The sequence below is a fragment of the Paraburkholderia ultramafica genome (assembly GCF_902859915.1).
In the GTDB taxonomy this organism is placed as follows: domain Bacteria; phylum Pseudomonadota; class Gammaproteobacteria; order Burkholderiales; family Burkholderiaceae; genus Paraburkholderia; species Paraburkholderia ultramafica.
This window is the reverse complement of the sequence record NZ_CADIKK010000024.1, coordinates 1-57,671: the sequence shown is the minus strand read 5'-3', so window position 1 is coordinate 57,671 and position 57,671 is coordinate 1. Positions and strand designations below refer to the sequence as shown.

At 61.8% G+C, this 57,671-nt stretch carries 48 protein-coding genes and 5 pseudogenes (1 of these 53 running past the window's edge); 24 read left to right on the top strand and 29 right to left on the bottom strand.

What is annotated here, in order from left to right; all coding sequences use genetic code 11:
* The 3 genes and pseudogenes from benD to adh form a co-directional block, all read left to right on the top strand.
* Positions 1-593: the 3' portion of a benzoate diol dehydrogenase BenD gene (gene benD / locus HV744_RS23770; RefSeq protein WP_175151840.1), read on the top strand. Its footprint begins 184 nt before the window's first position; only the last 593 of its 777 coding nucleotides appear in the window; the start codon falls outside the window, past its left edge; it ends in the stop codon at positions 591-593.
* 331 nt (positions 594-924) lie between these two features.
* On the top strand, positions 925-1,665 hold the full coding sequence (locus tag HV744_RS23765; protein ID WP_175151839.1) for a hypothetical protein: 741 nt from the start codon (positions 925-927) through the stop codon (positions 1,663-1,665).
* A gap of 34 nt (positions 1,666-1,699) precedes the next feature.
* Positions 1,700-3,076, top strand: a pseudogene (adh, locus tag HV744_RS23760) (aldehyde dehydrogenase); the annotation flags it as partial.
* A 114-nt stretch (positions 3,077-3,190) separates the two neighbouring features.
* On the opposite strand, the gene HV744_RS23755 reads toward adh, so the two are convergent.
* From HV744_RS23755 to HV744_RS23745, 3 genes are all read right to left on the bottom strand, one after another.
* Positions 3,191-3,997, bottom strand: a complete 807-nt coding sequence (locus tag HV744_RS23755) for a sulfite exporter TauE/SafE family protein (protein WP_175151838.1) — start codon at positions 3,995-3,997, stop codon at positions 3,191-3,193.
* 85 nt (positions 3,998-4,082) lie between these two features.
* A complete protein-coding gene (locus HV744_RS23750; protein ID WP_175151837.1) occupies positions 4,083-5,750 on the bottom strand; it encodes a bifunctional protein tyrosine phosphatase family protein/NAD(P)/FAD-dependent oxidoreductase in 1,668 nt (555 codons plus the stop codon).
* 40 nt (positions 5,751-5,790) lie between these two features.
* A complete protein-coding gene (locus tag HV744_RS23745) occupies positions 5,791-6,681 on the bottom strand; it encodes an MBL fold metallo-hydrolase (RefSeq protein ID WP_175151836.1) in 891 nt (296 codons plus the stop codon).
* A gap of 366 nt (positions 6,682-7,047) precedes the next feature.
* Here HV744_RS23745 and HV744_RS23740 point away from each other — a divergent pair, with 366 nt between their 5' ends.
* Positions 7,048-8,337 carry a sigma-54 interaction domain-containing protein gene (locus tag HV744_RS23740; RefSeq protein ID WP_425497817.1) on the top strand — a complete coding sequence of 430 codons (1,290 nt, stop codon included), beginning with the start codon at positions 7,048-7,050 and terminating at the stop codon, positions 8,335-8,337.
* Between the two features lie 83 nt (positions 8,338-8,420).
* Here the strand turns inward: HV744_RS23740 and HV744_RS23735 are convergent, their stop codons facing one another.
* Positions 8,421-8,837 (bottom strand): MFS transporter, encoded by a 417-nt coding sequence (locus tag HV744_RS23735; RefSeq protein WP_175151834.1) that lies wholly within the window; start codon positions 8,835-8,837, stop codon positions 8,421-8,423.
* A 140-nt stretch (positions 8,838-8,977) separates the two neighbouring features.
* Positions 8,978-9,325, bottom strand: a pseudogene (locus HV744_RS23730) (MFS transporter); the annotation flags it as partial.
* A gap of 287 nt (positions 9,326-9,612) precedes the next feature.
* Between HV744_RS23730 and HV744_RS23725 the strand changes: the two are divergent.
* Positions 9,613-9,774, top strand: a pseudogene (locus tag HV744_RS23725) (helix-turn-helix domain-containing protein); the annotation flags it as partial.
* A gap of 127 nt (positions 9,775-9,901) precedes the next feature.
* Here HV744_RS23725 and HV744_RS23720 read toward each other — a convergent pair.
* The 4 genes from HV744_RS23720 to HV744_RS23705 all read right to left on the bottom strand — a co-directional run bounded on the left by HV744_RS23720 (position 9,902) and on the right by HV744_RS23705 (position 14,970).
* Positions 9,902-11,200 carry an L-fuconate dehydratase gene (locus HV744_RS23720; protein ID WP_175151833.1) on the bottom strand — a complete coding sequence of 433 codons (1,299 nt, stop codon included), beginning with the start codon at positions 11,198-11,200 and terminating at the stop codon, positions 9,902-9,904.
* Between the two features lie 181 nt (positions 11,201-11,381).
* Positions 11,382-12,323, bottom strand: a complete 942-nt coding sequence (locus tag HV744_RS23715; protein ID WP_175151832.1) for an ABC transporter substrate-binding protein — start codon at positions 12,321-12,323, stop codon at positions 11,382-11,384.
* Between the two features lie 90 nt (positions 12,324-12,413).
* Complete coding sequence (locus tag HV744_RS23710) at positions 12,414-13,439, bottom strand: ABC transporter permease (RefSeq protein ID WP_175151831.1); 1,026 nt, start codon at positions 13,437-13,439, stop codon at positions 12,414-12,416.
* 16 nt (positions 13,440-13,455) lie between these two features.
* The gene (locus HV744_RS23705; RefSeq protein WP_175151830.1) at positions 13,456-14,970 is read right to left on the bottom strand and encodes a sugar ABC transporter ATP-binding protein; all 1,515 of its coding nucleotides are present in this window, start codon (positions 14,968-14,970) and stop codon (positions 13,456-13,458) included.
* A 295-nt stretch (positions 14,971-15,265) separates the two neighbouring features.
* On the opposite strand from HV744_RS23705, the gene HV744_RS23700 reads away from it, so the two are divergent.
* The 6 genes from HV744_RS23700 (at position 15,266) to HV744_RS23675 (ending at position 21,734) form a co-directional block, all read left to right on the top strand.
* Positions 15,266-15,967, top strand: coding sequence for a TetR/AcrR family transcriptional regulator (locus tag HV744_RS23700; protein WP_175151829.1), 702 nt, complete (start codon positions 15,266-15,268; stop codon positions 15,965-15,967).
* The gene (locus tag HV744_RS23695) at positions 15,964-16,935 is read left to right on the top strand and encodes an HlyD family secretion protein (RefSeq protein ID WP_175151828.1); all 972 of its coding nucleotides are present in this window, start codon (positions 15,964-15,966) and stop codon (positions 16,933-16,935) included. Before HV744_RS23700 ends, HV744_RS23695 begins: the two co-directional genes overlap by 4 nt.
* Entirely contained in the window at positions 16,932-17,876 is a 945-nt protein-coding gene (locus HV744_RS23690; protein WP_175151827.1) for an ABC transporter ATP-binding protein, read from the top strand. Before HV744_RS23695 ends, HV744_RS23690 begins: the two co-directional genes overlap by 4 nt.
* Complete coding sequence (locus tag HV744_RS23685; protein WP_175151826.1) at positions 17,873-19,015, top strand: ABC transporter permease; 1,143 nt, start codon at positions 17,873-17,875, stop codon at positions 19,013-19,015. The genes HV744_RS23690 and HV744_RS23685 overlap by 4 nt, the downstream gene beginning before the upstream one ends.
* A gap of 9 nt (positions 19,016-19,024) precedes the next feature.
* Positions 19,025-20,494, top strand: a complete 1,470-nt coding sequence (locus tag HV744_RS23680) for an efflux transporter outer membrane subunit (protein WP_175151825.1) — start codon at positions 19,025-19,027, stop codon at positions 20,492-20,494.
* A gap of 94 nt (positions 20,495-20,588) precedes the next feature.
* Complete coding sequence (locus HV744_RS23675; protein ID WP_175151824.1) at positions 20,589-21,734, top strand: alpha-hydroxy acid oxidase; 1,146 nt, start codon at positions 20,589-20,591, stop codon at positions 21,732-21,734.
* A 52-nt stretch (positions 21,735-21,786) separates the two neighbouring features.
* Here HV744_RS23675 and otsA read toward each other — a convergent pair whose 3' ends face one another.
* Positions 21,787-23,214: an alpha,alpha-trehalose-phosphate synthase (UDP-forming) gene (otsA, locus tag HV744_RS23670; RefSeq protein ID WP_175151823.1), complete on the bottom strand. Its 1,428-nt coding sequence runs from the start codon at positions 23,212-23,214 to the stop codon at positions 21,787-21,789.
* Between the two features lie 119 nt (positions 23,215-23,333).
* On the bottom strand, positions 23,334-23,498 hold the full coding sequence (locus tag HV744_RS23665; protein WP_175151822.1) for an FmdB family zinc ribbon protein: 165 nt from the start codon (positions 23,496-23,498) through the stop codon (positions 23,334-23,336).
* 241 nt (positions 23,499-23,739) lie between these two features.
* Between HV744_RS23665 and HV744_RS23660 the strand changes: the two genes are divergently transcribed.
* Together HV744_RS23660 and HV744_RS23655 are read left to right on the top strand one after the other, a co-directional pair.
* Complete coding sequence (locus HV744_RS23660; protein WP_175151821.1) at positions 23,740-24,225, top strand: adenosine-specific kinase; 486 nt, start codon at positions 23,740-23,742, stop codon at positions 24,223-24,225.
* Between the two features lie 40 nt (positions 24,226-24,265).
* Positions 24,266-25,186: an ATP adenylyltransferase family protein gene (locus HV744_RS23655; RefSeq protein WP_175151820.1), complete on the top strand. Its 921-nt coding sequence runs from the start codon at positions 24,266-24,268 to the stop codon at positions 25,184-25,186.
* 67 nt (positions 25,187-25,253) lie between these two features.
* Here the strand turns inward: HV744_RS23655 and HV744_RS23650 are convergent, their stop codons facing one another.
* On the bottom strand, positions 25,254-26,075 hold the full coding sequence (locus tag HV744_RS23650; protein ID WP_175151819.1) for a DUF4377 domain-containing protein: 822 nt from the start codon (positions 26,073-26,075) through the stop codon (positions 25,254-25,256).
* A gap of 236 nt (positions 26,076-26,311) precedes the next feature.
* Between HV744_RS23650 and HV744_RS23645 the strand changes: the two genes are divergently transcribed.
* Positions 26,312-26,824, top strand: a complete 513-nt coding sequence (locus tag HV744_RS23645; protein WP_246279166.1) for a GNAT family N-acetyltransferase — start codon at positions 26,312-26,314, stop codon at positions 26,822-26,824.
* An 80-nt stretch (positions 26,825-26,904) separates the two neighbouring features.
* On the opposite strand, the gene HV744_RS23640 is transcribed toward HV744_RS23645, so the two are convergent.
* On the bottom strand, positions 26,905-28,830 hold the full coding sequence (locus HV744_RS23640; protein ID WP_175151818.1) for a potassium transporter Kup: 1,926 nt from the start codon (positions 28,828-28,830) through the stop codon (positions 26,905-26,907).
* Between the two features lie 446 nt (positions 28,831-29,276).
* Positions 29,277-29,747, bottom strand: a complete 471-nt coding sequence (locus HV744_RS23635; protein WP_281363668.1) for a transporter substrate-binding domain-containing protein — start codon at positions 29,745-29,747, stop codon at positions 29,277-29,279.
* Between the two features lie 101 nt (positions 29,748-29,848).
* Here HV744_RS23635 and HV744_RS23630 point away from each other — a divergent pair, with 101 nt between their 5' ends.
* A complete protein-coding gene (locus HV744_RS23630; RefSeq protein ID WP_175151817.1) occupies positions 29,849-30,295 on the top strand; it encodes an SRPBCC family protein in 447 nt (148 codons plus the stop codon).
* Between the two features lie 90 nt (positions 30,296-30,385).
* Here HV744_RS23630 and HV744_RS23625 read toward each other — a convergent pair whose 3' ends face one another.
* From HV744_RS23625 to HV744_RS23605, 5 genes are all read right to left on the bottom strand, one after another.
* A complete protein-coding gene (locus tag HV744_RS23625; RefSeq protein WP_175151816.1) occupies positions 30,386-30,802 on the bottom strand; it encodes a DUF1801 domain-containing protein in 417 nt (138 codons plus the stop codon).
* A 117-nt stretch (positions 30,803-30,919) separates the two neighbouring features.
* Complete coding sequence (locus HV744_RS23620) at positions 30,920-31,447, bottom strand: SRPBCC family protein (RefSeq protein ID WP_175151815.1); 528 nt, start codon at positions 31,445-31,447, stop codon at positions 30,920-30,922.
* Positions 31,444-31,779: an ArsR/SmtB family transcription factor gene (locus tag HV744_RS23615; protein WP_175151814.1), complete on the bottom strand. Its 336-nt coding sequence runs from the start codon at positions 31,777-31,779 to the stop codon at positions 31,444-31,446. Before HV744_RS23615 ends, HV744_RS23620 begins: the two co-directional genes overlap by 4 nt.
* A 469-nt stretch (positions 31,780-32,248) precedes the next feature.
* Positions 32,249-32,836, bottom strand: a complete 588-nt coding sequence (locus tag HV744_RS23610; RefSeq protein ID WP_175151813.1) for a hypothetical protein — start codon at positions 32,834-32,836, stop codon at positions 32,249-32,251.
* 411 nt (positions 32,837-33,247) lie between these two features.
* A complete protein-coding gene (locus tag HV744_RS23605; RefSeq protein WP_175151812.1) occupies positions 33,248-34,162 on the bottom strand; it encodes a LysR substrate-binding domain-containing protein in 915 nt (304 codons plus the stop codon).
* Between the two features lie 151 nt (positions 34,163-34,313).
* Between HV744_RS23605 and gtdA the strand changes: the two genes are divergently transcribed.
* The 7 genes and pseudogenes from gtdA (at position 34,314) to HV744_RS23570 (ending at position 42,215) form a co-directional block, all read left to right on the top strand.
* Positions 34,314-35,360 carry a gentisate 1,2-dioxygenase gene (gtdA, locus tag HV744_RS23600; RefSeq protein WP_175151811.1) on the top strand — a complete coding sequence of 349 codons (1,047 nt, stop codon included), beginning with the start codon at positions 34,314-34,316 and terminating at the stop codon, positions 35,358-35,360.
* Between the two features lie 84 nt (positions 35,361-35,444).
* Positions 35,445-36,143: a fumarylacetoacetate hydrolase family protein gene (locus HV744_RS23595; RefSeq protein ID WP_175151810.1), complete on the top strand. Its 699-nt coding sequence runs from the start codon at positions 35,445-35,447 to the stop codon at positions 36,141-36,143.
* 22 nt (positions 36,144-36,165) lie between these two features.
* Positions 36,166-36,807 carry a maleylacetoacetate isomerase gene (gene maiA / locus HV744_RS23590; protein WP_175151809.1) on the top strand — a complete coding sequence of 214 codons (642 nt, stop codon included), beginning with the start codon at positions 36,166-36,168 and terminating at the stop codon, positions 36,805-36,807.
* A 203-nt stretch (positions 36,808-37,010) separates the two neighbouring features.
* Positions 37,011-38,219: a 3-hydroxybenzoate 6-monooxygenase gene (locus tag HV744_RS23585; protein WP_175151808.1), complete on the top strand. Its 1,209-nt coding sequence runs from the start codon at positions 37,011-37,013 to the stop codon at positions 38,217-38,219.
* 74 nt (positions 38,220-38,293) lie between these two features.
* A pseudogene (locus HV744_RS23580) lies at positions 38,294-39,676 on the top strand (MFS transporter).
* Positions 39,677-40,166: 490 nt separating this feature from the next.
* Complete coding sequence (locus HV744_RS23575) at positions 40,167-40,982, top strand: creatininase family protein (protein ID WP_175151807.1); 816 nt, start codon at positions 40,167-40,169, stop codon at positions 40,980-40,982.
* A 96-nt stretch (positions 40,983-41,078) separates the two neighbouring features.
* Entirely contained in the window at positions 41,079-42,215 is a 1,137-nt protein-coding gene (locus tag HV744_RS23570) for a YncE family protein (protein ID WP_246279165.1), read from the top strand.
* A 91-nt stretch (positions 42,216-42,306) separates the two neighbouring features.
* Here the strand turns inward: HV744_RS23570 and HV744_RS23565 are convergent, their stop codons facing one another.
* The 4 genes and pseudogenes from HV744_RS23565 to HV744_RS23550 form a co-directional block, all read right to left on the bottom strand.
* Positions 42,307-43,698, bottom strand: a complete 1,392-nt coding sequence (locus HV744_RS23565; RefSeq protein ID WP_175151805.1) for a cytochrome c peroxidase — start codon at positions 43,696-43,698, stop codon at positions 42,307-42,309.
* A gap of 357 nt (positions 43,699-44,055) precedes the next feature.
* Positions 44,056-44,454, bottom strand: coding sequence for a DUF488 domain-containing protein (locus HV744_RS23560; protein WP_175151804.1), 399 nt, complete (start codon positions 44,452-44,454; stop codon positions 44,056-44,058).
* A 35-nt stretch (positions 44,455-44,489) separates the two neighbouring features.
* Positions 44,490-45,047, bottom strand: a pseudogene (locus HV744_RS23555) (uracil-DNA glycosylase family protein); the annotation flags it as partial.
* 106 nt (positions 45,048-45,153) lie between these two features.
* Entirely contained in the window at positions 45,154-45,501 is a 348-nt protein-coding gene (locus HV744_RS23550; protein ID WP_175151803.1) for a cupin domain-containing protein, read from the bottom strand.
* A 462-nt stretch (positions 45,502-45,963) separates the two neighbouring features.
* On the opposite strand from HV744_RS23550, the gene HV744_RS23545 reads away from it, so the two are divergent.
* The gene (locus HV744_RS23545; protein ID WP_246279164.1) at positions 45,964-49,026 is read left to right on the top strand and encodes an ATP-binding protein; all 3,063 of its coding nucleotides are present in this window, start codon (positions 45,964-45,966) and stop codon (positions 49,024-49,026) included.
* 110 nt (positions 49,027-49,136) lie between these two features.
* On the opposite strand, the gene HV744_RS23540 is transcribed toward HV744_RS23545, so the two are convergent.
* Positions 49,137-49,871, bottom strand: a complete 735-nt coding sequence (locus HV744_RS23540) for a response regulator (RefSeq protein ID WP_175151802.1) — start codon at positions 49,869-49,871, stop codon at positions 49,137-49,139.
* Between the two features lie 351 nt (positions 49,872-50,222).
* Between HV744_RS23540 and HV744_RS23535 the strand changes: the two genes are divergently transcribed.
* Positions 50,223-50,534, top strand: a complete 312-nt coding sequence (locus tag HV744_RS23535) for a hypothetical protein (RefSeq protein WP_175151801.1) — start codon at positions 50,223-50,225, stop codon at positions 50,532-50,534.
* 16 nt (positions 50,535-50,550) lie between these two features.
* Here HV744_RS23535 and HV744_RS23530 read toward each other — a convergent pair whose 3' ends face one another.
* The 5 genes from HV744_RS23530 to HV744_RS23510 all read right to left on the bottom strand — a co-directional run.
* Positions 50,551-51,678 (bottom strand): DUF2827 domain-containing protein, encoded by a 1,128-nt coding sequence (locus tag HV744_RS23530; protein WP_175151800.1) that lies wholly within the window; start codon positions 51,676-51,678, stop codon positions 50,551-50,553.
* Positions 51,675-52,265, bottom strand: a complete 591-nt coding sequence (locus HV744_RS23525; protein ID WP_175151799.1) for a hypothetical protein — start codon at positions 52,263-52,265, stop codon at positions 51,675-51,677. The genes HV744_RS23530 and HV744_RS23525 overlap by 4 nt, the downstream gene beginning before the upstream one ends.
* On the bottom strand, positions 52,262-53,422 hold the full coding sequence (locus HV744_RS23520; protein ID WP_175151798.1) for a DUF2827 domain-containing protein: 1,161 nt from the start codon (positions 53,420-53,422) through the stop codon (positions 52,262-52,264). The genes HV744_RS23525 and HV744_RS23520 overlap by 4 nt, the downstream gene beginning before the upstream one ends.
* On the bottom strand, positions 53,422-54,555 hold the full coding sequence (locus tag HV744_RS23515) for a DUF2827 domain-containing protein (protein ID WP_175151797.1): 1,134 nt from the start codon (positions 54,553-54,555) through the stop codon (positions 53,422-53,424). The genes HV744_RS23520 and HV744_RS23515 overlap by 1 nt, the downstream gene beginning before the upstream one ends.
* Positions 54,556-54,664: 109 nt before the next feature.
* On the bottom strand, positions 54,665-57,671 hold a 3,007-nt coding region (locus HV744_RS23510), incomplete at its 5' end, for a YadA-like family protein (RefSeq protein ID WP_175151796.1).

The following is a 57,671-nucleotide window of genomic DNA, read 5'->3' as shown; positions in this document are numbered from 1 at the left end:
ACCTCGAGACGTACGAAGGCGCGGCATCGGCGATGGCCTTTGCGGTGCGCAAGTTTGGCGGCATCGACATTCTGGTCAACGGTGTCGGTGGCGCGATTCGCATGCGCCCGTTCGCCGAGTTCGAGCCTGCACAGATTGATGCGGAAATTCGCCGCTCACTGATGCCGACGCTGTACGCCTGTCACGCGGTGCTGCCGCACCTGCTCAAGCGAGGCGGCGGAACCATCGTCAACGTCTCGTCGAATGCCACGCGCGGTATCCGCCGCGTACCGTATTCGGCGGCCAAGGGCGGTGTCAACGCGATTACGCAGTCACTGGCGATGGAATACGCCGAGCACAACATCCGCGTGGTTGCCACCGCGCCGGGCGGGACCGACGCGCCTGCGCGACGCGTCCCGCGCAACACGGCTGGCGATAGCGAGCAGGAAAAAGTCTGGATGGGCGAAGCGGTCCAGCAGGTCACCGAATCGACCTTCTTCAAACGCTACGGCAGCCTCGACGAACAGGTCGCGCCGATTCTGTTCCTCGCTTCGGACGAGGCGGGCTATATCACCGGCACAGTGTTGCCGGTCGCCGGCGGTGACACGGGCTGACCCTTGAATGCCTTGAGCCAACTGAACAACGAGGCGAGGCTGTCCCGACACTGGCTCGCAGAATAGGCCGCGAGGAGTATCAGAGCGTATGCGGTTCGATATCGGCATTACAGCGATTCGCCGAAGCAGTACGTCTGTGCACAGAGAATCAGAACGACTCCACCCCGCACCGGTCATCGGCGGCCAACCCGGCTGGCCGGTTACGCCGGTGTTTTATTCCAAACCACACGGCACGCCTTCCCCGCACGAAACGGGAGCACCTTGCTCACCAGAATGCGGTCGGCAAGGTGGCGGACGGCACGTCCGTCGCTAGTGCGAATTGAACACTCAGATGCAATCCGTTCTGCGCCGTTTGCAACTCGGATCGGGTGTGGTGTTGCTCATCTATCTCCTTCTCCACCTGGTCAATCATGCACTCGGGATCTGGTCACTCGATCTTGCCGGACACGGTCTCGCATTGGCGCTGCGACTCTGGCGAAGCACACCTGGCACGATTGCGCTGTACGGTGCGGCGTCGCTGCATTTTGCGCTAGCTGTGCACACGATATACGGGCGCCGTCACTGGACGCTGCCACCCGCCGAATGGATCCGCCTCTGGGCAGGCCTTAGCCTGCCGCTGCTGCTCATACGCCATGCGGTTACAACGCGACTCGCGTCCTCACTCTATGGTTTCGAGCCTGACTATGAACGTGTCGTGATCGTGCTGCTCACGAGCGGCACGCAGGGCTTGCAACTTGCTCTGCTCGCGCCCGGCTGGATCCACGGATGTCTCGGACTGTGGTTCCGATTGCGCCACTATCCGTTGGCTCGCCGCGTGAAGCCCGCCCTGTTGGCGCTAGTCGCCCTGTTGCCACTGCTGTCCGCGGCGGGCTTTATCCGGATGATGCACGCCGTCGAGGCAAAGAGCTTCACACTTCCAGCAGTCGATCCGAAACTGGTTGCGCATCAATTCACCCTCGATGCCTGGCGTCACAATCTCGTCACCGTGTACCTGTCCGTGATCGTCAGCGCTTTCATCGCAGGCCAATTACGCAATGGGTTTGAACGTCGAAGATTGCAGAAAAAATGCTGAATACCTGTCCCTCCCCAGACACCGCTCGACCGCATCGATTCCACGTTCGAGCGAAGAAGATATCGAACTCGCTCTCGATGCCGCCCACCGGGCGAAAAAAGCCTGGGCCGATACCGCACCGGGGGTGCGCGCAAATATTCTGAACCGCATTGCAGACCGCATGGAGCACAACCTGTCGCGCATCGCGTTCGCTGAATCGATCGACAACGGCAAGCCGATTCGCGAAACGCTCGCCGCAGACATTCCGCTGGCGATCGACCATTTCCGCTATTTCGCCGGCTGCATCCGCGCACAGGAAGGCAGCATCTCCGAGATCGATGCGGATACCGTCGCCTATCACTTCCACGAACCGCTTGGTGTCGTGGGTCAGATCATTCCGTGGAATTTCCCGATTTTGATGGCGGTGTGGAAGGTTGCCCCTGCGCTGGCTGCTGGCAACTGCATTGTGCTGAAACCCGCTGAACAGACGCCTGCGTCGATCCTGGTGCTGATCGAGCTGATCCAGGACCTGTTGCCGCCTGGTGTGCTGAATGTCGTCAACGGGTTTGGCCTCGAAGCCGGTAAGCCGCTTGCTTCGAGCAAACGCATCGCCAAGATCGCGTTTACCGGCGAGACCTCAACGGGCCGTCTGATCATGCAGTACGCGAGCCAGAACATCATCCCGGTAACGCTCGAACTCGGCGGCAAGAGCCCGAACATTTTCTTCGCCGACGTGGTCGATCACGACGACGGATACCTGGACAAGGCACTCGAGGGCTTTGCGATGTTTGCGTTGAACCAGGGTGAAGTGTGTACGTGTCCGTCACGCGTGCTGATCGACGAAAAGATCTACGACCGCTTCATGGAGCGCGCGTTAAAACGCGTGGCCGCGATTACACAGGGGCATCCGCTCGATCCAAAGACGATGATTGGTGCGCAGGCCTCGCAGGAACAACTGGAGAAAATCCTTTCATATGTCGATCTCGGCAAGCAGGAAGGCGCCGAGTGTTTGATCGGCGGTGAACGCAACAAGCTGAGTGGCGAGTTGAGCAAAGGCTACTACGTGAAGCCAACGGTGTTCCGCGGCCACAACAAGATGCGTATCTTCCAGGAAGAAATCTTCGGACCGGTGGTGTCGGTCACAACGTTCAAAAGCGAACAAGAGGCGCTCGAAATCGCCGACGATACGCTCTACGGTCTGGGCGCAGGCGTATGGACGCGCGACGGCACACGCGCCTATCGCTTCGGCCGGCAGATTCAGGCGGGCCGGGTGTGGACGAATTGCTATCACGCCTATCCGGCGCATGCCGCGTTCGGTGGCTACAAGCAATCGGGCATCGGCCGCGAGACGCACAAGATGATGCTCGATCACTACCAACAGACCAAGAATCTGCTCGTCAGCTACAGCGAACAGCCGCTGGGATTTTTTTAACGCGCACTGGTCCGCGGTGGCATGAGGGCCGCCGTGGACACAGGGTTGATCCTCGAAAAACTGTGCGAAAGTTTTAACTTGAGAATGCCCGCGCGCATTCACCCCTCGCCCGCCTCACCAGCCAAGCGCGGCCTTCACCAGCAACCCCAGCGCCACGCAGATCAACGCGCTCGCAAACCCCACCTGCACATGCAGCGCGGACAGTCGCTGCGACACGAGGCGGCCCACTACCATCCCCGCCGCTGTCGTCAGGCTGAACCATAGCGTCAGTTCGAGCGGCAGCGTGGTGCCATGCAGGATCGTCGAGACGACCCCGCCGCTGCCGACCAGTGCGATGACCATCAGCGACGTCGCGACGATGCCATGCATCGACACATTGGTGAGCTTGCGCAGCATCGGCACGATGATGAAGCCGCCGCCCACGCCGAGCAGTCCCGTCATCAGCCCGGTCAGCGCGCCAGTGGCCGCGAGCGCGACGCCGGTCGTCCACGACCAGACCAGCCGGCCGGTGTCGGGATTGATGCGGCCGACGCACAGCCGCGAGTCCTCCCTTTCCGACTGCCCGTGCCGCAATGCTTGCGATAACAGGCGCACGGCCACCACCAGCATGACGATCGCGAAGAGCGTCAACAGCACGCGCTGCGACAAGGCGTGAGCGATGCGCACGCCCAGTGAAGTTAGCGGCACGCCGGCGGTGGCCATGAAGAACGCGGCCCGGTAGCGCACCAGCCGCCGCCGGAATGCTTCGAGCGCGCCGATGGCCGCGCTGCCCGCCACGGCGACTAGCGCAACGGGCGTCGCCTGCTGCATCGGCCAGCCCATTCCAACCACCAGCGCCGGCACAGCCAGGATACCGCCGCCCGCGCCAGTCAAACCGAGCACCGCGCCAACGATGGCGCCAAGAAGTAGTGAAGAAAACATCAACGATCCGACAGAGTGCGAGCGAGTGCTTCGTTACCGCGTTACCGCGTTACTGCGTTACTGCGTTACCGCATGCGTTGGCGCATCAGCCCGTGAGTTCGGGCCGCGCGAACCACTCGTGTCCCTTGAGCATCGCCTGCCAGTAAAGCGGCGGCAGAATGCGCTCCTTCAATAGCCACGCGAGGCGCGAAGGACGCTTGCCGTCGATCAGCCAGGTCGGCAGCGTCGGCGCAACCTTGCCGCCATAGAGGAATTCGGCGAGCACGATCTTGCCGCGCTCGACGGTCAGCGGACACGATCCGTAGCCGTCATACATCGCTTCGCCGTGCACTTTGCCGAGGCCCGCGAGCACGTTATGAGCGACCGCCGGAGCCTGCTTGCGCGCAGCCGCGGCGGTCTTCGCATTCGTCGTGTTCGCGACGTCGCCGAGCGCAAAGACGTTGGCGTAGGTTTTGTGACGCAGCGTCGCCGGATCGACGTCGACCCAACCGGCCTTGTCCGCCAGCGGGCTCACGCGGATGAAGTCGGGCGCCGTCTGCGGCGGCACCACGTGGATCATGTCGAAGTCCCGCGTGACTGACTCGACGCTGCCGTCTTCGCGCGCGCGGCTGAAGATCGCACGTTTGCCCGGACCGTCTATCGCGCTCAGGTTGTAGCCGAAGTTCAGCGCGATGTCGTAGCGCTTCACGTACTCCATCAAGGCCGGCACATAGTCGGCGACGCCGAACAGCACGGCTCCGGCATTGAAGAATTCAACGTCGATCTGTTCGAGCCGGCCCGCGCGCCGCCAGTGATCCGCCGACAGATACATCGCTTTTTGCGGCGCCCCGGCGCACTTGATCGGCATCGGCGGTTGGGTGAAGAGCGCACGGCCGGCCTGCAGATCGCGCACGAGCCGCCACGTATAGGGCGCGAGATCGTACCGATAGTTCGAGGTCACACCGTTGCGGCCGAGCGTTTCCGGCAAACCTTCGATCGCGTTCCAGTCCAGCTTCAGTCCGGGGCAGACGATCAACGCTTTGTAGTTCACGACGCGGCAGCCTTCCAGAACGACCGCAGAGCGCCGCGGCTCGAACGCCGCCACGCCGGCCTTGATCCAGTGGACCCCGCGCGGCAGGACAGCCGCCATGTCGCGAGCCGTGGTGGCGGGTTCGAACACGCCGGCTCCGACCATGGTCCAGCCCGGCTGGTAATAGTGCGTGCCGGCCGGATCGATCACCGCGATGTCGAGGCCGCGCTCGCGCGCCAGCAGGCTCGACGCCGTCGCGAGGCCGGCGGCGCCCGCACCGACGATCACGACGTCGTAACTGGCCACGGCGGTGTCGACCGGCAGCTTGCCGCCGTTGGCGATACGTTGCACGAGGCCCGTCAGGTCATAGCCCGCTGCGTTGCCGATCGCGACGATCTCCGGCAGCGTCCGGTTCGGCGCTTCGGCAAGCGCCCACAGCGTCGCGGCGCGCATGCCCGTGCGGCAATACGCGAGCACCGGCGCCGGCAGTGTCTGCATCAGCTCGCCGAACCGCGCGGCGTCGGCATCGCCGACCTTGCCGGATTCGATCGGCAGATAGCGCGCGTCGATGCCGTGTTCGCGGGCCGCCGCTTCGATCTCGCGGAAGCCGGATTGGTCGGGGCCTTCGCCGTCGGGCCGATTGCAGACGATCGCACGAAAACCCGCTGCGGCGATCGCAGGCAAGTCGGACGCGCTAATCTGCGACGCGACGGCCACACTGGCCGTCAGTTTCCTGAATTCCATCAAACTTCTCCTGGGGTTGCCGTCCACGGTGCGTGCCGGCTCAGATCGCGTTCAGCGGAATCTTGATGTAGGACACACCGTTATCGTCCGGCTCGGGTAGATGCCCGGCGCGCATGTTGACCTGGACCGACGGCAGCATCAGCACCGGCATGTCGAGCGTGGCGTCGCGTGCGGTGCGCATCGCGACGAAGGCTTCCTCGCTGGTGCCTTCGCGGACGTGGATGTTTTGCTCGCGCTCCTCGGCGACCGTGCTGACAAACCGCACTTCGCGGCCGCCCGGCTGGTAGTCGTGGCACATGTACAGCCGGGTGTGCGCCGGCAGGCTCAGCACCTTGCGTATCGAGCGGTATAGCGTGCGGGCGTCGCCGCCCGGAAAGTCGCAGCGCGCGGTGCCGTAGTCCGGCATGAACAGCGTGTCGCCGACGAAGGCCGCGCTCTGCGCGCCGTCGCTGACCACATACGTCATGCAGGCCGGCGTATGGCCCGGCGTATGCATCGCGCGCACCTGCAGGCCGCCGATGGTGAAGGTTTCGTCATCAACGAGCAGGCGGTCGAACTGGCTGCCGTCATGCGCGAAGCCGGATCCGGCGTTGAACAGCTTGCCGAACGTGTGTTGCACGCGCGTCACGTGCGAGCCGATTGCTATCGTGCCGCCGAGTTTTTCCTTGAGGTAAGGCGCGGCGGACAGATGGTCCGCATGCACGTGGGTTTCGAGCAGCCACTGCACGTTCGCGCCCAGCGCTTGAACGCGGGCGAGGAGCTGATCGGCGGTCGTCGTGCCGGTGCGTCCGGACTTCGGGTCATAGTCGAGCACACTGTCGATCAGCGCGCAGTCGAGCGTGCGCGTGTCCAGCACCAGATAGCTGATGGTCCAGGTACCGGGGTCGAAGAAGCCTTCGACGAACAGGGGACTCGCGGTATTCAATTCCATCTCCTTAAAGCCGAATCGGTCTTTGCGCGACATCAAAGCGGGCGACTTAAACAAGAACCGTGCCGGTGCTGGCGCGGCTCGGTCGCGCTCGCGTAGCTATTTGATTTGTATCCGGTTTTCGCTGCCGGGCGGCGAGGCTGTCCGAACCGGGCGAGCCGTCGTGAGCCTGAGGGCTGCCATTTGTGGCAGTGATTTGACAGTTCTGGCAGTCATGGCAGTCATGGCAGAGTCGACGTATAGTGACGGTCTGCCGGAACTGCCACTATGAAATCCCCTGAATCATTCGTCTCCCCAATCTCTTCCGGTCCCGCCGACGCGCCCGATGTCGCTGCCCTCGTCTCGTATATCGAGCACGACGCCCAGCCGATGATCGTGCTCGAACCCGGGTACCGGATCCTCGCGGCCAATGCCGCGTATCGGCGTCAGTTCGGTATCGCCGGCGAGCCGCACGTCGGCCGCAAGTGCTACCAGGTATCGCATCACTACGACGTACCGTGCGATCAGGCGGGCGAACATTGCCCGATGAAGCGGGCGTTCGAGACACGCGGCCCGGACCGTGTGCTGCACATTCATCACACGCCGCGCGGGCCTGAGCATGTCGACGTCGAACTGCGGCCGATATTCGATGGGCAACAGAAGGTGGTCGCGTATGTCGAGCGGCTCTCGACGGTTCGCAGCGCCTCGGCCAAACCGAGCGCGCAAGGACTGGTCGGCCGTTCGACGGCGTTCAACGCGGCGCTCTCGGCACTGCATCGCGTCGCGCCTTCGATGCTGCCGGTCCTGCTGCTCGGCGAATCCGGCACCGGCAAGGAATTGTTCGCGCGTGCGCTTCACGAAGCGAGCGAGCGCGCGGGCAAGCCATTCGTGGTCGTCGACTGCTCGGGCATCACCGATAGCCTGTTCGAGAGCGAACTCTTCGGCTATGAGAAAGGCGCGTTCACAGGCGCGGTCGCGCGCAAGCCCGGCCTCGTGGAGACGGCTCAGGGCGGGACGCTGTTCCTCGACGAACTCGGTGACGTGCCGCTGTCAATGCAGGTCAAGCTGCTGCGTCTGATCGAGTCCGGCACGTTCCGGCGCGTCGGCAGCGTCGAGACGTTGCGCGCGGACTTCCGGCTGGTGGCGGCAACCCACCAGCCGCTGCGCGACATGATCGACGACGGGCGCTTTCGCCAGGATCTCTACTACCGGATCAGCGCGTTCCCGATTCGCCTGCCCGCGGTGCGGGATCGCGCCGATGACATCGCATTGCTGATCAATTCGATCCTGCAGCGCATTGGCCACGCGCAGAACGCGGCGCCCGGCGCGGCAGGCCGCAAGCTCAGTGTTGCGGAGGATGCGCTCGAACGACTTGAGGCTTATTCATGGCCGGGCAATATCCGCGAACTGCGCAACGTGCTCGATCGCGCGTGCCTGCTGGCCGATGACGGTGTGATCCGTGTCGAGCATCTGCCGGACGAGATAGCGGCGGGTGTGTGGTCGCATTCGGGGGCTCCGGTGGGATCGACCTGGAATACGGCACGCGGCGAACCGGATGATCGTGAGTTAGCGAGGCTGGTGGCGGAGTTTTCCGGCACACGCAGCGCGCTTGCCCGGCATCTGGGGATGAGCGAGCGCACGTTGTATCGTCGAATGAAGGCTCTTCGGTTGGGGGGATGATTGGGCAATCCTGGTCTCGGGTGCGAAGTGACGCCGACGCACTTTACCTGTGTGGCAGACTGGCCCGCGGGCGGAACCCAGCGTCACGCATCCCGCCCCCGCAAGCGCGGCGTCCGCGTGATCACGAGCAACAACACCGCCCTACAGGCGAACAGCGCCGCGAATGTATAGAGCCCTGCGTCCATGCTGCCGGTTTTCGTCTTCAGCCAGCCGATCACCACGGGACTGATGAAGCCGCCCAGCAATCCGATGCTGCTGATCGTCGCAATGCCGACCGCCGCGCCGGCCGTTCCCGACAGATACGCGGAAGGAATCGCCCAGAACAGCGGCACGGTCGCGAAGATGCCGCCCGCGGCGATACAGAGCAACGCGAACGACAGCATCATGTTCGTCCCCGCGAGCGGCAACATCATCAACGCCGCGGCGCCGGTCAGCGCGGCGATTGCCGTATGCCAGCGGCGTTCGCCCGTGCGATCGGAGTGTATGGACGTGCAGATCATCGCGACCGCGGCCACGGCATTCGGGCCGGCCGCGTACAGTCCGACGTGCGCCACGTCTTTGAGCAATTTCGGGGATGATTTTCATAGAGGTGCCTCGTTTCCTTATGGGTCGTCAACGGTTGTTTCGAGCGGTCCTTCAGCAGTGCAATGATCCCCACGCCCACCGCCATCAGCGAGATCGTGACCACCAGCGCGGACTTGCGCCCGTGACGGTCCGCGTAATTGCCGAGAATGATGCCGCCGAGCGGCCTGGTCAGAAAGCCCACGCCGAAGGTCGTCCAGGCCGCCAGCAGCGACGCGGTGGCGTTGTCGCTTGGGAAAAACTGCTTCGCGATGATCGCGGCAAAAAACGAGAAGACGGTGAAGTCGAACCACTCAAGCGCATTGCCGATGGTTGCAACCACAATCACACGCGCGTCGAACGGTCTCGCACCCGCGGTGATGAGCGGCAACGTATCAGATTCGCGTCGTTGAACGGATACATCCATTCCTGTCTCCTTGAGCACGGCAACCAGTCTGTTTTCAGGCGAACCACGACGGGCTGCCGGCACCTGAATACGGTGCCGGCCAGTTCAAGCCGAGAGGCGTGATACCGCTTGGTTGCTTGATGCCTCATTGTCCATAGCCGTTATCATCAAAGAAAGCTAAAATTTCCTGTTCTTCGCTTCAAAAAATTTGATGTATCAGCCGTGCCTGGATGCTTGCGGGCGCATTCGTTTCCGCTGTCGTCGAGGTCGAATTGAGCACGTTGCGATTTCTCTGAACCTTTGTCGCCGTGGCTCGCCACGGCTCGTTTGCGGTGGCCGCCGAGCAGATGGCGCTCACGCAGTCGGCGGTCAGCATGCAAATGCGTGCGCTCGAAACCGAGTTCAAACACGAACTCTTCGACCGCTGCGGCCGCACGGTGATGCTCAACGCAATAGGCAAAAGCCTGCTGCGTCGGCATGCTGGAACGCGCGCAGCAGTTGAAGGAAGTGATCTGAGCGCGAGCGGGTGAGCGGCTCTGGTCGAGCGTAAAGCGGCCGCGTGGCCAGTGTTCGTATCGACCAGATCCTGTTTCCGCTTCACACCCGCCACACCGCCCCATCAGGAAAGTCGTGCTGTTCGAGCGACGCCGCCTTCATTTCGATGCTGTAGCCCGGACGTTCCGGCGGCATATAACGGCCGTTGCGGATCACGACAGGATCGACGAAATGCTCATGCAGATGATCCACGTATTCGAGCACCCGGTTTTCCAGCGACGCCGACACGCAGATATAGTCGAACAGCGAAATATGCTGGACGTACTCGCACAAGCCGACGCCGCCCGCGTGCGGACACACCGGCACGCCGAATTTCGCCGCCATCAGCAGCACGACGATCACCTCGTTCAGACCGCCCAGGCGGCAGCTATCCACCTGGCAGAAGTCGATCGCATGCGCCTGTAGCAACTGCTTGAACATCACACGGTTATGGCAGTGCTCGCCGGTCGCCACGCCGATCGGTCGCAGCCGCTGGCGGATCGCCGCGTGCCCGAGAATGTCGTCGGGACTGGTCGGTTCCTCGATCCACCACGGATCGAATTGCGCGAGGCGCCGCATGTTCGCGATCGCTTCATCGACATCCCACACCTGGTTCGCATCCATCATCAGCTTCAGGTTTTCGCCGATTTCCTCGCGCAGGATGCGGGCTCGACGCATATCTTCTTCAATATTGCCACCCACCTTCTGCTTGAAGTGCGTCCAGCCCTGCGCGACGCCTTCACGAGCGAGCCGGCGGATCTTGTCGTCGTCATAGCCGAGCCAGCCGGCCGACGTCGTGTAGGCCGGAAAGCCGTGCGCGCGCATTTCCTGTTCGCGCTCGCTCCGGGTCGTCGCGTGACGATGGAGCATCGCGATCGCTTCATCCGGCGTGATCGCATCGGTCACATAGCGGAAATCGAGGCAACGCACGAGTTCTTCCGGGCTCATGTCGACGAGCAGCTTCCACACCGGCTTGCCTTGCGCTTTTGCCCACAGATCCCAGGTTGCATTCACCACAGCCGCGGTCGCCAGATGAATCGCACCCTTGTCCGGGCCGATCCAGCGCAACTGGCTGTCGGATGTCAGCGCGCGCCAGAACGCGCCCATGTTCGCGGCGATATCCTCGAGCGTTTTGCCGACGATCAGCGGCGCAAGCGCCTGCACTGCACTCACGCAGATCTCGTTGCCTCGCCCGATCGTGAAGGTGAGGCCATGACCGGTGAGCCTGTCCGGCGAATCCGTTGCGAGCGTCACGTAGGTCGCGGAGTAATCCGGCGCAGCGTTCATCGCATCGGAGCCGTCGAGTGAACGCGAGGTCGGAAACCGGATGTCCCGGACGGACAGCTTGGTGATCGTCGTCATCTGAACACGCTCCTGGGCCACAGCTATCGGCTTCCGCCTATCGGACCTGCGAGCGATGGTGGAACGGATCGGTGCGTTGCACTTTCAACGTACAGCCTTTTTCGTCACGAAGGATGCGGGGGGCTTAAAGGGGAGGAAGGGCTACTCGCCCTTCCCGCCCGTCGCGCATCTGTGGCGACGATCAGTCATAGAGCACGGCGGCGATCTTCGGATCGTTCATATTGCTCTTGTCGTACCAGAAGAAGCCCGTGTCGATTTTCATCGGCAACTTCTCGCCCTTCAGCGCCTTCACCGCGGAGTCGACGGTGCACTTGCCGATGCCGACCGGATTCTGCGTGATGGCGCCGAGCATCAAGCCCGAAGTGATGTCCGCTTTTTGCTCCTTGCCGGAGTCGAAGCCGATCAGCACCAGTTTCTTGCCCGACTCCCTGACGCCGATCGCAGCGCCTTCCGCCGAGCCTTCATTGGCGCCGAAAATACCCTTCAGACCGGGATTGGCCTGAATCATCGCCTTGGCGATTTCCGCCGACTTCAAATGGTCGCCGCCGCCATACTGCACGGAGACAATCTTGATGTTCGGATGCCTGGCCTTCATCTGATTCAGGAAACCGTCGCGGCGATCGATACCCGTGCGGCTGGTCTGGTCGTGCACGATCACGGCGACTTCACCGGCATTGCCGATCGCCTCGGCCATCTTGTCAGCGGCGAGCGCGGCGGCGGCCAGGTTGTCGGTCGCGCAGGTCGTCAGCGGAATATCGCTGTCGACGCCCGAGTCGAACGCGATGACCGGTATTTTGGAGGCCTGCGCTCTTTTCAGAAGCGGGATGGCCGCCTTGCTGTCGAGCGCGGCGATGCCGAGCGCCTGGGGCTTCTTGGCCAACGCGGCCGACAGCATGTCGATCTGCTTGTCGACCATCGCCTCGGTTTCCGGACCCTCGAATGTGATCCTGACACTGTGCCCCTTCGCCGATTGTTCGGCGCCGGATTTGACCGCCTGCCAGAACTGGTGCTGGAAGCCTTTCGAAATAAGCGGGATATAGACGTCATCCGCGTGTGCAAGATTCGCCCCGCCAATCAGAGCGCCCAGGCCGACCACGACGCCGAATATTCTTCGCTTCAACATGGAATTTCTCCTCCTAAGGTGGACCATCAACCTTCAGCCGCTGGGGAAGCCTTTTTGCGCTCCCCTTCTTTGAAATTGTCCGGCGCAGCGTCAGCTCTTCCTGCGTCGCAGGATATCGGCATAGACCGCGAGAATGATGATGAGGCCTGTCACAACGATCTGCCATTCCTGAGCGACGGACATGATGCGCAGGCCGTTGGTTAGCACGCTCATGATGAAAGCCCCGATGATCGTGCCGAGAATCGTGCCCGAACCGCCGCTGAGCGACGTGCCGCCGATCACCACAGCGGCGATCGCTTCGAGTTCATAGCCCTGGCCGAGCGCCGGCTGGGCCGAATTCAGCCGCGACGCGATGAGCAGCCCGGCGATGCCGCAAATGGCTCCGCTCAGGCCGTAAATGGCGATCTTCCAGCGGTCGACATTCACGCCGGAAAGTCGCACGGCTTCTTCGTTGCTGCCGAGCGCAAAGGTGTAACGGCCGAGCGCGGTGCGATTGAGCGTGATCGAACTCACGACCGCAAGAAAAAACAGAATCAGGACCGCGTTCGGAATGGGCAGGCTCGGCACGATATAGCCGATCAACGAATCCTGCGAGATCCGGTAGAAGTTCTCGGTGTCGGTGAAATAGATCGGCTTGTCGGCCGAGACGACGAGCGAGAGCCCTTTAAGCAGCATCATCATGCCCAGGGTGGCGATGAAGGGCGGTATTTTCATCTTCGCCGTGAGGGTTCCTGAAATGGTCCCGCAGAGCGCGCCCGTGCCGATCGCGGCAACCACGCCGGCCCACATCGGCAAATGCCAGAAGCTGAGAAACACGCCGCAGATGACCGCCGTGAAGGTCATCAGCGTGCCCACGGACAAATCGATGCCGCCGGTAATGATGACGAACGTGCAGGCAATCGCAAGCACGCCGTTGACCGCGGTCGCCTGCAGAATGCCGAGCATGTTGTCCATCTGCATGAACGCCGGCGACGCGAAGCTGAAAAAGATCAGCATCAGGATCAGGCTCGCGAAGGCGAGCAGCTTCTGCAAAGCGGTCGGCGAAAAGACGCGAGCCCGCAGGCCGGAGGCGCGTCCTTCCCGCGCGAGCGCCGATGTATCCGATGGCAAAGTCATATTGATCGCTCGAGGCTCACGCCGCCGTTTTCAAGGTTTCACGCTGCGTCGCCAGATGCATGATGCGCTCCTGCGTCGCTTCTTTGGCTGACAGTTCGCCGGTAATACGGCCCTCGCACATCACGATCACGCGGTCGCTCATGCGCAGGATTTCCGGCAGCTCCGACGAGATCATCACGACCGCCTTGCCTTCCTCGGCGAGCGAGCGCAGCAGCTTGTAGATTTCATTCTTGGCGCCGACGTCGATACCGCGCGTCGGCTCGTCGAAAAAGAGCACGTCGCAGTTGCGCTCCAACCACTTCGCAATCACGATTTTCTGCTGATTGCCGCCCGACAGAAGCCGCACCTGCTGCGCCGCTGAGGGCGTTCGAATGGCGAGCAGATTGATGAAATGGCTGGCTGTCCGGCGTATCTGCGCGCGGCGCAAGAAGAAGTTGAACGCGAGAAACTTGCGCAAGTTGGACATGACGATGTTCGATTCGACGTCCATGCCGGTCGCCAGGCCGAAGCGTTTGCGGTCTTCCGACAGATAGCCGATCCCGCGCGCCACCGCGTCGCTCGGCTGTCTGATGGTCGCCTTGACGCCTTTCACGATAATCTCGCCGGATTCGATCGGATCGGCGCCGAACACCGCTCGCGCGACCTCGGTGCGGCCGGCACCCATCAAGCCAGCAAAGCCCAATATCTCGCCTTTGCGCAGCGCGAAGCTAACGTCCCTGACCAACGGCCCGGCGTTCAGATTTTTGACTTCGAGTGCGACCTCGCCCTCGTCCCCGGCGCTGTGCGAAGGCGCGACATCGGTCAAGGTTCGCCCGACCATCATGCCGATGATCGCTTCGACGCTGGTGTCCCCGGCGGTGACGGTGGCCACATATTCGCCGTCACGCATCACGGTGACGCGGTCGGCAATCTGCTTCAGCTCATCCATCTTGTGCGAGATATAGATGACGCCGACACCCCGGCTCTTCAGTTCGCGGATGATGCGGAACAGCTCGGCGATTTCGGCGTCGTTGAGCGCCGAGGTGGGCTCGTCCATGATCAGCACGCGCGAATCGAACGACAAAGCCTTGGCGATCTCGACCATCTGCTGCCGCGCGACGGTGAGGCTGCCGACCACGGCGCGCGGGTCGAGATTCACATGCATGCGGGCAAAAATGTCGCGCGCCTGCGCATTGAGCCTGTCTTCGTCGAGGAACAGCCCGAGGCGCCCGCGCGGCTCGCGGCCGATGAACATGTTCTGGGCGACGCTCAGGTGATTCATCAGTTGGAGTTCCTGATGAATGATACCGACGCCCACGGCCTGCGCGTCACGCGGGCTCAGGAACTCGACCGGCTGGCCGTCATAGAGGATTTCGCCCGAATCCCGGGTGTACACCCCGGCGAGGATTTTCATCAGTGTCGACTTGCCGGCGCCGTTCTCGCCCATCAGCGCATGGACTTCCCCCGCCATGAGCTCGAACTGCACTTCGTGAAGCGCCCTCACGCCGGGAAAGCTCTTGTTGAGCCTTTTGACGGAAATGAGCGGGGTCACGGCGCGGATCTGACGGCAATTCCGCGGCGGCCGCCGGCCTCATTGCGAGAGGCGGGTGGCCAGGGCGCCGGGCGCCGCACGCTTGCGTGACTGAAATCGCAAAGAGAAACCAGACACATTGCTGGGCCCCATAATCGATGTGCCACGATTTTACGATGCCGGCCAGCCGTGGCTCAAGCCCAGGCATTCCCCAGTGTCGAGGGCAACGGTACGGATTCCCGACCTGTGCACGTTCTCGGCGCGCTTTCCCAACTAATGAACTTGATTTAACTAACTCATCAATTAGACTGGATCGATGAACCCGACTTCGTCCACTGTGGCGAAACTCCGTGGGCGCCGACGCGCTGTCGCCGACGTCGACGTGCGCGAGCACATGCTCGACTGCGCCACGCAGCTGTTCGCGCAGCAGGGCATCGCCGCCACCACGATGGCGCAGATTGCCGCCGCGGCCGGCGTGACGTCGGCGATGGTCCACTACTACTTCACGAACCGTGAAAAGCTGCTGGACGCCGTGGTCGACGAGCGCATCGTGCTCTGCGTGCAGTTTGTCTGGCGTGTCGGCGAAGGGGATGCCGGTGAGGATCCGTTTGCGCTCGTGCACGGCCTGGTCGGACGCCTGTTCGACGTCACGGCGCGCATGCCGTGGCTGCCGCCGCTGTGGCTGCGCGAAATCGTCAATGAAGGCGGCATGCTGCGCGAGCGGATGCTCAAACGCATCCCGGTCGAACAGACGATGCGCTTCGCAACCCGCATCGGTGCTGCGCAGCAGCATGGCATCGTCAATCCGGCCATCGAACCGAGGTTGCTGTTCATGTCGATTCTTGCGCTTGTGATGCTGCCGCTCGCCACGTCGAAAATCTGGCACAGCGTGCGTGGATTGCCGAAGCCCGATCCAGAGGCATTGCGCCGCCACGTCACCGCGCTGCTGACGCACGGCATGCAGCCGCCGCGCGCGGCGGCAACGCGGCGGCGGCCGGCTGCAAGGAGCAAGCCATGATCCGCTTGCGCTTCCTGTCCGCACGGTTGCTGGCCTGCGCCACGGCGGGCGCGCTCGCGCTCGCCGGCTGCGGGCGCGAGCCAAACGATCGCTGGCAGGGCTACGTCGAGGGCGAATTCGTCTATCTGGCGTCGTCGCAGTCCGGCACGCTCGAGCAGTTGTCGGTGCAGCGCGGGCAAACCGTTGCCGCCGCCGCGCCGGTCTTCGCGCTCGAATCGGTCAACGAAACCGCCGCGCTGCAACAGGCGCAGCAGCAGCTTGCCGCGGCGCGCGCGCAGCTGACCGACATCCTGAGCGGCAAGCGTCCGCCCGAGGTCAACGTGACGAAGGCGCAACTCGCCCAGGCGAGCGCGAACGCACGCAAAGCCGCGTTGCAACTGACGCGCGACGAGGCCCAGTTCCGCGCCGGCGGCATCCCGAAGGGCCAGCTCGACGACTCGCGTGCTCAAGCGGATTCGACAGCGGCCCAGGTTCGCGAGCTGACGAACCAGGTCGCCGTCGCCAACCTGCCCGGCCGCTCCCAGCAGATCGTCGCGCAACAGGCGCAGGTCAGCGCGGCGCAGGCCGCCGTCGATCAGGCGCAATGGAAGCTCGACCAGAAACGGGGGGCCGCGCCAAGCGCGGGGCTCGTGCACGACACGCTATACCGGCTCGGGGAATGGGTGCAGGCGGGCAATCCGATCGTGCAGATGCTGCCGCCGCAAAACGTGAAGGTGCGCTTCTTCGTGCAGGAATCCGTCGTCGGCACGCTCAGCACAGGCCGCGCCGTCGTCATTCGTTGCGATGGCTGCACGGGCGACGTGTCCGCGAAGATCACCTTTATTTCCAACCAGGCGGAGTACACGCCCCCTGTCATCTACAGCAATGAGACCCGCGCGAAGCTCGTCTTCATGGTCGAGGCGCATCCATCGGTCGCCGACGCGCCGAAGCTGCGTCCCGGACAGCCGGTCCAGGTGAGGCTGCAATGAACCCGGGCGCAGCCGACTACGCGATCGATGTGCGCGCGCTCAACAAGCACTTCGGCGAAAAGCATGTGGTGCGCGACCTGTCGATGCGGGTCGGCCGTGGCGAAATCTTCGGCTTTCTGGGGCCGAACGGCAGCGGCAAGACGACCTCCATCCGCCTGATGTGCGGTCTGCTCACGCCGGACTCGGGCAGCGGCGCCTGCCTCGGCTACGACATCATCCGCGAGAGCGCGCAGATCAAGCGGCATGTCGGCTACATGACGCAGCGCTTCTCCTACTGGGAGGATCTGTCGATCCGCGAAAACCTCGACTTTGTCGCGCGGGTCTATCAGATGGCCGACCGCAAGCAAGCCGTCGAACGCTCGCTCGAATCGCTCGGGCTCGCGACCCGCGCGAACCAGCTGACGGGCTCGCTATCGGGCGGCTGGAAACAGCGGCTCGCGCTCGCCGCCTGCATGCTGCACGAGCCGCAATTGCTGCTGCTCGACGAGCCGACCGCCGGTGTCGATCCGAATGCGCGCCGCGAGTTCTGGGAAGAACTGCACCGGCTCGCGGCCAACGGCATTTCGGTGCTGGTCAGCACGCATTACATGGACGAAGCCGAGCGCTGTCACAAACTCGCGTACATCTCATACGGCCAGTTGCTTGCGCAGGGCAGCGCAGCGGAGGTGATCGAGTCGCAAGACCTCGCGACGTGGATGATCGAAGGCGAGCATCTGGCCGAACTGTCCGAGCGCCTGAGCAGCATGCCGGGCGTCGATCAAACCGTCGTGTTCGGCTCGGCGCTGCATGTCAGCGGCAGCGATCATCAGGCGCTCGAGGCCACGCTTCGGACGATCGGCGCGGACAAGACGCTGCGCGTCGCGCCGATCGCAACCAGTCTCGAAGACGTGTTCATCTTCCTCATGAAGCGCTCGTCCGATAACTACGGAGCCAAGCCGTGAGCGAGCGTTCCGCGTTCTCACTGTCGCGGTGGTGGAGCATCGTGCTCAAGGAGTTCCTGCAGTTGCGGCGCGACCGCGTCACCGCCGCGATGATCGTCGGCATACCGATCATCCAGCTCACGCTGTTTGGCTTTGCGATCAACACGGACCCGAAGCATCTGCCGACCGCCGTCATCATTGCCGATCAAAGCCCGTTCTCGCGCAGCTTCGTCGCGGCGCTGGAAAACTCGGCCTACTTCAACATCATCGAGACTTTGCCAGACGAGGAGGCGGGGCACCGTGCGCTCGCGCGGGGCGACGTGCAATTCGTGTTGAGCGTGCCGGTCGATTTTTCGCGCCGGCTGTTGCGCGGCGAACGTCCGTCGCTGCTTGTGGAAGCGGACGCGACCGATCCCGTCGCGACCGGCTCGGCGCTGAGCGCGCTGTCCGGCCTTGTCCAGAGCGTGGCGGACAAGGATCTGACCGGGCCGCTCGCGTATCTGAATGGGCGCCCGGCCGCGTTCGACGTGCTGGTTCATCGCCTGTACAACCCCGAGGGCATCACCCAGTACAACGTCGTGCCGGGTCTGATGGGCGTGATCCTGACGATGACGATGGTGATGATGACGGGGCTCTCGGTCACCCGAGAACGTGAGCGCGGCACGATGGAAAATCTGCTGGCTACACCGGTGCGGCCTCTCGAAGTAATGACCGGCAAGATCGTGCCCTACGTGCTGATCGGCCTGATCCAGGTCACGATCATCCTCGCCGCAGCGCTGTTCGTGTTTCATGTGCCATTCGAAGGCAGCCCGCTCGCGATCTATGTGTCGGCACTGCTCTTTATCGCGGCGAACCTGACCGTGGGCATCACGCTGTCTTCGCTCGCGCAGAATCAGCTGCAAGGCATGCAGCTGACCTTCTTCTACTTTCTGCCGAGCATCCTGCTGTCAGGCTTTCTGTTTCCGTTTGCCGGCATGCCCAAATGGGCGCAGTACATTGGCAACCTGCTGCCGCTCACGTACTTCACGCGGCTCGTGCGCGGCATCCTGCTCAAAGGCGTCGGCTGGTCCGACATGTGGCCGTCGATCTGGCCGCTCGGCGTCTTCACAGTCGTCGTGATGGGTATCGCACTGCGCTTTTACCGGCGCACGCTGGACTAGGAGCGATCGATGCAGCCGCTCACCCGTACCGCGGTCATCGCGCTATGCTGCGGCGCGCTGGGCAGCTGCGCGGTCGGACCGGACTTCCACACCCCGGCGGCGCCGGATACGCCGAGCTATACACGCGCTCCGCAACCGGCATCGACGGTCGCCGCGAGCGGCGCGGCGGGCGTCGCGCAGTCGTTCGAAACGGTCGATCATGCGCCGCTTACGTGGTGGACGCAGTTTCAGTCCGACGCGCTCAACCAGTTGGTGAGCGACGCGCTGCAGCACAGCCCGACGCTCGAACAAGCGCGTGCAAGGCTGACCGAAGCGCAGGAAAACTACAACGCGCAGGCAGGCGCCACCCTGTTCCCGAGCGTGGATGCAAAGATTTCGGGGACGCGGCAGAAGATCGATCTCGCCGCGTTCGGCATCACGAGCGTGCCGAATCCCGGACCGTTCACGCTGTATAACGCGTCGGTGAGCGTGTCGTACGTACTCGACGTATTCGGCGGCAACCGGCGCGCGCTCGAAGCAACGATGGCGCAAGTCGACTATCAGGCATTCGAACTCGACGCGGCCCGGCTCACGCTCGCCGGCAACGTCGTCTCCACCGCGATCCGGCGCGCGTCGGTGCAGCGGCAGATCGAGCTGACCGGGCAAATCGCGGACGCGCAGGCGCAGCAGCTCGCGATCACCGAACGCCGCTACGCGGCCGGCGGCGCGTCGGAGTTCGACGTACGCAGCCAGCGCACGCTGCTCGCACAGACCCGCGCGACGTTGCCGCCGCTCGCGACACAACTCGCGCAGGCCGACCATCAGCTCGCGATCCTGACCGGCGTGGCGCCCGCGAATGCGCAGTTCGGAGACATCGCACTCGATGCGCTGCATCTGCCGGACACCGTGCCGCTCACGCTGCCGTCGACGCTCGCGCGCGAGCGGCCCGACATCCGCGCGTCGGAAGCGCTGCTGCATCAGGCGAGCGCGAATGTAGGGGTCGCGACGGCGAACCTGTATCCGCAGTTTTCATTCTCGGCCGGCATCGGCTCGGAACGCACCCGCATTGAAGACGTCGTGAACGGACTGAACATCTGGAACATCGGCTTCAACCTCATGCAGCCGATATTTCACGGCGGCGAGCTTCATGCGAAGAAACGCGCCGCGGCTGCCGCTTACGAAGCGGCACTGGCCGACTATCGGCAGACGGTGCTCCTGGCGTTGCAGCAGGTTGCCGACACGCTGCGCGCGCTGGAAAACGATGCGCGCGAACTGCAGGCGCGCGACGAAGCCGCGCGGCAGGCACAGGCCAACGTGGCGATCGTGCAGTCGCAGTATGCCGCCGGCGGCGTCAGCCAGTTCGCGCTGATCGACACGCAACGGCAAGCATTGCAGACGACGCTCGACCGGACCCGGGCGCAAGCGGACCGGTTCGCGGACACGGCGGCGCTGTTTCAGGCACTAGGCGGCACGCCGTTGCCAGCCGGCGCGCAACCGTAGCAGCAGGTCTGAACTTTGCCCGGGAATTCCCTGAATACCGAACAGCGGTCGCGAGAACGTACACTCGCCGTTGTTCCCCGCCCTGAGAGAGACCGTGCCCGTCATCACCTGTATCGAGGATTTACGCGTGCTTGCCCAACGGCGCGTGCCGCGCATGTTCTACGACTACGCCGACAGCGGCTCGTGGACCGAGAGCACGTACCGCGCGAATGAAAGCGACTTCCAGCGCCTGAAGCTGCGTCAGCGCGTGGCGGTCAACATGGCGGGCCGCAGCACGCGCACCGAAATGGCGGGTCAGGCGGTCGCGATGCCCGTAGCGCTCGCGCCGACGGGGTTGACCGGCATGCAGCATGCCGACGGCGAAATCCTCGCCGCACGCGCGGCGGAAAAATTCGGTGTCCCATTCACCTTGTCCACGATGAGCATCTGCTCGATCGAGGACGTGGCCGCCCACACCACCCAGCCGTTCTGGTTCCAGCTGTATGTGATGCGCGACCGCGACTTCGTCGTGCGGCTGATCGAGCGGGCGCGCGCCGCGCATTGCAGCGCGTTGATGCTGACGCTGGACCTGCAGATCCTCGGCCAGCGTCACAAGGACATCAGGAACGGGCTGTCGGCGCCACCCAAACTGACGCCCGCCAACCTCGCCAATCTGGTGACCAAACCGCGCTGGTGCTTCGGCATGCTCGGCACCCGGCGGCGTACCTTCGGCAACATCGTCGGTCATGCGAAGGGGGTGGGCGATCTGTCGTCGCTGAGTTCGTGGACCGCCGAGCAGTTCGACCCCGCGCTCAGCTGGGCCGACGTCGAATGGATCAAGAAGCTGTGGGGCGGCAAACTGATTCTGAAAGGCATCATGGATGTCGAAGATGCGCGCCTTGCAGCCGATAGCGGCGCCGACGCGCTGATCGTCTCCAACCATGGAGGCCGTCAGCTCGACGGAGCGCCTTCTTCGATCTCGGTGCTCCCCGAGATCGCACGCGAGGTCGGGGAGCGCATCGAGGTGTGGATGGATGGCGGCATCCGCAGCGGACAGGACGTGCTGAAAGCCGTTGCGCTCGGCGCCAGGGGCACCTTGATCGGCCGCAGCTTCCTTTACGGCCTGGGCGCGCTGGGAGAGGCGGGTGTCACCCAGTGCCTGCAGATCATCCAGAAGGAACTGGACCTCACGATGGCCTTTTGCGGCCACACCGACATCCGTCAGGTGAACGAGCGGATTTTGTTGCCTGAGCGGCGTTGATCATCGGGGTTCAGAAGCGGCGCCGGGCGCGACGCCGGGCGCTGGACGGTGTTCAGCGCGACGTACGGCGCATGCCGGTCGCCGCCTCTTCCTGCTGCCCGCAATCGTCCAACGCTTGCAGATACGTCGAACTCCACCAGTGCACATCGAACTTGCGGATTCGCTGCAGCAGCGCTTCATGCCGGTTGATCCGCTCGTCGAGCGACATCGTTAGCGCCCGCTGGATGGCCTGCGCGGTTCCCTGCGTGTCGTAGGGGTTAACAAGCAGCGCTTCCTTCAATTGCTCCGCGGCGCCTGCAAAGCGCGACAACACCAGCATGCCCGGGTCGGTGGAGTCCTGTGCGGCGATGAATTCTTTCGCGACCAGGTTCATGCCGTCGCGCAACGGCGTGACGAGCGCCACCCGACTCGCGCGGTACAGACCCGGCAATCGCTTGCGGGCCACGTTGCGATGAATGTAGCGCACCGGCATCCAGTCCAGTTCACCGAAGTCGCCATTGATCGCACCGCACAGGCTATCCATTTGACGCCGCAGATCGTCGTAGGCGCCGACGTCCTCCCGGCTCGGCGACGCGATCTGGATCAGCGTCGCACTATCGCGGTTTTCCGGGTAGAAGGTCAGCAGTTCGCGGAACGCATGGACGCGTTGCGGCAACCCCTTCGAGTAGTCCAGCCGATCGACGCCCACCAGCAACCGCCGCCGCGAATACTCCTCGCGCATCCGCACGAACATGTCGCGCCCGTCCTTCGAGTCGGCAAGACGAATGAAATCGTCGACGTCGATGCCGATCGGATAGGCGCCGACCCGCAACGTTCGATTGAAGGCCCGCAGGCGATCCGGACTCAACCGTTGTGCCTGCGCTTCCGATTCGACGTAGTGAGAAAAATGCGTGAGGTCGGCGTCGCTCTGGAAGCCCACCAGATCGTAGGCAAACAGCGAGCGCATCAGCCATTCGTGTTCCGGAATCGCGGCCATGATCAGCGGCGGCGGCATCGGAATATGCAGGAAGAAGCCGATACGGTTCTCACATCCCATCGCGCGCAACTCCGCCGCGAGAGGGATCAGCTGATAGTCGTGAACCCAGATGAGATCGTCCGGCTTCAGCAGCGGCAGCAACCTGTAGGCGAATAACTGGTTGACCCGCCGATAGCCCGCGGCGAATCGCGTGTCGAAATTGGCCAGATCCAGCCGGTAGTGGAATACCGGCCACAAGACATCGTTGGCATAGCCCAGGTAGTAGGTGTCGTGGTCTTCGCGGCTCAGATCGAGTGTCGCCAGCGTGACGTCGCCGGCCGTCTGCACATGAACTTCGCCATGGCCGGCTGTTGCGGCATCCGCCGCTTCGAGGATCTTGCCACTCCAGCCAAACCAGAGCCCGCCGGTCTGCTGCAGGCTCTCCCTTAACGCTACCGCGAGTCCGCCGGCCGCGGGCTTGCGAGGATCGGCAGTGCGATTCGAGACGACGACTAGACGACTCATGGGGTCCGTGGGCTGCTGAGTTCACGTGGAGTTCACATGGAATCCACCGTCCGGACGCCAGGGGTCAGTGCCGGCAGTTAATCATCCACTCCATGAACAGATTGGCGCGCCGCAAGCTATCAGCTCTTTTTCGTCGTCCTGGCGATGAATGGCGTCGGTACGTGCTGACACGTCTCGCTTCCGCACTTCGGGCAACGCGGTTGGGCGCTCTGGTGTTCGGCGAGATGTTCGGCGTGCTCGAACAGATGGCCGCACTTCTCGCAACGATATTGGTAAGTCGGCATTTGTAGTTCTCCAACACGAATCCGCCTGGCAGCACCGCTATGACTCGCCAGCGCTGGCCGGTACGGTAGGGTGAAAAGTCAATTCTAGTGCAGGAATGCACAGGCATGCGTGCGCGGTTCGTACTAGGCTTGATTATGTACGGCCAAGGCGATCGCCGTCCGGCGAAACGTGAACCAACGTTCACCTGCTGGCGAAAGCCGTCACTCCCCACTATTCCTGCGGCACCGAGCGAGGTTCGATATGCAGCTGCTTACGGTAACTATCGTCAAACCTGAAGAGATGAACTTCATCCTGGGGCAAAGCCACTTCATCAAATCTGTCGAGGATCTGCACGAGGCAATGGTCGGTACGGTTCCGGGCATCAAGTTTGGCCTGGCGTTTTGTGAAGCATCAGGCAAGCGCCTGGTGCGCCGGTCCGGCACCGACGCCGGCCTGGTCGAGTTGGCCTGCCAGAATGCCACGGCCATCGGTGCGGGCCACAGCTTCGTGATTTTTCTCGGCGACGGCTTTTACCCGGTCAATGTTCTGAACGCGGTAAAGGCTGTGCCGGAGGTATGCCGGATATTCTGTGCGACCGCAAACCCCACCCAGGTTCTGGTTGCCGAGACCGACCAGGGGCGCGGCATCCTGGGTGTGGTTGACGGGCTCCCGCCGCTCGGCGTCGAAACCGGGGAGGACGTTCAATGGCGTAAGGATCTGTTGCGCGCCATCGGGTACAAAGCGTAGGTGCATTGGCTTTTCGCGCGGCCCGCGTGTCCATCGCACCATGGAACATTTACGCCTGCGGCCCGGCACCCTGTGGCCGGCCATACTGCGTCAGACCGAGCATGCGCTGCAGCGCGGCGCACTGCGGCCGATCGAGACAGTTCAGACGGTGCTCGAAGAACGCGGCATAGGCTTTGTCGTGCGCCAGGTCTCCAGCCTCGCACGCAAGGAGAAAGCCCGGCAGACGCACAAGGCCGAGGCAGGCACGCGCAGCGCGGTGAATCCGTTCCTTCCTTACGACCCCGACCTCTTCGTGGCCGATCTCTCGGACACTCACGTCGCCTTGCTCAACAAGTACAACGTCATCGACCATCATCTGCTGATCGTCACGCGTTGCTTCAAACCGCAGGAAGCGCTGCTCGAGTTGGCGGACTTTGCCGCGTTGACCGCGGCCATGCCGGAATTCGACGGCCTGGGCTTCTACAATGGCGGCGCGGAATCCGGCGCGAGTCAACGGCACAAGCATTTGCAGATCGTGCCGCTGCCGCTCGGCGAAGCAGGCCCGCCGCTGCCCATTGAATCGGTTCTTGAGCCTGACTGCATGGATGAGCCGATCGGCACGGTGCCCGGCCTGCCCTTTCTGCACGCGTTCGCCCGTCTGGAACTGGCTCCAGCCGGCTCGCGGCATCCGGCACACGCCGCGCTCGATTGCTACCACGCGTTGCTCGCAGCTGCCGGCCTGAGCGCAGTCGAGGTGGATGGCGAACTGCATCAGTCGGCGCCGTACAACTTGCTGGTCACCCGCCGATGGATGCTGCTCGTCCCCAGACATTCGGAATGCGTCGAGGGCATTTCAGTGAATGCGCTGGGGTTTGCCGGATCGCTCTTCGTGCGCGACGAAGCGCAGTTGGAAGTCGTCAAAAGGCTCGGCCCGATGTCCGTGCTGCAACGCGTCGCGCTCCCTGTCGCCGCGGGTCGATGAGGCTCATCCGCATAGCGGTTGCGCTTCACGGCTGAACCTCATCGTCATCGGAATTGCCAGAGCGCGCTCACTTCGAGACCTTTTCCGACTCGACCACGAGGTCCAGCACGTAAGCGGTGGAAGGCGCGTCGGCCGGCGGGTTTTTGACCGCGTAGCGCTTCACGCGCAGGACGTTGCGGATGGCCGGCGTGTGGGTATAACCCTCGATGTTCTGATACAGCGGTTGCCATGCGCCAGGCGTGCCGGCAGGCAGACCTTGCTCGTCGAAGTGGCGTTCGCGCACCAGCAGGCACTCCTTGCCGGGAATCAGTGGATGACTGCATGGCACGGTTTGCGCGGCCACTTCCAGGAATGCCGTTTCTCCGGGGCCGCCGAACCGCGTCTGCGCGGTGGGCACGCCAGTGAAACTCAACGTGTCGCCACGGTCCGTGACCAGTTGCAGGTGCGGGGCGTTGCCGCCGGATTGCAGGCCCAGTTTGAGGCTGCCTTGCAGGCGCTGGGCGATGGCGTCGTCGAGCGCCGCGAGGGCGGCATCCGGACAGGCCATCATGGTGCGGATCATCGGGCCCATCTGCAGGCGCCCGCTCGTGATGCTGTAGCCGCCGCCCATGACGTTGCAGCTGTTGACCACGTTCAGCCGGTCAGCGCTGAAATCCAGCTGCACCGGCTGGCCCGCGCGGACGAACAACGCGTCGATGCGCTTGCCTGCGCTGTCGGTGGCGTTGTTGAGCTGCCAGTGATACTGGCCGAGCAGGCTGGTGTCGGTCGCCGCGGCTGTGCTGGTGGCAGTGGCGGTTGAAGAGGCGGAACCTGTCGCCGGCGGTGTTTGCGAACAGGCTGCAAAGGCGAGTGGCAGCAGCAGCGACAGTGACAGCACGCGGCATTTCATGGCGATACCTCCGTGAGAGTTGTCGGTTCAATGCGCTTGCAAATGCTGCACAGGAAGCGCGGCGTCAAATCCGGTAGCCGTCTTTGGGAAGGTCCGTGAGTCCTTGTTGCGCCATTTCAGTATATCGGCAAGCTATCGGCAAACGCGTTGACGGCTGTTCGTCGCGGCGTGCCTTGCGTGACTGCAAGTTTGCATGGGCCGCCCTCCGTTTCACCAACACATCGTAACGTGACATCGTGAGCAGCGGCAGTTCCGGTGACGGCTCTCGTGCGTTCTGGTGCAAATGGGCTGCGGATGAGTATTTGCTATTGATCGGGATACCGTATCAAGCTGGAAGCACTGTATTTCCAGAGCACATGCTCGACGGCATCGCGCGGTTCACAGAGAAGCCAGGCGCGCGAGTTCTAGTGGCCTTGTCCGAACGCGACGAGCTCATGGGCGGCGTCGTCTACTTCGGCGATATGGCTCAATATGGATCGGGCGGAACTGCAACCTCGGTGCAAAACGCGTCAGGGATTCGCCTGCCAGGCGTCGATCCCGCGTTTCGCAACACGGGGGCAGGCAAGGCGCTGACACTTGCGTGCATCGAGCTTGCTCGCCAAAGCGGGCATTCGCAGGTGATCCTCCACACAACCAAGGCCATGCAGCTCGCCTGGGGTATGTATGAGAAGCTGGGTTTCGCGCGTTCCGAAGACCTCGACTTTTCCCAGCAGGGGCTACAGGTTTATGGATTCAGACTCACGCTCTGATGATGCCTGGCGGAACGCCGGGTCGACGACGTTCGCGAGCGTTCACAACGGCCGATTGTGCGATGGACTCGGTCGGTACCTCAGATTTCCACGCGCGCGCCCAGTTCGATCACCCGATGGGCTGGCAGCTTGAGATAGGCCGCGACGTTGCCGACGTTGTGCAGCATGACCGAGAACAGACGCTCGCGCCACATTGCCATGCCACTGTCACGCGTAGGCACCACGGTCGCGCGGCTAAGGAAATAGGAAGTCTCCGCCGGCTCGAAGCTGAGGCCATACGCCTTGCAGATATTAAGTGCGCGTGGCAAATCGACTTCATCCATGAAACCATACGTGATCGTGATCTGATAGCAGTCCGAGTCCAGAGGGTGCACGCTCACGCGCTCACTCTCGGGAACCCACGGTATCTCCTTGTTGTTCACAGTCACGAAAACGACGCGTTTGTGTAGCACGCGGTTGTGCATCAGATTGTTGATCAGCGAATGCGGCACGCCGTCAGGTTCGGCCGACAGAAAGATCGCCGTGCCGCCGACTCGCGGCGGTGCGCCGGCCAGCAGCGTCGCCAGATAGGGCTTGAGTGGCAGCGTCCCGGCCCTCACGCGCGCTTCGGCACGCATCATCTCCCAGCCTCGCCCCCAGGTCGCCATGATCGTGTAGATAATCAGCCCGACCAGAAGCGGGAACCAGCCGCCCTGCATGATCTTCAGCAAGTTCGCGGAGAAGAACGACGCGTCGATCACGAAAAAGAATCCGGTCGCAAACACGCAAAGCAGCCAGTTGTAATGCCAGGCGTAGCGAATCACGAAGAACGTCAGGAGTGTCGTGATCAGCATCGTGCCAGTGACGGCGATACCATACGCGGAGCCGAGCGCCGTCGATGAGCCGAAGCCGACCACTGCGGCCACGACGGCAGCCAGTAACGTCCAGTTGATTCCGGGTACGTAGATTTGCCCCATTTCCCTTGCCGACGTGTAGACGACGTTCATGCGCGGCAGGAACCCGAGCTGCATCGCCTGCTTCGTCATCGAATACGTACCGGAGATCACGGCTTGGGATGCGATCACGGTCGCGACCGTCGACAGCGCAATCATCGGATACAGCGCCCATTGCGGGAACATTCTGTAGAACGGATTCTGCAGCGCGCCTGGCTCGGCAAGCAGCAACGCGCCCTGCCCCAGATAGTTCAACGCGAGCGCGGGAAACACCAGGCCGAACCACGTCAGCCGGATCGGCCCGGCGCCGAAATGGCCCATGTCGGCATACAGCGCTTCCGCGCCTGTCAACGACAAAACGACGGCACCCAGCGCAACGAAGGCCAGCCACCTGTGATGGAGGCAAAACGCCAGCCCTGTGAGCGGATCGAGCGCGATCAGTATCACGGGCGCCCGCATCATGTTGATGACGCCCACCACGGCAAGCACGATGAACCAGAGCACCATCACCGGCCCGAACACGATACCGATACCGGCTGTGCCGCGCTTCTGCATCAGGAACAACGTGACCAGCGCCGCGAGCGTCACTGGGATCACACAGGTCTTCAGAAACGGCGCGGCGACCTCCAGTCCTTCGACCGCGCTCAGCACCGAGATCGCCGGCGTGATCACACTGTCGCCATAGAAGAGCGCCGCGCCCATGATGCCGACACCCAGCAACGTACGGCGCAAGCGCGGCCGCGTAACGACCGACGACGCGGCCAGCGCCAGCAGTGCCATGATGCCGCCCTCGCCATGATTGTTCGCGCGCAGAATCAACGCCACGTATTTGAGCGAGACGACGACGATCAGCGACCAGACGATCAGCGACACGATGCCGACCACGTTCAGCGCATTGAGCGACAGCCCGTTGGCTGGATCGAACACCGTCTGCAGCGTATACAACGGGCTGGTGCCGATGTCTCCATACACGACGCCCAACGCCGCAAGCGCGAGTGCGGGCATCGCCGGACGGTGATGCCCGCTCCCGCCGGAATGGCCCGCGTCGGGCACGGCGGAAACTGACTGGCTCATGTCTCACTCCAGTTTGGCGCTCTCGTGGTGCCAGCTACGCGACAGACGGCTGCGCGTGCGAGGCGGCCATCACGCTGAACGCTGCGCCGAATTGTTCTGATGTTTCACGTATCCTGTCGTTCGCGGACGTGACTTGTCTCCTGGCCTGAAAGACCGGATGCCACTCATTCAACATATACCATCGGCCATTGCGTATCGAATGAATTGAGCATCAGGTCATAGCGCAGGTTCGGAGCGGTCAGATTGCAGCCCGGACGCCCACGCATACGAGGCGCGATCAACATTACACAAACCTTTCCATGGGATAGGCTCGCGTGCCGCGCCGACGCATTGGGGATGTATGCTGGTGAGGGGATCGGAGCAGCCAATATGTTTAATTCGTTTCCCCATTCCATTCCGATTCCCGGCGCCCGGCTCGCCGCTCGATCGCGTGAGCCGGGCCGGCTTCACTGGCCGTAGACGTCGAAGTCGAAATACTTTTTCGCGATCCTGTCGTACGTGCCGTCCGCACGCGCGTCGGCGATCGCCTTGTCGATCTTCGCCTTCAGGTCGGTATCTTCCTTGCGCAAACCGATCGCCGTGCCGCTGCCGAGCGTCTTCGCATCGTAAAGCGCATTGCCGGCAAAACTGAAGTCCTTGCCTCGCGGCGTCCCCAGGAAACCGACGTCGGCCTGCACAGCGTTCTGCAGCGATGCGTCGATACGGCCGGCGATCAGGTCCGTGTACACGAGATCCTGATCCTGATAAGACACGATCGTCGCACCATGCGCGTGGCGCATTTCGACACACCGTCGTGCCACCTGCGCCTGCAAGTTTCCAGCGACTGAAATAGCGCCGGCGCACGACCAAAGTCGCAGCAAAGCAGACGAACCTGCACGCGTGGTGAAAACCCGTGCTAAATAGCGGATGAGACCCATCGACACCCATGGGTTTTCCCTAGCCGCAACGATGTCGATACCCGCGCTACCGATTCGTCGTAGAAGTACATCCAACTTCTCCAGTGAAAGGCGAGCACATCATGACTACCGGAACCATTCGTCTCCACCGCGTCTTGCGCGCCACTCCCGAGCGCATCTATCGGGCCTTCCTCGAACCCGATGCGATAGCGAAGTGGCTGCCTCCGTACGGGTTCACCTGCCAGGTGCACCACATGGATGCCCGCGTCGGCGGCACCTACAAGATGTCTTTCCGCAACTTCAGCACCGGCCATAGCCACTCGTTCGGCGGCGAGTACGACGAACTGGTGCCGTTCGAGAAAATCCGCTACTCCGACCGGTTCGACGACCCGAACCTGCCTGGCCAGATGCACGCCACCATTTCATTGCGGCAGGTGTCCTGCGGAACCGAACTCGCGATCGTGCAGGAAGGCGTGCCCGAGGTCATTCCTGTGGAGATGTGCTATCTCGGCTGGCAGGAGTCGCTGGTTCAGCTGGCGAAGCTGGTCGAGCCCGAGATCCCCGACTGACTAAGCCGGCACAGGCAAGCGCTGCGTTGCTCGAAGTGCGTCCATTTACGGGGCGCTTCGGGCAGCGGGGCGTCGCTCACGTGCCGTAACCTACCTTGCTCGCCCTGACTTTGCCTTTGCGCCGGACGTATTGACGGCGATCGCCGCACGGATGAGCGTCTTGAACGCGCCCGCGTCGACCTCCTCCCCTTCGTGGATGTCAATCGCGCGCCTGACATTGCCGTCGAGGCTCGCGTTGAAGAGCCTCGACGGGTCCTTCAACGACGCACCCTTCGCGAAGGTCAGCTTCACGACCGACTTGTACGACTCGCCGGTGCAGATGATCCCGTCGTGCGACCAGGTGGGCGTGCCCATCCACTTCCACTCCTCCACGACATCCGGGTCCGCCTCCTTGATGAGCGTGCGCATCCTGCTCAAGGTCTCCCCGCGCCAGTCTCCAAGCTCGGCGATTCTGTTGTCGATCAGCTCGGATGCCGGCTGGCCGTCGGTCGAATCCGACTTTTTCATGTTGTCCTCCTAAGTTTCCAGACTCTTCCGGAATTCGAGGCAAGCCCTTCCCTGCGCTCGGGGAGTTGGGCGTCGTCACCTTCTTCACCGCACCCTCGCCTTCGCCGCGCTCCGGCTTCAAAGACCAAATCGCTTCGCGTACTCGGCGTTCAGGCGCGGCCAATCGAATTTCATCGCTTCGCCACCGACGATACGTCCGATCGGCTCATCGGCAACGAACCGATCGAGCACGTCGAGGCAGATGTGCCAGCCGGCTGCACCCATCGAGATGAAGCCGCGATCGATGTTGTGCCAGAGCGTGAGACGCGTGCCGTCGCTGAGCGGGTCAAGCTTCCATCGAAGATCATTGTCGCCCCAGCGGTACTCGAGCAGCTTCGGCGCGTCGGCGCGCGTCACTTGCGTCTCCGAGATCTGCGGCGTCGGCGTTCCGACTGTCGAAAGCTTGACGGGGCCGACCGAAGCGAGACTCCGGTCGGCATCGAAGGGCGCCCATTCACGCAGACTGGCCGGGTCGGTCAATGCTTTCCAGACTTTCTCCGGCGGATGGCGCAGTTCGCGCACGAGCACGAGTGTCCACTTTTCTCCATCCTTTCTGACTTCGGCGCCGGCGGCCGGGCCCGGCATGTATTCGTCACGGTTGCTCATCGTTTCTTCCCCTTGCGGCGTGGTACAGAATCCATCTGATCGAGATGGCGCTCGAGAGCGTCGAGGTGGACCGACCAGAATCGGCGGAACGGAGCGAGCCAGGCGTCTATCTCCATCAGCGGTTCCGGTTTGATCCGGTATAGACGCCGCTGCGCATCGACGCGCGCTTCCACGAAGCCGGCCTCTCGCAGCACTCGCAGGTGCTTTGAAACCGAGGGCTGCGAGAGCTTGAGCTTCTCCTCGATTTCACCCACGGACTGCTCGGAGGCTGCGAGCAGACTCAGGATGGCGCGGCGGCTCGGCTCGGCGATGATGGCGAATGTCGATTCCATTGTTCTTATATACCTCGCTAGGTATATTCATGTCAAGCCATGCGCATGCAGGTGGCGCCATCGGGCGTGTGGTCCTTCAGGACTCCGTTGCTCGGTAAGGTGATGAGTGCGTTACTTACTGCGCGCGAACATTTGGACAGATGGGTCTGAGTAGTGCTGCAATGATCATTGCAGCAATCGTCGTGGCTCGGGTCAAGCGCTGGCGGCAACAATGGGAGCTGCGTCAGCTGCGGTTGCGGGTGGTCGATGCAGCGAGCGACTGATTCCGCATTGCGGCTCGGCCTTGCGCCGAGGCAGAAGAGGCTTCTGGGGAGGACACCAGCGCCGAGCAACGGGAGCTCGTGCTCGACATTGGCTTACGCCGCGGCCGCGATGCCGCACACAATCCAGCACAAGGCCCGTCGCCGAGCTCGTCACGCTCCCAGGATAACCGGGAAGTCGTGATTTATTCCGACACCCTACCTGGCAGCTAACCCCGCGCCCGGTCGATCGCGCCAATAGCCAACTCCCGCGCAAGGTCCGCGTATAACTCGGCCCACTTGCCTAGCAAGGTAGAGTCGTCGGTCAGGAAAAGCGGGTGCTCGGCCCAGGCACTGACGTCCGTACCTTTCCAGGCCATTTCGAATATGCGCAAATCCTCATCCTCGCTGACGCCGATATCGACCAACTCGCGGAACGAGGCCAGTTTGCAGAGAGGCACCTCAGGGGCCGCGGCGCCATGGATAACAGCCAGCGCGCCAGTTGCTCGCTGTCGCGCATCGTCGCGGCTGGCGGCAATCAGGAACACCACGCTTTCGTCGTGGCTGTTACCGAACACGGCCCGATACAGTGAGGTCTTGCAGCGATAGCTCAGTTGCGTGCCCATAGTCGCCTCAGCTCCCGAAACCTGTTCGTCATTCCGACCGATCGCCTGAGTGCCGCTTTTGCGTGTCTCGACTCGCCGCTTGCGATCGCGGTATCTATCGCTGCTCCAGTACACGTACACACCGCACACGACCAGGCAGATCAGCGCGAGTACGCCGACGCCCCCAAGTACTACCAGATCGGCGTTCGCCATATCAGGCCTCCTTCAGACTCGCATGTGCTTCGTATGCCATTTCCGGGATCATCCCGGCAGGCTCGGGCAGGAGCTGGAGTCTCATCTCACACACTCCCGACCGGGAGGCGCCTCGTTCCCTGTGACGATCACGCGGTCGAGCACTCCGCTACACCCCGTCCCTGTCAGCCCGGCGTTCTGTACGACCGGACTTCGCGGCATCCCATCCATCCGGATACGGCGGCCCCGCCCGGCACTTCGAGCGGTTCCGCGCGTGAGCCAACGAAGATCGGCGGCGAATTGGTCTGCGCCCATAATCCGCGTTGCCATGATCGTGTGAGCGAAGGGACGATGAGCCGAGTATCGAACGGCAGCCGCTATTGATCAACAGAGCACACTTCTCTATTGACCAATCCGTCCGGCTATAGGACGCTATTTGGCCTCGGCGCAAGCCCGCAAGCTCTCCACGGCAACCGCAACTGCCAGCCGTTTGACACTTTCCGGCCGCCAGTACATCGACACCGAGCCGAAACCCGCCAGTTCGATCGGCAAAATGCACAGCAGGTTGAGCCGCTCGAAACGCAGCGCCGCGCGATGCGATGCAACGCCCACCAGATCGGTATGGTTCAACAACGTCAGATTCAGGATTGACGAGTTCGACTCCACACAATGGCTGGGCATGGTCCGTCCCGCGGCAGCCAGCGCAGTCTGAAATGCGTTGTGCACCGGCGTGCCTTGCGGCCAGACGATCCACGGATACGCGAGCAGATCGTCCCAGTCCGGCGCGTCCTCGCGCGCCAACGGATGCTGCGGCCGGGAAACGAAGTTGATCGGTTCCGTGTAGAGCGTTTCGGAACTGATCTGCGGGTCTGGGATTCCCGGCGCCGAGCGGCCTACGACGATGTCCAGTTCGCCCCGGACGAGTTGCGGCATCAGCAGGTTCATCGTGCTTTCGATGAGCCGCACCTGCGCCCGGGGCATCTGCTGCAACAGCCGGGCGACGGCCAGCGGCACCGTATCCGCGGCCGACACCCCGGACGTGCCGATCGTGACGAGACCGCTGCCGCCGTCGCGCAACGCCAGCATGTCGTCGCGTGCGGTATCGAGACTCGCTTCGATGCGCCGCGCGTGCTCGATCAGCGATTCGCCGTACGGCGTCGGTCGCAGTCCACGCGCGTGCCGTTCGAACAGCGGCAACTCCATGTCCTCTTCCAGCTCCCTGAGCCATTTTGACAACGCGGGCTGCGTCGTATTCAGCAAGGCCGCTGACTGGCTGAGATTGCCGGTTTCAGCAAGGCTGAGCAGCACTTGCAGATGCCGCAGACGCAGGCGGTGGGTCCAGTCCATCGAGTCTCCAGCGAAGGTATATCAAAAAACATATGGATTAGATGTTTTTGCCATTTTACATGGCATGCCGGGAAGCCTATAAATGACGCATAAAATCGACCACGCCGGCAGGCACGGCAAAACGCCCGGCTGCCAGATCAAGGAGACATCAATGTCCGTCAGTGTCCCGAACGAGCAACGCTCGGCCTATTACGAACAGATCGCCAGCCAGCGGATGGCGCCGTTGTGGGAGTCCCTGCACAACCTCGTGCCGAAGCAGCCGAAACCGCAAGCACAAGCCGCCATCTGGAAGTACGCGCAAGTGCGCGACCTGGTGATGCAGGCTGGTGCGGTCATCAGCGCCGAGGAAGCGATACGCCGCGTGCTGGTGCTGGAAAACCCTGGACTGCCGGGCAAGTCCAGCATGACCCCGAACCTCTATGCCGGCCTGCAGTTGATCCTGCCCGGTGAGATCGCGCCGAGCCACCGTCATACGCAGTCCGCGCTGCGCTTCATCGTCGAAGGCCGTGGGGCATGGACCGCCGTGAACGGCGAACGCACGACGATGCACCCCGGCGACTTCATCATCACGCCGTCCTGGACGTGGCACGACCACGGCAACCCGTCGGTGGAAGAAGGCGGCGAGCCGGTCGTCTGGCTGGATGGCCTGGACATTCCGCTGGTCGGCACGCTGGACGCCGGCTTTGCGGAGAACTATCCGGAAGCGACGCAGCCGGTCATGCGCCCCGAAGGCGACAGCTTTGCGCGCTTCGGCCACAACATGGTGCCGGTCCGCCACCGCGTCACGGACCCGACCTCGCCCGTGTTCAGCTACCCGTATGCACGCAGCCGCGAAGCGTTGGACACCCTCTACCGCAACGGCGAACTCGATGCGTGGGACGGCGTGAAGCTGCGCTATGTGAACCCGGCTACCGGCGGCTGGCCGATGCCGACCATGGCGACGTTCATGCAGTACCTGCCGCCCGGCTTCCAGGGGAAGACCTACCGCAGCACCGACTCCACCGTCTACTGCGTCGTCGAGGGACGCGGCACGGCGCACATCGGCGACGCGGTCTTTTCCTTCGAGCAGCACGACGTCTTCGTTGTCCCGTCATGGCAGCCGGTGCAACTCGCGGCAAGCAGCGAGAGCGTGCTCTTCAGCTATTCGGACCGGCCCGTGCTCGCCGCGCTGAACCTGTTGCGCGAAGAGCGCATCTGAGCGCGCGAAGAGCACTGCGCTGGAGCGTGTCGAACCGGCGCGCTCCAGTTCCCACCCTTACCCTGAACTTGTGAGTCAATCACCATGGCTTTTGTTTTTCCGCCTGAGGCGCCTGTCGCCGTTCCTGTTGTCGGTACCGACGATCAGTTCGCAGTACGACGCGTCTACTGTGTCGGCCGCAACTATGCCGCACATGCCCGCGAAATGGGCTTCGATCCGGATCGCGAGCCGCCGTTCTTCTTCTGCAAACCGGCCGACGCGATCGTGCCCGTCGCCTACGGCGAAACGCTGGAACTCGACTACCCGGCGCAGACGCAGAACTATCACTACGAAGCCGAACTGGTGGCGGTAATCGGCAAAGGCGGCTCGGACATCCCGCTCGAGCAGGCGCTCGAGCACGTCTGGGGCTACGCGGCGGGTCTCGACATGACCCGGCGCGATCTGCAGATGAAGATGCGCGAGATGGGCCGGCCGTGGGAAATCGGCAAGGCATTCGACCGGTCGGCGCCGCTCGGCCCCATTCATCCGGCGAGCGCCGTGGGTCACTTTGAGAACGGCGGCGTCTGGCTCACGGTCAACGGCGCCACCAGGCAGAAGAGCGATGTGTCTCACCTGATCTGGTCTGTGGCAGAGACGGTCGCCGATCTGTCGAAGTTCTTCCGCCTCGAGGCCGGCGACGTCATTTATACGGGCACGCCTGAAGGCGTCGGCGCAGTTAGCCGCGGCGACCTGATGACCGTTGGCGTCGAGCGGCTCGGCGAGTTGTCGGTTCGCGTGATCTGAGCACACCGGGACAGGTCAGACAATGCAGCTTCATAGTTTCTTCAACAGTTCGACGTCGTATCGCGTGCGTATCGCGCTTGCTCTCAAGGGGCTGAGCTACGACTATCTGCCGGTCAATATCCGTACCGGCGCGCATCATGAGCCGCAATACGTCGAACACATCAACCCGTCGGCAGCGGTGCCGGCGCTCGTCGACGGCGATTTCCGGCTTGGGCAGTCGCTCGCGATTGTCGACTACCTGGATGCGGTGTATCCCGAACCGCGCTTGATTCCGCTGGACCCGCATCAGCGGGCTCGGGTGCTGGAGCTTGCGTATCTGGTTTCGTGCGATATGCATCCGGTGAATAACCTGCGGGTGCTGCGCTACCTGCAGGACGTGCTCGGCGCGTCGCCGGAGCAGAAGGACGCGTGGTATCGCCATTGGATCACCGAAGGGATGGCGGGTGTCGAGCGGTTGCTTGCGCGTGACCGTCAAGGCGACTGGTGTTTCGGTGACCAGCCGACGCTGGCCGATTGTTGTCTCGTGCCGCAGATCGCCAACGCGCTGCGGATGAACTGCGATTTGAGTGCGTATCCGCGCAGCCTTGAGATTTATCGGCGTGCACTTGAACATCCGGCGTTTGAAGTCGCGCAACCGCAGCGGCAGCCGGATTACGTTGGTTGATAGAGGGGTCTGGGGTAAGCGCTAAAGCGCTAACTGCGGTCGACTGCTGTGCATGGGACCGCAGTAAGCGCTAAAGCGCTAACTGCGCTCGACTGCTGTGCATGGGACCGCAGTAAGCGCTAAAGCGCTAACTGCGCTCGACTGCTGTGCATGGGACCGCAGTAAGCGCTAAAGCGCTAACTGCGGTCGACAAAGGAGACAACATGAGTGAAGCAAACAAACCGACGCGCAACGTGATCGTCGTCGGCGGCGGCATTGGCGGCCTCGCCGCAGCACTGGCGCTGGCACGCCAAGGCATCCGCGTTCAGCTGCTGGAGCAGGCGGCCGAAATCGGCGAGATCGGCGCCGGCATTCAACTCGCCGCGAATGCGTTCAACGCGCTCGACGCATTGGGCGTCGGCGAAGCCGCCCGCAGCCGCGCAGTATTCACCGACCACATGCTGATGAAAGACGCGCTCGACGCCACCGAAGTCGCGCGCATCGACGTCGGCGAACCGTATCGTCAGCGTTTCGGCAATCCGTATGCGGTGATTCATCGTGCCGACATCCATCTGTCGATATTCGAAGCGGTGCAGCTCAATCCGCTCATCCAGTTCCGCACCAACACCCAGGTGCGTGCGCTCGCCCAGGACGAAACCGGCGTCACGGTCACGGATCAGCACGGCGAGCGGTATCGCGCCGACGCGGTCATCGGTTGCGACGGCGTGAAGTCGGCGATCCGCCAGGCGCTGATCGGCGACGAACACCATGTGACCGGACACGTCGTCTATCGCGCCGTGGTCGACGTACAGAACATGCCGGAAGATCTGCAGATCAACGCGCCAGTGGTATGGGCAGGCCCGCATTGCCATCTGGTGCACTACCCGCTGCGCGGCGGGCAGCAATACAACCTCGTCGTCACCTTCCACAGCCGTGAACAGGAGCAATGGGGCGTGCGCGAAGGCAGCAAGGAAGAAGTGCTGTCGTACTTCGAGGGCATCCATCCGCTGCCGCATCAGATGCTCGATCGCCCGACGTCATGGAAACGGTGGGCCACGGCGGACCGCGATCCGGTCGAGCGCTGGAGCTTCGGACGCGCGACGGTGCTTGGCGACGCAGCTCATCCGATGACCCAATACCTGGCCCAGGGCGCCTGCCAGGCGCTGGAGGATGCGGTCACCCTCGGCGCAGCGGTGGCGGCCACCGGCGGCAACTTCGAAGCGGCCTTCGCGCTCTACGACAAGGCGCGCATTCCGCGCACCGCACGCGTGCTGTATTCGGCGCGGGAAATGGGACGGCTCTATCACGCGAAAGGCGTCGAGCGCCTGGTGCGCAACTCGCTGTGGGTGGGCCGCACGCAGCAGCAGTTCTACGACGCGCTGCAGTGGTTGCACGGCTGGCGTGCCGAGGACTGCCTGAAAGGCGTCGTCTAACCGGCCGGCCGGCGAACCGATAGCAAGCGCATAACCCGTCATAAAAGCGCAGAAAAAAATCAGGAGGAGACAACATGGCCAATCAACATCAACAGTCTGTCGATATCACCGCGTTCATCGACCGCAATCGCGTTTCGCCGTTTCAGGTGACGATCGTGGTGCTGTGTTTTCTGATCGTCGCGATCGACGGTTTCGACACCGCGGCGATCGGCTTCATCGCACCGGTGATCCGCTCGCAATGGCAACTCATCCCGACCCAGCTCGCGCCGGTCTTCGGCGCCGGGCTTGCCGGGCTGATGGCAGGTGCGCTGCTGATCGGACCGTTCGCGGACCGTTTCGGGCGCAAGCGCGTGCTGCTGATCTGCGTGCTGTGCTTTGGTATCGCGAGCGCGGCGTCGGCATGGTCCGGCTCGCTGAACGAGTTGATCTGGCTGCGCTTTCTGACCGGTCTCGGGCTGGGCGGCGCGATGCCGAACGCGATCACGCTGACATCCGAATACTGCCCCAGTGCGCGGCGCTCCTTCCTTGTCACGACGATGTTCTGCGGCTTTACGGTCGGTTCCGCGCTCGGCGGCCTGGTCGCGGCGGCATTGATCGAGCACTACGGCTGGCGTGCGGTGTTGCTTGCGGGTGGCGTCGCGCCGCTGCTGATGTTGCCCTTGCTCGCCTGGCTGCTGCCGGAGTCGGTGCGGTATCTCGCGGTAACCGGACGGCGGCGGCAACAGGTCGTGCGCATCCTGATGCGCATCTCAGCTCACGAAGATCTGTCAGGCGCCACGTTCACCGCGACGCAAACTCAGACGAAGCATGCCGGCTCTACGGTCGGACGACTGTTTCGCCCGGATCTGCTGCGCGGCACGTTGCTGCTATGGCTGACGTTTTTCATGAGCCTGCTCGTCATCTATCTGCTGTCGAGCTGGCTGCCGACGGTGCTGCGCAACACGGGGATATCGCTGCGGACTGCTGCGCTCGTCACCGCGATGTTTCAGGTTGGTGGAACGCTTGGCGCAATCGTCCTCGGCTGGCTGATGGACCGCATCAATCCGCATCGGGTGCTGGCGGTGAGCTATGCGGCGGCTGGCGTGTTTACCGCCGCTATCGGCAGTCTGACCGCCACGCCGTGGCTGGCGGGCGCGGCGGTGTTCTGCGCGGGGTTTTGCGTGTCGGGCTCGCAGGTCGGTGCCAACGCGCTGTCGGCCGCGTTCTATCCGACCGACTGTCGCGCAACGGGCGTAAGCTAGGCGAATGGCATCGGCCGGATGGGTTCGGTCGTCGGTTCGCTCGCCGGCGGCACGATGCTGGCGATGGGCCTGACCATGCCTGCGCTGTTTCTGCTCGTCGGCATTCCGGCAGTCCTGGCCGGCGGCTCGATGATGGTGCTTGGTCTGGTTCGTTCGCACGACACGCCGGTCGTGCCGGCGTCCAGTCTCACGGGACAGCAGTCGGGAACCTCATAAGGAAAGGCCGGCAGCCGATCATGCTCGCAGGGTAGATGTGCACGACCCCCAGACCGCCGCCCAAAATTGAATTGAGCATCAATTTTGGGTAGCTTTGTCCTGGATCGTGCATTGACAATTGCGTACGCGACAATCCGTTGTTTTGACGTAAGCTGATTGGTCTAACGTACGCCACGGGCACATGCGATTAGCGCTGCGCGCGCCGCCGCATTCATCGTCATTCGATATTGCGCATCAGCAACTGGACAGCCGAAGCAACGCCTGGAGCAAGAGATCCGTGCGGCGGCCTACAGATGCTGGCCGCAATCGCACCTCGTGTGAAGTGCATCAATGTCGTTACCCCTGGCGAAGCCGCTGAGCAAGTGCGTTTCTCCATTCATGGTCACCACGAACCTGAACGAGGATCCGAAGCTGGACACCAGACTCCTGAGCGCACACTCACAACCGCCTTTGTCATATCAGGACAGCCACTTTTTTGCACGGGATCTTTATGCGCCTACCCCTTCGACTAGCGTTCGCGTCCGCCGTAGTATTGGCTGCAGCACAGGTTGCCATGGCGCAGACACCCTCAACGGTCCAGCTGGAGGAGCTGACCTGGACCGAGTTACGCGACGAGATTCACTCCGGCAAGACCACCATCATCATCCCGATTGGCGGAACCGAGCAAAGCGGGCCTGACGTTGCGCTCGGCAAGCACAATGCGCGAGTCAAGGTACTGTCGCAGCGCATCGCGCAAGGACTGGGCAACGCGATCGTCGCGCCGGTCATCGCCTATGTGCCCGAGGGAGGCTACGCTCCAGCAACCTCGCATATGCGCTTTCCCGGCACGATCACCGTGCCGGACGACGCATTCGAAAAGACGCTGGCATCCGCCGCAAATAGCTTCAAGGTCCATGGATTCACGAACATCGTTTTTCTCGGCGATCACGGCGGCTACCAGAACGGCATCAAACGCGTCGTGGCCCAGCTCAACAAGACATGGGCTGGATCGGGCGCCCGCGCATTCGTGCCGCCGGAATACTACGGCACCAGTTCGGACGGCTACTCGCAGATCCTGCGGCAACACGGCGTGAGCGATGCCGAAATCGGCACCCATGCCGGACTCGCGGATACGTCGCTCCAGCTGGCGGTCGAACCGCGGATGGTCAGGCTCGAACACCTGCGCAGCGGCCCGAAGCTGGGGCCGGCAGATGGCGTCTATGGCGGTGATCCGCGGCACTCGAGTGTCGAACTTGGTCGGTTAGGCATTGATGCAATCGTGTCGCGGACCATCGATGCCATCCGGAAAGAAACTGCAAGCCGTTGACGCGCCGCCCCTGCCCGCTTTTCCACTCAATCCCTGCTCCACACAACCACGGAACCCGTCATGCAAATGTGCTCTCGTCCTTTTTTGCGCGTCGCAATGGCTGTGGCCGTTGCGCTAGCCGGATGCGGTGCCGCCAGTACCGCGTCAGCTGCTTCTACGGTCACCACGGTCGCCGGCATGCCGCCCGTGGTGAACCCCGGCAATCTGTACAGCGAAGCGGCAGCCGGCCATTTAAGCCCGGCGGTCGCAACCGCGTTACCTCGTATCTATGTGCCGAACCTGCGCTCAAACGACATCTACGTGATCGATCCGGCTACGCTCAAAGTGGTCGATCGATTTCACGTCGGCATCAGCCCGCAGCACGTTGTGCCTGCGTGGGATCTGCAGACTCTGTGGGTCGCCAACAACGCCGAGGGCCGTCTTGATGGCAGCCTGACCCCGATCGATCCGAAGACCGGCAAGCCCGGCAAGGCGATCATGGTCGACGACCCCTACAACATGTACTTCACGCCGGACGGCAAGGAAGCGATCGTGGTGGCTGAAGCTCACGCGCGACTCGATTTTCGCGACGCGCACACGATGGCGCTCAAATCGAGTCTCGAGGCGCCGCAGTGCAAGGGCATCAACCACGCCGATTTTTCGATCGACGGCAAGTACGCGGTCTTTACCTGTGAATTTGGCGGGAAGCTGGCCAAGGTCGATCTGGTCAACCGTAAAGTCGTGGGCTACCTTGAACTGGACAGGAAAGGCATGCCGCAGGACATCCGCATCTCGCCGGATGGCAAGGTGTTTTACGTCGCCGACATGATGGCGGATGGCGTCTATCTGGTCGATGGCGACAGCTTGACGAAGATCGGCTTCATCAAGACGGGGGTGGGTACGCATGGCCTGTACCCGAGTCGCGATGGCAGCAGGCTTTATGTCGCCAATCGCGGCTCAAATCTCGTTCACGGAGCGCGCCACGGCAACGGTAGCGTGTCGGTGATCGACTTCGCAACGCGCAAGATCATCGCGAACTGGCCGATCCCGGGCGGCGGCAGTCCGGACATGGGCAACGTCAGCGCTGACGGCAAGATGCTCTGGCTGTCGGGGCGGTTCGACGATGTGGTCTATGCGATCGACACCGCAACCGGCGTGGTCAAATCCATTCCTGTCGGCATGGAACCGCACGGCTTGACGGTCTGGCCGCAGCCCGGGCGTTATTCGCTCGGCCACACCGGGAATATGCGCTGATCCGTAACCAGAGAATGCCGTGGAGGATGACAGACCTGCTACAGCGGCATGTCTGCGCCTTCACGGCCAGCAGCAACCATCAATTCCTCCCTCACTGCGTTTTGAACGGCGTGTACGTCCCGGTCAACGAATTAAGGAAAGCAACCAGCGCTTTGACATCCTCGTCTGACGCTTCCTTGCCCACCTGATACTTCAGCATGATGCGGACCGCCTGGCTGAGATCGGTCACGCTGCCGTCGTGCAGATACGGTGCGGTCAAAGCAACATTACGCAAAGTCGGCGTCTTGAAGCGATGAAGATCCTGTTTATCGTGCGTGACATTCTCCCGCCCATTGTCCGCCTTGGTCATGCCACCATCACGATCAGCAAAATAATCGCCATGCAGTCCCAGGCGCTCGAATGACTGGCCACCGAAATTCTTCCCGACGTGACAGATGGCGCACCGGTCCGCCTTGAATAGTTGGTAGCCGCGCAATTCCTCACTGGTCAGAGCGGTTTTGTCGCCCCGCAGATAGGCATCGAAACGGCTTGGCGTAACCAGGGTCTTCTCAAACTCGGCAATCGCATCCGTGATGCTGTTGCCTGAGTAGCCATCCGGGTACACCGCCTCGAATTCTTTGGTCAACGAAGCGTCCTTGTCCAGTTTGCCGATGATCTGCTGCCACGATGTCGAAGCCATTTCAACCGGATTGAACGGCGGGCCGCCGGCCTGATCGGGCAACCCCGCGGCACGACCGTCCCAGAATTGCGCGCGATTGAACACTGCGTTGAACACGGTGGGCGCATTGATCGGGCCCACCTGGCCACCCACGCCGAGCGAGGTCTTGCGTCCATCGACACCGCCTTTCGAAAGCGAATGACAACTGGCGCACGACACGGTGTTATCCGCCGACAGGCGTGGATCATGAAATAGAGCCATGCCAAGCGAAACCTTGCGAGGATCGACGGGCATCGACGTCGGCAACGGTTGGATCGGCTCATTGCTGAACTCGGGCGCAACGCCGGGTGTTGCGTAGTGCGCGTTGCGCTGGCTGGTGATCCAGTCCAGCAACATGCGCCGGTCGCTTTCAGTCAAACCCGTGCTCCAATGCACCGAGCGGAACAGCTTCGGCGGCATCGAGTGATCCCTGACGACGAACTCGATTTTCGCAAGGTCTGCCTCGGGAGGCGGCATACCATTCTGAAGACTCTCGAACAGCGCGTCGATCTGGAAATTATTCAGCCCTCGTTCCACATCGTAGCGGGACAACTGGCTCATGCCCGGCAAGCGCGCATAGCCGGGCAACACGGTATGTCGGGAGTGACAGTAATAACAGGCCTTCTCGTCCAGCAGTGTCTTGATCCGGCCATTTTCCGCCGGATACGACACCAGCGATGCAGACCGCCTCGCATAGCTTGTGTCGTGGTAGTACGCGTAGCCCGACAGTCCCAGATAACCAAGCACAATCAGACTACCGATGGTAATCAATAGCTTTTTAATCATTTTTTGATCACGAACAAAAAACACCACAGCGAATCTGGCCTTGATATATAAGGCCAGAGATTCCAGTGCTGAATTTAGAGACAGGTTTGATATTTTTTAACATTTAATTTGCATAGCTAAATATCAAAAAACAAGCAACCCGGCCAAACCGCTCACGTCGTCCTTGTGAGGTGCTGCAGCAAGTATTTATCACCTAATCCACCAAACTGCAATCTCTTGTATGTGATCTGTTTAAATTATCGTCGGAGTCGGATTACAATTCGCACCTTCAATTGTCAATAAATGTGTTTTTCTATTTTTCAAAAGAAGATGTTAGTAGTATTGATTCTTGATATGAAACGAGCAAGGTGTTGCACTTCAAATTTGATCGCGCCCTCTGTGCAAATGCAAAAGAACCTCGCGTAACACGATCGCCTGGTTATGCTCCTCGTCTTTGGCGCCGTAGACGAGCGTAATCTGCTTGCCGCCCGAATCCCTCAAGAGTTGCTGGATGCGCTCGCGCATCGCTTCGCTGTCAAGCTCAGCGCGGTAGCGTTGCTGAAAGGCTGTCCACCGTTTCGGATCATGCCCAAACCATTCGCGCAATTCCGCGCTCGGCGCAAGCTCACGCGCCCACTGGTCCAGTTTGAGCGTCTCCTTGCTGCGTCCGCGCGGCCATATGCGATCGACGAGGACACGATAACCGTCCTCCGGGCCAGGATCTACGTAGGCTCGCTGGATGAGAATCCTCGGACTCTTGCGGTTCGCATGCGGCATTCGTTTCTCCGCTCAACAAGACGTTTCGATGCGGCTTACCTGATCTGCCCTGCCCCAGCCATGACCGCTGCCACCCTTGCGCGAAGCATCGGCAGCACATCGCTTTCAAACCACGAGTGACGCTGAAACCACGCCTGATTGCGCGGCGAAGGGTGCGGCAACGGAATGAAGGCCGGCGCATATTCGGCCCACGCTCTCACTGTTTCAGTCAGCGACGGCTTGCGGCGTTCTCCAAGAAAATGACGCTGCGCGTATTGGCCAACCAGCAGCGTCAACTCTATTTGAGGCAGCTTCTCCAGCAGGCTATCCAACCACAACTGCGCGCATTCACGGCGCGGCGGCTTGTCGCCGCCACTTCCTCGCCCGGGATAGCAGAATCCCATCGGGATGATGGCGAACTGCGTCTCGTCATAAAAGGACGCGTCATCGACGCCGAGCCAGGTTCGCAGACGGTTACCGCTGGCGTCGCTCCATGGAATGCCTGAGGCATGCACCTTCGCACCCGGTGCCTGACCGACAATAAGAATGCGGGCTACGTCCGTGGCACGTACGATGGGCCGCGGACCCAGCGGCAGATCGCGTTCGCGCGCACGTCGGCGAGAAGCGCGTCAAGGGTGGGATAGGCGAGCTTGTTCACTTGCAGGCATCTGGTTTTGCCAGGACTTCATGCGGCGCCCATTGGCGGCAGGAGAGATTGAGTCATGACGACGACCCAGAAGGCCCTTGAAGAACGATGGTGACGAGTACCGACGCGCTCCTGATCGCCACGAGCTTGTGGGGAGTGCCGGCCGCCAGGTAAAGGAGATCACCTGCCTGCATGAGCCGATCGGTATTCCCGAAGCTGAAAATCACTTCGCCTTCAACGCATTGCACCGTTATCGGACCGTTCACTGCGTGCTCAGGCATTCCCTTGCCAGCGGGCAAAACAAGCCGCATCACCTCGAGTTGCCGCTCCCTGAACAGGGCCGTGGTCTGAGTCCGCTCGAGCGTGTCGCCCAAAGGGAGCACGTTCGTTACTTCGCCGGATGAAAGATGGGATATCGCCATGGGCATTCTCCTGAATGTGCCGCCCTGCCGAGTTGCGCCTACCGCACGTTTTCTTATTCTACAGCCGCAATTGACAATGAGCCGGTTGCAAGGGGCAAACAGGCCCGAGACGCAAGACGGAATTCCGATAGCAGAGGACACGTATGTTCCGCAACGGCATCGGTCCGGAAGAACTTTCTCACCCGCAATCATTTATATCATGTTGCTATATATCTTTTTGACGCCGCGTGGTGGTCTGTGCCGCTCTATTCGCTGACGACGCAAGCAGTCCGATTGATATCTGACTTTCTCGTCCGTCCTGATCACGGCGCAGCCAAACGATCCGCTGCGTTATTCGCAAGGAACACAACCGCCAAACGATGCCACCACCTCCGGTTCAGTCCATGCAGCGCGTGACCGGGCGTCACGATTAGCGCTAAGATGATGGAATTCTGTCTTCCAAGGCAGGGCCGGGAGGCAACGATGCCGTCGGAAAAAGTGGATTCTCATGAGCAGGAGAACGCATTTCCGTCCCCCGGTCGTGAGGCGGATGCAAGCGATACCCCTGCGCTGAACCAGCACCAGCGCAGGCTCCTTTTCGGGGCTGGCATTGCAATTACGATTGTTCTGCTGCTACTCGCCGCTGTGTTGCAATACATGATGGTCAACGACTACATCGCTGACCGCTATGCCGACTTCATCTATCGGAAAACCAGCCTGCAGCTGATATTTGCCGAGCGCGAAAGCGGGCTGCGGGCCGCCCTCCTGCATGAAGAATCGGCTTGGGACAAACGTCCCCCAGCGCCAGATGCTGTGGTCGATCTGTTCGTCAAGCAGCACGGCCGCGTTGTCGTGCAGCCAAACCGGCACTTCGATCCGGTACTGGTGATGGGTGATATTGCCGGCCCGTGGCCGACTTCGGAATGGGCGCGGTATCTCGCTCTTGCCCAGGACTTCAACTATCGCACGGGTAGCTATACGCGAGTGCAATTCGGCAGGGTGTTCGGATATATGTATACACCCGATCATCGTTTGCTTGCTATCAGTCCTGCGCCGGCAGACGATCCGCTCAAGCGCAATGGTGTCGAGGATGTCGAAGAGCTCCTGCGTAAGATTGCCCCCGACATCGGCGACCTGACCGACCCCGCGGTCACGGACCGGCTGTTTGAAAATCGTAACGCGCTCTGGTTTCCACCGGTTACCGATCCATTCAGCGGCCAGTTGGGGTTTCGGGTCGCGCTCCCCGTTTTCAGTCACGGCAAGCCGTTTCTCATTCTGGTCCGCCATCTGCTGGCTCAGCCGATAATCGACAGTCTCGCCGGACAGCGCTTCGACGAAGTTACGTTACTCGTCGACAGCGCGGGAAAGGTGATCCTCGCCACAGGACAGGAAACAGGGATCCACGAGACAACCCGCCGGATCCTGGCCACGCACCCGTGGACCCGGAATACGGTCAGGATAAACCGCCGATACCTTAAAGGCCTGTTTATCGCCAGCACCTCCATTGGGACCGGCACTGAGACCGGAGACTGGACGCTGGTCTACGCGTTTTCGTGGCGCACGATTCTCGCCGAACTTTGGCCGAGGCTCGTCGGCTCTGCCGTCGCGGCGCTGGTATTGACAGGTCTCATGTGGACTCTGCTGCTGATGCTCAATCGCGCGGTATTCAAACCGGCCTATGAACACTCGAAGCGTGTCTTCGAAAGCGAGAACCTGAATCGCACGATGGTCGCCGCGGCACCGTCCGGGTTCGCCCTTCTGTCGTTCGAGCGCGGCGACGTCATGCTGCAAAACAATGTGATGTGCCGCTATGCCACAAATGTGCGTCAGGATGAACCGTCGCTGCATGTCCAATTGCACCGCCTCTACGACCGCTCCCCGGAAGCGCCCGCGTGGCAGTCCGATCTCGAGATGTCACTGAGACTGAAGGGAGACCAGGTCAATGATCTGCTGGTCAGTCTTGTACGCACGAAATACCAGGGGAACGAAGTGCTGCTGTGCAGCTTCTCCGACGTCACGAACCTCAAGAACACGGAGCGCAAGCTGGACGAAGCACGCGCGGCAGCCGATGCGGCGAACCAGGCGAAGTCCGCCTTCCTCGCCGTGATGAGTCACGAAATACGTACGCCACTTAACGCAATTCTGGGTAACCTCGAACTACTCGGCCGTTCACAATTGTCCTCGTCGCAGAGTGAACGGTTGCGCATTGTCTCGTCCGCAGCCGTTTCCCTGCTGGCTATCATCAACGATATTCTCGACTTCTCGAAGGTCGAGTCTGGCCAGATGACTGTCGAGACAGTCCGTTTCGATCTCGCCGACACCATTCGCCAGGTCGGCGAGATTTTCGCGCCGATCGCGCGCGAAAAGGGGCTCGAATTTGATTGCATGATTGACGACACACTCGCCTCGCACTATCTCGGCGATCCGACAAAGGTCAGGCAGATCGCGGTCAACCTGGTCAGCAATGCAATCAAGTTCACGAGCAGTGGCGAAGTGATGCTCGAGGTATACCGCAAGGACGATACGGTCGATGATTCGCCAATCATGATCGGCGTAATCGATACCGGTATCGGCATGTCGGCCGCGCAGCAGGAAACCCTGTTTCATGCGTTCACGCAGGCGGATTCGTCGATCACCCGGCGTTATGGCGGAACCGGACTCGGACTTGCCCTGTGCCGGCGCCTGACCGAGCTGATGGGAGGCACGATTCTGGTCAGGAGCGAACTCAATGCCGGCAGCACCTTCGTCGTAACGCTGCCGCTGCGGGCTGATACAAGCGAACCGGCGGACCATACCGAACACGACGAGATTGGACCCACGTCCGAGCCGCTCGACACACGCGCGTTTCGCATTCTGGTCGTCGACGACCAGTTGTCGAACCGCGAACTGATCGTCGCGCAACTCGCTACGCTCGGGTACGAAGCCGACATGGCCGACAGCGGGGGCGCAGCCCTGCGGCGTTTCAAAGAGTACCGTTACGATGTGGTGATGACGGACCTCAGCATGCCGGGGATGGATGGCTACGCGCTGGCGCAATGCCTGCGAGCCCAGCAGGCGGACGTGCCGATCATCGCGGTCACGGCCCATGCGACAGGAGAGGAGCGCCTGCGATGTGAAAGCGCGGGCATCGACATGATTCTGCTCAAGCCGGTTCTGCTCGGCACGCTGGACCAAACGCTGCGCCGGCTGATCAGCGAGGCAGACGAACGTCCTGCGCGCAGCGTCGAGGCCATGCAGGACCTTGCACGAGGCCCGCTGCCCGAGCGCGTGCATCTTGCAATGAACAGGTCACTCGATGAATCGCTCGCAACGCTGCACAAGGCGCTCGAAGCTGACGACATGAAAACAGTGCATGAGCAGCTTCACGCGATGCGCGGCTCATTTGCGATGATTCATGAGGAGGACATCGCGAACGACTGCAGGCAGATGGAACAGTATGCGAAGGATCACGACACGACTGCTGTGAGGGAAGCGCTCGCCCGTTTCGAACCACTCGCGCGTGCCGCGCTTGCACGACGCGCGACCGACACCCAGGTCGGCATATGACAACAAAATGCAGGAAGCTCCCTCGGCAGGTCGACAAAGCGTAACGGGTCGCCGCAAATCCCTGGACTCAGCCAGACGGCGCGGCGGCTACGTGCCAACCCATTCGGGCCTTATGAGTCTTTCGAGGCAACAGGGAGTATGCCGTCCCCCTGCCGCTGTATCTCGGGCCCACCGCTGGACGCTTGCGGGGCCGACGGCACCAAACCGGTCTCCATCGCATAGCGCAGCAGATCGACTTCCCGTTCGATACCGAGCTTTTCCATCGCCTTCGACTTTTGCGAGCTAATCGTCTTCTTGCTGCGACACAACCGTTCAGCAATCTCATTGACCGTCAACCCGGACGCAAACAGCCTCACAACTTCAGATTCGCGCTGGCTGAGAACGTCGGTCGAACCGCGGCCTCGACGGTTCCAGTCGATCGACTGGACGATCTCCTCCACTCTCGGCGAATAGTACTTACCGCCGATAAACGCGGTATGCGTGGCGGGAACGATATGGGTAAGGGCGTCCGACTTACTGACGATGCACTTGATGCCCTGGAGCACAATCGCGCGCAGTACCGCCGGGTTGTCCAGCATGGTAAGCACGACGAGTTTGACAGTCGGATAGCGCCGCTGGATCAGGGAAAACAGCGCAATTCCGTCACCGTATTCGCCCGCCGGCATCGCGTAATCGGACACCAGAACGTCGCATGCCTTGGTTGCGAGTAGCGCAATCAATTCCGTCGAGTTCTTCGCTGCGCCTACTAGCTGGATTGTGCTATCCAGTAGCAGCTCATGTTCCACACCGCTGATTATGGCCGGGTGATCGTCTGCAAGTACGACCCGAATTGTGAGAGGAGCCATCGTGACCCTCCGTATGCCGCGTGTGCGGTAGAAAGTGCGTGCCAGACACCAGAGGAGACAAGCTGCCTCTGCTTACAAATCGATTTCATTGCGACGCAGACGCACGGCACCGATGAACTGGCACCGCCGGTCGATGCGAACTACGCGCAGAAAAACAGATACCCCATACACCATCATAGTAATGGGCGAGAGCATCTTGCAATGCGATTGAGAAAAGATGTCAAAGACGACGCTTGTTGCTGCGCCGCGTGGCAGTTGTATTGCCTGGGCCGTGCTCGCAAGCGGGAGTGGCTTGCTTACCGGTGCAAGCCGGCGCCTGGCGCCGACCCGATTTCGACACGGCGACACACCGTGAGTGTAGGGTTGAATTCGCAATTGCAGTCGCGCGTTTTTCACCGGATATGCCGCCGCACACCGGCAGCGTATCCATTCGTGGCGTACGCCGCGCCGATCGCCAGCCGGCTGTCAGTCGACTTTCCGGAGGATCAATCGATGCGCATCTCACACGAAGCGATTTACCAGGACTGCATGGGTCCAGACCACATCGAACAGCCAGCCGTCATTGCAGCCGCGAATGTCAGCGAAACGGTCAACACAAATATGGGTTTTCATTGTTCTATTTACCCGAATCTACCAATAGCATTGAATCAATCCGATATCTGACCAGTCCCGCCACCGGTCAACGTATCGGCCTGTTCATCAATTCATCCAGCAACGTCTGATAGGTGCTCACCACCTCAGGATTGTCCGGCAGATAGCTGCGTATCAGCTCGCGCTGTCGTTCGCGGTACTCGTGCGCATTCTGATCGTGCAAGTCAATCGCCTCAATCAGTCGGCGCGCGCCCGCGTGCGCGTCATTGCCCTCGTAGTAGTAGCCAAGGCGAGCGCAAAGCGTCGCGTTATGAATAAGCGCATACCCCTGCCAGCACACCTCCAGATAAAAATAGTTCAGCGGATTCTCCAATTGATGCGAGATCACGACATCTGTTTCCTGCGCGAGAAACGTCGGCGTGTCGTGGCGACCAGTGAACACCGCCTTGTGGCCGCGCACGATATCGAGCTGATTCATCAACGCGATGAAGTCCACATGGTTTTGCGCCATCTGCAGCGCATTGGCCACCTGCAGCACCTTGATGTCCTGTGGACGCTCACGGTAGGCCAGTTCCGCGATCAACGCCGGGTACAGACAAAACTTCACGATGTTGATGTTCGGTTCCATCACCGTCAGACGGCGCGGCCCATCATGAGGCTGATACACACCGCCGTGCGGGAGATTGCGGCTCTGTCCATCGAGGAACACCGGGCTCCATACGAACGGTACTACGCGTCCGCTCACGCGTCGCAGTACCTCCAGATAGCTCTGACTGTTGCCGGCCACTTGCGGGATGAACCACAAGTCATCGTAACGCGAATTAACGAACAGGTTGCCGTCCCACAACACTTTGCCGAAGATCATCGCCTCGGCCGCGTGGATGTACTCGAACCCACAGCAGTACGACACGAGCCTCACACCACGGGACTTCAGATAGTTTGTGCGCTCCGCGTCGATCTGGCCACCCAGTTCGATCACCAGATCAAGTTGGTCCTTCACGTCTTGGAACATTGCAGTCGGCCAACGCTGCAGATCCCATGGCAATGCCGTGGTAACCGGAACCGCAGTCGTATTGACCAGCGTAGTGCTGGCGACGCCCGGACAATGACGTAACGTCTCCGCGAGGAACACTGCGTTTTGTTTGATGCCGTTATTCCACAATGTCTCGTCCGCACTGTGCAATCCTATCGTGATGCCGATACGCAGTCCGCTCATCTTGCTGCTCCACTGGATGTCACCGTCTGAGTCACCTTCACATAGCGGCGGATCGCAAGACACCCGGGAGATGCATCAATTAGCGATACAGTCGAACCAGCATCTCGCGGCGTTGTGTAGACGGTCATGCGCGCAAGGAGTTGCGTCGCCTGATAGCCGCGCAACTCATGTTGCGCCACCTGCACGCATGCCTGTGGGAGGAACTCCACGCGCTCGGCCGCCACCGAACAATTGCCGTCCGCCCCAGGCACCGCTGCGATCGACATGGCCGCGTTGGACTGCCCATACTGCAGTCCAACCAGCGAGAAAACCGCTCCTTTGTCGGGATGGGCGCGATCCCAGTCCAGCAGCAGGTCACTGTTGACGGCGTCGCGAGCGCCGATCGTCACCAGGTCGCTCAATGCCGGGAGGCACTGGCGCACTCCGATCCCAGACACGGCCTTCACAAGAGGATTGCGTCCAACTGGCTCGGCAGCAGGCGGCGCCAGCACGCTCTGCGCCGCACTGATCGACGGAACCAGCGCGACAGTCAGTAGGGCCGCCAGTAGGGCAACGATGCGCCTGAACGTAAAGACTTCCAGAATCATTTCGCGGTCTCCTCGGCAAATAGCGCGTCAATCGCGTCGCTGTATGTCTTCACGTTGCCCGCCTCCTCCGGATGCAGAGTCTGCAGGAACGCCCGCGCAGTACGCCGGTATGCGTCCAGATTGCCGTCGTGCTCACCGAACGCCTGCAGGAGCGCCCGCCCGCCCTCTTCACAGTCGAAGTCGTGATAGCGGTAGCCGCAATCACCGATCAGGTGCGAATTGTGCACGAGCGGATAGCCGCCATGCAGCGCTTCGTAGTACAGGTAGTTCTGAGCATTCTCCCATTGATGCGTAACCACAACATCAACATACTGACTCATCACCTGATAGAACGGAAAGCGCCCTTCGAACGACGCAACCCCATGTTTCACGATATCCAGGCTGCTTGCGAAGCTGAAGAATCCCGAGTGTTCCTTCGTCTTCAGAGTGTTGTAAACCCATACGTGTTCGAGCATGTGTGGATCACCCCGGTGCGCTGCTTCGCAGCACAGCATCGAGATGTGGCTCGTTTTCACCATGCAAATGTTCGGCTCGAAAATACCTGCGCGCCAGCGTCTGCGACCCGGCTCGTAACCGAACTTCAGCCCGGCGCCATCGTGTTCGATCGCGCGGTCGATCACGAGCGGACTCCATAGATGCGGCATGATGCGCACCGGAGCACGCATCACGCTGCGGTAATACGGGCTGCACGAGTTTTCATATTCCTGCAACGTCCAGATCTCGTTGTACGGTGCGCCACTGACCAACAGCGCATTGGGCCGATCGAAAATCATCCGCTCGATATCAATGACGTAGTCGTTGCCGACCCGCATCGACACGACCTTTCCGCCGCGCTCACGAAACGCGGTGACCCAATCTTTATTCAACTGCGCGCTCATTTCGATCATCAGGTCCAAGCGTGATGCCGCGTCCGCCATGTCGATCAGCGGCGCGGGCGCATCCTTGACGAAACGCTTCGCGTCCTCGATGTCCCCGTCGCCGCCGATCACGAGGTGCACCTCACTAATCGACGGCACCAGTCGCAGCAGCATCACAAGAAACAGGCAGTTCTGGAAAATCCCGTTTTCCCACAACGACTGACTACCCTTGCGCACGAACAACGACACGCCAACCTTCAGGTTGTGCGGCGCACCTTTTCTTCCCGTGTATTCCGCCATCACGCCACCTTTCCATTTCCGCTACCGCCCATCAACGCAATCAGCCGCTCGGCGTAGATATCGAGATTCTTTTGGCTGAACGGGTTGACCGCATCGAACACCGCGCGTGAGCGCTCGCGATATGCGTCAAGCTGCGCATCGTGGTCGCGCGCAGCGCGCAACAATTGCTGCGCGCCCGCCTGTATATCAAACCCGGGGTAGTAATAACCCGCATCCGCGAGCCATGGAGAATTGTGTATCAGTGGGTAATCGCCGTACAGCGCATCCAGATAGCTGTAGTTCTGGTCGTTACCCCACTGGTGGGCCACCACCGCATCCGCAGACTGGCCCATGAACCCCACTATGTCGTGCCGGCCGACAAAACAGGCCCGGTGCTCACGCACCAGATCCAGCGAATTCGCCAGATACAGCAGTGTAGGGTGATCTTTCATATGCAGCGTATTGAGCAACGTCATCGCGCTCACGCTGCTACGATCCTCGCGATAGGCCTCATCGCATATCAGCATCGGAATGCTGGACGACTTCACAACGGAGATGTTCGGTTCGAAAACCGCCACACGCAGACCCTTGTCCGCCGTGCGGTTCACTTCGTAGCCATAACGCACGCCATGCGACTCAACATCCGCGATCCGGGCCTCGATGAAACCCGGATGCCAGATAAACGGCACTTCATGTACCGCACAGCGGTGCAACGTACGCATCATCGGAATGCTCAGCCGGTCCTTCGAAAACAACCATATCTCATCGCACCGATCCGGTCGGGACGAGTGCACTGGCTTGTCAAATACCGATGGCTCGACAAGACCGACGTAAGGCTGCCCGCAACAATAGTAGACCACCTTGCGGCCGCGAGCTCGCATCAGGTCCAGCCATTTGTTATCGAGTGCGCCACTCATTTCGAAGATCACGTCAACTTCATCACCAGCCTGCTGCTGTGTGACGATCCGTAACCCGCCTGAAATGAAGTCGACCTCACGCGGCAGCGCATTCTCGCTGCCCACGTCGATCAGCAAGACCGAGCGCACGAAGGGTAGCCGTTGAAATAGCTGCGCGAGAAATACGACGTTCTGGCCCAAGCCATTCTGCCAAATGTTCTGGCCTTCGTGACTAAGTACTGAAATCCCGATACGCATGGAACGCCCCTTAAACTGACGTGGCAGACGTCCTCACAACGAGGCACGCCTACCACGCCTTTCATCGCACCGCCCATGATTTCAACGGTGCATACCTACTATATGCCGCTTACCACTGGTAGGCAGCCCCAGCGCCTACCGTAGTGCTGCCCCCACTCACGCCGACACCGATCTTGACCTTCACATTCTGCGTGATACGTGCAGTACCACCGAACGCAACGGCCTGGGAGCCGCCGAACGTTGCGGCACCGATCCCGAACGACAACGTTTTGCCAGGGTCGACTTCCGGGATCATGGTCAACGCCGTAGCCGCCGCAATGCCGGAGTAGGCATTGCGCGCCACGCTGTTGATCTGTCCCTGTACACCGCTGATCGCGTTGTTCAACTGGCTGACGTTCGCAGCATCGGTCGGGTTGATACCAGCGGCGACGTTGGTGATGCGGCGCTCGTTGCCTTCCGAACCCACCGACACGGTGTTGTCTTCCGCAGCGATCGAGCCAGCACCCAGGGCAACGGCGTTCCTGCCGGTTGCAGTGGCATTCGCTCCCAGCGCCATCGAGTTGTCGCCCGATGCGCTCGAGCTTATACCCATCGCGCCCGCATTCGCACCCGTTGCCGCTGCGCTGGCGCCCACGGCCACCGAGTTGTTACCGGAAGCGAGGGAGTTTGCGCCGATGGCCACCGTCGGGTCAGCAATCGCCTGCGCGTTGTAGCCGATCGCCACGGAGCCAGCAAATTGCGCGACAGCGCGGAAGCCGATCGCAGTGGTGTTGGCGCCGCTCGCATTCGCGTTGGAGCCGTAGGCAGTGGCACCGTCCCCGTTGGCCGTCACGCACAGACCCGAGCCCGTTGCATCGACGCCGGAAACCGATGAGCAGGTCGCCGAATTGACGTTCCTGATGTTGTTGCCTGTAGCACTGCGCGTCTGCACTGTACTGTCGGCGTTCAGGCCGCCCACCAGCGTGCCGGTAAACGCATTGCCCTTCGCGTTGGCCATCGTGACCATGTCGACGACCGGCTGTACCGCCGTCGAGATCGACGAGACCGTCGTCGACAGCGACGTGACACTGCTCGTTGTCGTAGACAGGCCGCTCGACAGTGATGCCAGGCCCGTCGAGGTCGACATCGACAGCGAACTCAGGCCGGTCGACAACGAACTCACGCCCGCCACCGCACCCTCGACGCCCGTCGAAATACCGTTCACCACGCTATTTGTGGTCGACAGGCCCGTGGACAGCGACGACAGTCCCGTGGAGGTCGACGACGACAACGATACGACCGTGCTGTTCGTACTCGACAGACCTGTGGACAGCGATGACAGTCCCGTGGAGGTCGACGTCGACAAGGTGTCCAGGTTGCTGTTGGTCACGTTCAGCGCGGTCGACAAGCTACCGACGTTGCTGTTGGTCGTGTCCAGTGCGCTCGACAGACTGGCGACATTGCCGTTGGTCGTATCCATCGCGGTCGACAGTGACGACAGGCCCGTGGAGGTCGACGTCGACAAGCTTGTGACACCGGCCGACAGCGACGTGATGCCACTGTTTGCCGTCGACAGACCACTTGAGAGCGACGCGACTCCCGTCGAACTGGACACCGACAACGACGCAACGTTGCTATTGGTCGTCGACAAACCGGTCGACAGCGAGCCCATGCCCGTGGAACTGGACACCGACAACGATGCAACGTTGCTGTCGGTCGTCGACAGACCGGTGGACAACGACGAAATACCCGTCGAGGCCGATACCGACAGTGTGACGATCGTGGTCGACAGCTGGGTCATGCCGGTGGACAGCGACAGGATGCCATTGCCGAGCGTGCTCAGACCGTAGGAGGTTGACACCGACAGACTGTTCAGGTTGCTGTTGACCGCGGACAGACCGGTGGACAGCGAGAACACGCCGTTGGACGTCGAACTCGACAGCGATGTGACATTGCTGTCTGCCGTCGACAGACCCGTGGACAGTGAATCCATGCCCGTGGAACTGGACACCGAAAGGCTGAACAAGTTGCCGTCGGTCGTGCTCAACGCCGTAGACAGCGAACTCACACCCGTGGAGGCCGACACCGACAGGCTGGACACGTTGCTATTCGCCGTCGACAGACCGGTGGACAACGAGCTCATTCCCGTCGATGCAGACGTGGACAGGCTGAACACATTGCTGTCAGTCGTGCTGAGCGAGGTGGACAGCGAGTTGATACCGGTCGAGAGTTGCGAAACAGTGCTGTTGGTCGTCGACAGACCCGTCGACAGCGACGTCAGACCCGTCGACGCCGATACCGACACCGACGCCACATTACTGTTCGTGGTCGATAGACCGGTCGACAGCGAAGCCATGCCCGTCGAAGCCGACACCGACAGGTTCGAAACATTGCTGTTGGTCGTCGACAGACCCGTCGACAGCAGCGAGACGTTACTGTTCGTGGTCGACAGACCCGTCGACAGGCTGCTGATGCCCGTGTTGGCCGTCGACAGACCCGTGGAGGTCGACGCCGACAGGCTGTCGAGGCCCGTGGACAGCGACGCCACGCCCGTCGACACCGACGTCACGTTGCTGTTCGTAGTCGACAGACCGGTCGACAGCGAAGCCATGCCCGTCGACGCCGACACCGACAGGTTCGAAACATTGCTGTTGGTCGTCGACAGACCCGTCGACAGCGACGTCAGGCCCGTCGAAGCCGACACCGACAGGTTCGCGACATTGCTGTTGGTCGTCGACAGACCCGTCGACAGCAGCGAGACGTTGCTGTTCGTGGTCGACAGACCCGTCGACAGGCTGCTGATACCCGTGTTGGCCGTCGACAGACCCGTGGAGGTCGACGCCGACAGGCTGTCGAGGCCCGTGGACAGCGACGCCACGCCCGTCGACGCAGATACCGACACCGACGCCACGCTGCTGTTCGTGGTCGACAGACCGGTCGACAACGAAGTCATGCCCGTCGAAGCCGACACCGACAATTGCGAAACATTGCTGTTGGTCGTCGACAGACCGGTCGACAGCGAGGTCATGCCCGTCGAAGCCGACACCGACAATTGCGAAACATTGCTGTTGGTCGTCGACAGACCGGTCGACAGCGACGTCATGCCCGTCGAAGCCGACACCGACAGGTTCGCGACA

What these genes read in the sequence shown, in the direction of transcription:
- HV744_RS23615 (WP_175151814.1), bottom strand. Translation starts at nt 31,779, where the DNA reads ATGGAATCGACATTCGCCATCATCGCCGAGCCGAGCCGCCGCGCCATC.
- HV744_RS23570 (WP_246279165.1), top strand. Translation starts at nt 41,079, where the DNA reads ATGGCTGTGGCCGTTGCGCTAGCCGGATGCGGTGCCGCCAGTACCGCG.
- HV744_RS23665 (WP_175151822.1), bottom strand. Translation starts at nt 23,498, where the DNA reads ATGCCGACTTACCAATATCGTTGCGAGAAGTGCGGCCATCTGTTCGAG.
- HV744_RS23525 (WP_175151799.1), bottom strand. Translation starts at nt 52,265, where the DNA reads ATGATTCTGGAAGTCTTTACGTTCAGGCGCATCGTTGCCCTACTGGCG.
- HV744_RS23575 (WP_175151807.1), top strand. Translation starts at nt 40,167, where the DNA reads ATGCGCCTACCCCTTCGACTAGCGTTCGCGTCCGCCGTAGTATTGGCT.
- HV744_RS23680 (WP_175151825.1), top strand. Translation starts at nt 19,025, where the DNA reads ATGCAGCCGCTCACCCGTACCGCGGTCATCGCGCTATGCTGCGGCGCG.
- HV744_RS23610 (WP_175151813.1), bottom strand. Translation starts at nt 32,836, where the DNA reads ATGGCGAACGCCGATCTGGTAGTACTTGGGGGCGTCGGCGTACTCGCG.
- gtdA (WP_175151811.1), top strand. Translation starts at nt 34,314, where the DNA reads ATGTCCGTCAGTGTCCCGAACGAGCAACGCTCGGCCTATTACGAACAG.
- HV744_RS23710 (WP_175151831.1), bottom strand. Translation starts at nt 13,439, where the DNA reads ATGACTTTGCCATCGGATACATCGGCGCTCGCGCGGGAAGGACGCGCC.
- HV744_RS23765 (WP_175151839.1), top strand. Translation starts at nt 925, where the DNA reads ATGCAATCCGTTCTGCGCCGTTTGCAACTCGGATCGGGTGTGGTGTTG.
- HV744_RS23755 (WP_175151838.1), bottom strand. Translation starts at nt 3,997, where the DNA reads ATGTTTTCTTCACTACTTCTTGGCGCCATCGTTGGCGCGGTGCTCGGT.
- HV744_RS23630 (WP_175151817.1), top strand. Translation starts at nt 29,849, where the DNA reads ATGACTACCGGAACCATTCGTCTCCACCGCGTCTTGCGCGCCACTCCC.
- HV744_RS23690 (WP_175151827.1), top strand. Translation starts at nt 16,932, where the DNA reads ATGAACCCGGGCGCAGCCGACTACGCGATCGATGTGCGCGCGCTCAAC.
- HV744_RS23660 (WP_175151821.1), top strand. Translation starts at nt 23,740, where the DNA reads ATGCAGCTGCTTACGGTAACTATCGTCAAACCTGAAGAGATGAACTTC.
- HV744_RS23635 (WP_281363668.1), bottom strand. Translation starts at nt 29,747, where the DNA reads ATGGGTCTCATCCGCTATTTAGCACGGGTTTTCACCACGCGTGCAGGT.
- HV744_RS23650 (WP_175151819.1), bottom strand. Translation starts at nt 26,075, where the DNA reads ATGAAATGCCGCGTGCTGTCACTGTCGCTGCTGCTGCCACTCGCCTTT.
- HV744_RS23750 (WP_175151837.1), bottom strand. Translation starts at nt 5,750, where the DNA reads ATGGAATTCAGGAAACTGACGGCCAGTGTGGCCGTCGCGTCGCAGATT.
- HV744_RS23715 (WP_175151832.1), bottom strand. Translation starts at nt 12,323, where the DNA reads ATGTTGAAGCGAAGAATATTCGGCGTCGTGGTCGGCCTGGGCGCTCTG.
- HV744_RS23520 (WP_175151798.1), bottom strand. Translation starts at nt 53,422, where the DNA reads ATGGCGGAATACACGGGAAGAAAAGGTGCGCCGCACAACCTGAAGGTT.
- HV744_RS23695 (WP_175151828.1), top strand. Translation starts at nt 15,964, where the DNA reads ATGATCCGCTTGCGCTTCCTGTCCGCACGGTTGCTGGCCTGCGCCACG.
- HV744_RS23700 (WP_175151829.1), top strand. Translation starts at nt 15,266, where the DNA reads ATGAACCCGACTTCGTCCACTGTGGCGAAACTCCGTGGGCGCCGACGC.
- HV744_RS23530 (WP_175151800.1), bottom strand. Translation starts at nt 51,678, where the DNA reads ATGAGCGGACTGCGTATCGGCATCACGATAGGATTGCACAGTGCGGAC.
- HV744_RS23565 (WP_175151805.1), bottom strand. Translation starts at nt 43,698, where the DNA reads ATGATTAAAAAGCTATTGATTACCATCGGTAGTCTGATTGTGCTTGGT.
- maiA (WP_175151809.1), top strand. Translation starts at nt 36,166, where the DNA reads ATGCAGCTTCATAGTTTCTTCAACAGTTCGACGTCGTATCGCGTGCGT.
- otsA (WP_175151823.1), bottom strand. Translation starts at nt 23,214, where the DNA reads ATGAGTCGTCTAGTCGTCGTCTCGAATCGCACTGCCGATCCTCGCAAG.
- HV744_RS23625 (WP_175151816.1), bottom strand. Translation starts at nt 30,802, where the DNA reads ATGAAAAAGTCGGATTCGACCGACGGCCAGCCGGCATCCGAGCTGATC.
- HV744_RS23595 (WP_175151810.1), top strand. Translation starts at nt 35,445, where the DNA reads ATGGCTTTTGTTTTTCCGCCTGAGGCGCCTGTCGCCGTTCCTGTTGTC.
- HV744_RS23745 (WP_175151836.1), bottom strand. Translation starts at nt 6,681, where the DNA reads ATGGAATTGAATACCGCGAGTCCCCTGTTCGTCGAAGGCTTCTTCGAC.
- HV744_RS23605 (WP_175151812.1), bottom strand. Translation starts at nt 34,162, where the DNA reads ATGGACTGGACCCACCGCCTGCGTCTGCGGCATCTGCAAGTGCTGCTC.
- HV744_RS23560 (WP_175151804.1), bottom strand. Translation starts at nt 44,454, where the DNA reads ATGCCGCATGCGAACCGCAAGAGTCCGAGGATTCTCATCCAGCGAGCC.
- HV744_RS23540 (WP_175151802.1), bottom strand. Translation starts at nt 49,871, where the DNA reads ATGGCTCCTCTCACAATTCGGGTCGTACTTGCAGACGATCACCCGGCC.
- HV744_RS23740 (WP_425497817.1), top strand. Translation starts at nt 7,048, where the DNA reads ATGATCGTGCTCGAACCCGGGTACCGGATCCTCGCGGCCAATGCCGCG.
- HV744_RS23545 (WP_246279164.1), top strand. Translation starts at nt 45,964, where the DNA reads ATGCCGTCGGAAAAAGTGGATTCTCATGAGCAGGAGAACGCATTTCCG.
- HV744_RS23735 (WP_175151834.1), bottom strand. Translation starts at nt 8,837, where the DNA reads ATGATCTGCACGTCCATACACTCCGATCGCACGGGCGAACGCCGCTGG.
- HV744_RS23620 (WP_175151815.1), bottom strand. Translation starts at nt 31,447, where the DNA reads ATGAGCAACCGTGACGAATACATGCCGGGCCCGGCCGCCGGCGCCGAA.
- HV744_RS23550 (WP_175151803.1), bottom strand. Translation starts at nt 45,501, where the DNA reads ATGGCGATATCCCATCTTTCATCCGGCGAAGTAACGAACGTGCTCCCT.
- HV744_RS23655 (WP_175151820.1), top strand. Translation starts at nt 24,266, where the DNA reads ATGGAACATTTACGCCTGCGGCCCGGCACCCTGTGGCCGGCCATACTG.
- HV744_RS23640 (WP_175151818.1), bottom strand. Translation starts at nt 28,830, where the DNA reads ATGAGCCAGTCAGTTTCCGCCGTGCCCGACGCGGGCCATTCCGGCGGG.
- HV744_RS23585 (WP_175151808.1), top strand. Translation starts at nt 37,011, where the DNA reads ATGAGTGAAGCAAACAAACCGACGCGCAACGTGATCGTCGTCGGCGGC.
- HV744_RS23515 (WP_175151797.1), bottom strand. Translation starts at nt 54,555, where the DNA reads ATGCGTATCGGGATTTCAGTACTTAGTCACGAAGGCCAGAACATTTGG.
- HV744_RS23720 (WP_175151833.1), bottom strand. Translation starts at nt 11,200, where the DNA reads ATGACGACGATCACCAAGCTGTCCGTCCGGGACATCCGGTTTCCGACC.